Consider the following 57,671-nt stretch of genomic DNA (forward strand, 5'->3'; position numbering starts at 1 on the left):
CTCGTGGGCTGGTTCATGCAGGGCACTCCTTTGGTTAATATAGTAGTGGTTATACTAGCATAAACGACAACTTGTAATAGGATAGCATATATGTCAACATAGCACCACAAGGCAGCCTATCAAGGAGGAAGAGAGCAATGGAGAAAGTATATATCACGGGCATGGGCATCGTGTCGCCGCTCGGCAACGATGTGAACGCCTATTGGGAAGCGCTCAAGCGGGGCGCGTCCGGCATCGGGCCGATCGACCGCTTCGACGTCTCGGGGCATAAGACGCGCATCGCGGGACTCGTCCGCGACTTCGACGCCGAAGCGCTGTTCGGCCGGAAGGAAGCGCGGCGGATGGACCGCTTCTGCCAATTCGCGCTGGCGGCCGCGGATCAGGCGTGGCGCGACGCCGGGCTGGAAGGGGCGGACATCGACGCCGAACGAATCGGCGTATACGTCGGCTCCGGCATCGGCGGCCTCGAGACGCTGCTGGCGCAGGACGGCGTGCTCCGGGAGCGCGGACCGGATCGCGTCAGCCCGACGCTCGTCCCGATGATGATCGCCAACATGGCCGCGGCGATGATCAGCATCCGCTACGGGCTTCACGGCCCGACAATGGCGCCGGTAACGGCGTGCTCCATCGGCAATACCTCGATCGGCGAAGCGTACCGCCTGATCCGCGGCGGCTATGCCGATATCGTCATCGCCGGCGGCTCGGAAGCAGCGGTGACCGAAATCTCGCTCGCGAGCTTCGGCAACGCGACGGCGTTGTCCGGCCGCAACGCCGAGCCGGCTAAGGCCAGCCGCCCGTTCGACAAGGGCCGGGACGGGTTCGTCATGGCCGAGGGAGCTGGCATCGTCGTGCTGGAGTCGGAATCGCACGCCAAGAAGCGCGGCGCGCGCCCGTACGCGGAAGTCGTCGGTTACGGCGCCAGCTCCGACGCGTACCATATGGTCGCGACGCATCCGGAGGGCTACGGGCCTTACTTGGCGATGAAGGCCGCCCTCAAGGAGGCGGATATCGCGCCGGAGCAGGCGGACGTCGTCTTCGCCCACGCCACCAGCACGGAAATCGGCGACCTGTCGGAGACGCGGGCGATCAAGCGGCTGTTCGGCGACAAGGCATACGGCGTTCCGGTGACGGCGGTGAAGTCGATGACCGGCCACATGCTGGGCGCGGCCGGAGGCGCGCAGGCGATCGCGCTCGCGAAGAGCCTGCAGGACGGAATCATTCCGCCGACGATCAATCTGGACGAGGCCGATCCCGAATGCGATCTCGACTACGTGCCGAACACGGCGAGAGTGGCGAAGCTGAACGTCGGGGTCAGCAATTCTTTCGGCTTCGGCGGCCATAATGCCGTCATTGTCCTGAAGGCGGTTGACGCGGCTCGGGCGTGAAGGGTACCATAGTAGACATTACGAAGCCGTGGCGATGATGCCCACGGCTTTTTACGCGGGGGAGCACGCGCTATGGGAATTCGAGTCATCAAGACCGCGGTCGCCGCGCTCGGCGCCTTGTATACCGCCAGCTATCTGGGCTTGAATCCGGCGTTGTCCGCCGGACTGCTCGCCATTCTCGGCGTCGAAGTGACCCGCCAGCGGGGGCTGAAGAGCGCTTTCGTCCGGCTGGCGGCGTCCGCGGTGGGTCTTTTTTTCGCATCGTTCCTGTTTTTGACGCTCGGCTTTCATCTATGGACGATCTCGTTCTTTATCCTGCTGGCCTTTCCGATCCTATCCCGGGCCGGGCTGAAGGACGGCATCGCCACGAGCGCCGTCATCGTCTTCCACGTCTACGCGCGCGAGGAGGTGACCGTCCCGCTCATGGTCAATGAATTGCTGCTGCTGCTCGCGGGACTCGGCTGGGCGACGGTCATCAACCTCGTCTACATGCCGAAGGACGACGACAAGCTGCGGGAGCTGCGGCATGACGCGGAGGAGAGCTTCGCCGTCATCTTCCGCTCGATGGCCCGCACGCTGCGGACGCCGTCGTACGTCTGGGACGGCAAGGAGCTGCTGGAAGCGGGACGTGCGATCGAAGAAGGCATCCGCCGGGCGGAGCGCAACCGCGAGAACCGGATATGGGCGCAAGGCCGCTCGGGCGAGGAGGGGCGGTATTGGACCCGCTATTTCGCGATGCGCCAGCAGCAGCTGGAGACGATCGGGCAGATGCTGTCGCACCTGTCGTTCGTGTACGCGTCGCTGCCGCAGGGCGAGCTTGCCGCGGAGCTGTTCGAGCTGCTGTCCGGCGACGTGAAGTCGGCCGTCTACGAAGGCGGCGTGGAGGAGCGGATCCGGCTGCTGGAGGGCCGGTTCAAAACGATGGCGCTGCCGGCTACCCGCGAGGAATTCGAGATGAGGGCCGCGCTCTTCTTGCTGCTGCAGGAGTTGAAACGGTACTTGAACATCGCCAAGCGGCTGAAGCGCCGCAAGAGCAGCCCTGAAGAATTGCCCGGGGAAGCCCGAGCCACGGCCGCGGTGTCGGCCGCTTCGGAAGAAGGGACGGATTCCCGAAAGTAACCTGCGAACGCCTAAGCGCGGCGGTCCAACGGGACCGCCGCGCATTTCTATTTATGTAGGCGGCCGCGAGCGGCCAGGCGACCGGGACGCTGCCGGCGGGACGTTCCTCCCGTGCGGCCGCAGTGACGCCGATCCCGTTATTTTAACGTCAACGAATGCTTCGATAGTCATGGAAACGGGCGTCCGCCCATATAATGATACCAGGCGAACAACGAAAACGGCGGTTCGCGAACGACCGCCGTTTCGTCTTCATAGTCCGGAATGAAGCCGCCGATCACGTCAGCCAGGTTACGACCGCTTGCCGACCGAAGCTGCTGTACCTCCATACCAGACGCGCCAGGCTGGTGCCCTCCCGCGAGAGCTCCGGCAGTTGTACAACAATATCTGTTTGTTCTTCTTCGTATTAATCAACAAACGCCTATGTCCTGCATACACTTTAATTGAATGATTGTATGGAGGAGGTTAAATCGATGGCTTATGCAGATAAACAGCTTAAGGCTAGAGAGATTATTACCAAAGCTGTCTGCGGGAAAGGTCGTAAGTTTTCCACAGTAACCCACAACGTTACGCCGCCTAACCACCCCACGAGCATCCTGGGCGCTTGGATCATTAATCACCAATACGAGGCGGTTCGTTCCGGAGACGGGATCGAGGTTATCGGTACTTACGATATCAACATTTGGTATTCTTACAACAAAAACTCGCAAACCGACGTTGCCAAAGAAACGCTCTCTTACGTCGAGCACGTGCCGCTCTCTTACCTCGATCCGAAGCACCGGGCTTCGACCGAGGAAGTGTCGGCGGAATCGACGCAGGAGCCAAATTGCATCGAAGCCAACATCTCCTCGAGCGGCGCCGGCGTCGTGATTCGCGTGGAGCGCGAATTCGCGGTCGAGCTGGTGGCCGAGACGAAGATTTGGGTCGCGACGCTGCCGGGCGGTTCCGAGGACGGCAAGGAGTTCGAGTTCGGGGACGACGGGGATTTCGAAGATCTGGATCCGGAACTGCTCGACGACGAACTGTAATTTTCGCGGGTTACAGGTCTGCTGTATCGTATGCGCGGGCAGGGAAAGATTCGAGGGCGAGAGCCCTCTTTTTTTTCCAAAAAATCGCGGCTGGCGCCGGGAAAACGGAAGCGGAGCGTGGACGAGTGGCGGGGATGGTGTGGCTGTGGAACGGAACCGGATACCGCGCATGCGCGGGCCTGCGCGGGCCGGGCGGGGACGCGGGAATTCCGGACGAGTACGACGCCGTCATCGTCGAAGCGGGCGCGTCCGGCCGGACGGAACCGGCCGAAGGCCATGGACGGGGGACGCTCGTTCTGAACGCGGGCGCGCCGGCGTTCGCGGACTGGAGCACCGAAGAGATTCGCCGCCGGCTGCGGCGCTCGGGGACGGCCGCGCGGGAAACGGACGGCGAATTAGGCGCGGCGCGGACGTACGCGGTGTCGCTGTTTCAATTGCGGCCGATCGCGGTAGCATCGCATCGGCCGGCGGCGGTCGTGCCGCAGCGGGAGGCGGGACGAGCTCTTCCCGGCGCTGTGCCGGGGATCCGGGATACGTCCGAGCGGCCGCTCTCCGAGCAGGACGCCCGTTACCGGCCGCTCGCGCGGCTCGCGACGCGCGCGCTTTACGCGTGCGGGCTCGACAACGGCATCGTCGAGCTGGCCGATGACGGCGAAGGCGCTTGCTTCGTGACCGGCATCCGGCTGCCGGCCGGCGGCGAGTACGCCCGCGGCGTCTGGCAGGACGCGGCGGCCGGGCTCGCGCGGGAGCTCGCCGCCGCGGCGGATGCGGGCGCCGCCGGAGGATCGGTGCCGATCTTGCTCGGCGCCGATCCCGAGTTCCTGCTGCTGTCGGCTGCCGGCAAGGTCGTGTCGGCCGCCCGGTACTTGTCGGACGGCCACGGGGCAGGCTGCGACGCGGTCGTCGTCGGCGGCGAGGTCCGCTACCCCGTCGCCGAGCTGCGGCCCGCGCCGTCGCCGACGCCGGAAGGCCTGGCGCGCAACGTGCGGCGGCTGCTGCGCCAGGCCGCGCGGCGCATCCCGGACCGGCCGCCGCTGCGCTGGGCGGCCGGGGGCATGCCGGCCGCCGGGTTCTCGCTCGGCGGCCATCTGCATTTGAGCGGCGTGCCGCTGACTGGCCGGCTGCTGCGCCAGCTCGACAGCTGCGTCGCGTTCCCGCTCGCGATGGTCGAATCGCCCGCGGAGCAGGCGCGGCGGCCACGTTACGGCGCCCTCGGCGATTTCCGGCTGCAGCCGCACGGCGGGTTCGAATACCGGACGCCGCCGAGCTGGCTCGTCTCCCCGCTCGCGGCGAAGGCCGCGTTCGCGCTGGCGTTGCTGTGCGCCCGGGAAACCGCTGCGCTGTCCTACGTGCCGGCAGAGGAGGAGCGCTACGTCGCGGCCTACTACGCCGGCGATCGCCGCGCGCTCGCCGGCTGTCTGGAGCGGCTCGCCGCGTCGATGCGGGCGACGCCGTCGTACGCGGAGCTCGGCAGATGGATCGAGCCGCTGCTAGGCGCGATCCATTCCGGCCGCACGTGGGACGCTGCGGCCGATATCCGCGACAAATGGCGCGTCGCTTCGGCGCCGCTCGCAAGCGCTCCATGAGGGGGCGCTTTTCTGCTATAATGGAGACCTGGTGTTGAATGCACGACATATTCGATTGTAGGAGGGGCCCCATGACCGGCTACACCCCCATGATACAGCAATATTTGGCGATCAAGGAGAACGCCCGGGACGCGATTCTTTTTTTCCGCCTCGGCGATTTCTATGAAATGTTTTTCGACGACGCGATCACCGCGTCGCGCGAGCTCGAAATTACGTTGACCGGCCGCGAGGGCGGCGCCGACAAGAAGATTCCGATGTGCGGCGTGCCCTACCATTCCGCGGAAGGATACATAGCGAGACTGATCGAGAAAGGCTTCAAGGTGGCGATCTGCGAGCAGGTCGAGGACCCGTCCGCGGCCAAAGGCGTCGTCCGCCGCGAAATCATCCGCGTCGTCACGCCCGGCACCGTCATGGAGACGAAGTCGCTGGCCGAGAAGGCGAACAATTTCATCGTGTCCGTCTCGGAAGCGGGCGGAGTCTGCGGCGTCGCGGCCTGCGACCTGACGACGGGCGAGCTGTACGTGACGTCCTTCTCCGCGGCGGCGGAATCGCTGATCGACGAGATCAACGTCTACCACCCTTCCGAGATCGTCGGCGACGCGGCCGTGCTCGAACGGCTGCGCGCGGCGGCGGCGGGCTGGAACCGGCCCGTCCTGTTCACGGACCGGGAACCGATGGCGGACGAGCCGCTCCGCGAACAGTTCGGCCAGCTGGAGCTCGAGGCGCTGAAGCCCGCGCGGCGCCGTGCGGTCAGCCTGCTCACAGGCTACCTCGACGAGACGCAGAAGCGCTCGCTCGCCCACGTTCGCCGTATCTCGGAGTACGAGCCGAACCAATTCATGATTTTGGACCCGTTCACGCGGCGCAACCTGGAGCTGACGGAGACGGTGCGCGACCGCAGCAAGAAGGGCTCGCTCCTCTGGCTGCTCGATCGCACGCGTACGTCCATGGGCGCGCGGCTGCTGCGTCGCTGGATCGATAAGCCGCTGCTGTCGAAGGCGCTGATCGACGAGCGGCTGGAAGCAGTGGAGAAGCTGTACCTGAACTTTATTTTGCGCGACGAGCTGCGGCGGGAGCTGAACGAGATCTACGACTTGGAGCGGCTCGTCGGCCGCGTCGCTTATGGCAGCGCGAACGGGCGCGACCTGAACGCGCTCAAGACATCCCTGCAGCACGTGCCGCCGCTGGTTGCGCTGTGCGCGGAATCGGATTCGGCGACGCTGCGCAAGCTGACGGCCGGCGCGGACGATTGCGCGGACCTCGCCGCGATGATCGGGACGGTCATCGTGGACGAGCCTCCCGTATCCGTGCGCGAGGGCGGCTTGATCCGGGCGGGCTACGACGCCTACCTCGACGAGCTGCGGGAAGCGAGCGTGAACGGCAAGAAGTGGCTGGCCGAGCTGGAGCGCAAGGAGCGCGAGGCGACCGGCATCAAGTCGCTGAAGATCGGCTACAACAAAGTGTTCGGGTATTACCTGGAGGTATCCAAGGCGAACATCGGCAGCCTGCCGGAAGGCCGGTACGAGCGCAAGCAGACGCTGACGAACGCGGAGCGGTACGTGACGCCGGAACTGAAGGCGAAGGAGACGCTCATCCTCGAAGCGGAAGAGAAGATGGTTGATCTCGAGTACGCCAAGTTCGTCGAGCTGCGCGATCATTTGACCGCGCATCTGCATCGCCTGCAGAAGCTGGCCGAGACGATCGCCGCGCTCGACGTCTTCCAGTCGTTCGCCACGGTCGGCGCCGAGCAGCGCTACGTGAAGCCGAACGTGACGGAGCGCTATGACTTCGTCGTCGCCGAGGGCCGCCATCCCGTCGTGGAAGCGGTCATGGAGGGGGCGGCGTTCATCGCGAACGAGACGAAGCTCGCGCGAGGCGGCGCGTCCATGCTGCTCATCACCGGGCCGAACATGGCCGGCAAAAGCACGTACATGCGCCAGGTGGCGCTCATCGGCATCATGGCGCAGATCGGCAGCTTCGTGCCCGCGAAGCAGGCGGAGGTGCCGATCATTGACCGGATCTTCACGCGTATCGGCGCGGCCGACGACCTGATCGGCGGGCAGAGTACGTTCATGGTCGAGATGAAGGACATCCAGACGATGACGGAAAAAGCGACGGCCCGAAGCCTCGTCATCATCGACGAGCTCGGACGGGGGACGTCCACGGGCGAAGGCATGGCGATCGCGCAGGCGGTCATCGAGTTCGTGCACCACGAGGTCGGCTGCAAGGCGCTCGTCTCGACGCATTTCCACGAGTTGGCGCATCTCGAGGACACGCTGCCGCATCTGGCGAACGCCTGCATGGCCGTGCAGGAAACGGGCGACAACGTCACGTTCCTCCGGAAGCTGGTGCCGGGAGCGGCGGGCAGCAGCTACGGCATCTATTGCGCGCAGCTCGCGGGGCTGCCGGGCAGCATTATCGAGCGGGCGTACACGCTGCTCGACCTGCACGAGGCGCGCGAATCCGCGTCCGCCGCGGCCGAAGGGCTGTATAACGGCGCAGCGGCGGGCCGCGGTCCTGGCCCCGCGCGATCCGCGCCGGCCAAGGCGCCGGACGAAGGCGCGGAGCGGCGGCAGGCGGCTGCGCTTGCCGGCGGGTTCGCCGATTGGGCCGCTGCCGCCGAGTCGGCCGCGTCCTACGCGGCTCCCGCGCAGGAGACGGCGGACGAACCCGCGGCTGAGGCGGATGAATCCGCCGCGCCGGCGGGCGCCGTCGTGCAGCTCTCGATCTTCGAGGAGCCCGCGCCCGTCGCGGCCGCTTCGGCCGATTCCGGCAAGGCGCGCCGAGGCAGTCCGCGCGCCGAGCATCTGGCCGACCAGCTGCGCAAGCTCGACCTGTTCAACATGACGCCGATGCAGGCGATGCAGTGGCTGAACGACATGAAGCTGAAACTGAACGACTAGCGCTCGGCTTCGAAGAAGCTAGGCGCGGTGACGATAACCAAGCAAGGAGGTACGGCGGCATGAGCAAAATCCGCATATTGGACGAGCAGCTGGCGAACCAGATCGCCGCGGGCGAGGTCGTGGAACGGCCTTCCTCCGTCGTGAAGGAGCTGGTCGAGAACGCCATTGACGCCGGCAGCTCGACGATCGACATCGCCGTCGAGGAAGGCGGCCTGTCGCTGATTCGGGTGACGGACAACGGCTCCGGCATCGACGGCGACGACATCGAGACGGCGTTCTACCGCCATGCGACGAGCAAGATTTCGTCCGGCAAGGACCTGTTCCGCATCGCCAGCCTCGGTTTTCGCGGCGAGGCGCTCCCGAGTATCGCGGCCGTCGCGAAGGTGGAGTGCGTCTCCGCCCCGGACGCCGGCGGCCTCGGCCGCCGGCTCGTCATCGAAGGCGGCGCCATCGCGGCGAACGAAGCGGCGAACGCGCCGCAGGGCACCGATATCAGCGTGCGCGAGCTGTTTTACAATACGCCGGCCCGGCTGAAATACATGAAATCGATCCAGACCGAGATCGGCCACATCGCCGATTACGTGAACCGTCTGGCGCTGGCGCATCCCGGCATCGCCTTCACGCTGAAGCATAACGGCAGCACGCTGCTGCGCACGCTCGGCAGCGGCGACCGGCTGCAGACGTTCGCGGCCATCTACGGCACGGCGACCGCCAAGGCGATGCTGCCCGTGGAGGGCGACCATCCCGACTATGAGCTGCGCGGCGTCATCTCCAAGCCCGAGCAGACGCGCTCGAATCGCAACGGCATCACGATCGTCGTGAACGGGCGCTATATCAAGAGCTTCGTGCTGAACCAAGCGATGATGCAGGCGTACCATACGCTGCTGCCGATCAACCGGTTCCCGCTCGCGGTGCTGGAGCTTGGCATGCATCCGTCGCTGCTGGACGTGAACGTGCATCCGTCCAAGATGGAGGTCCGGTTCAGCAAGGAAGCGGAGCTCCGGGAATTCCTCGAGGACGCGATCCGGCGCGCGCTCGGCAAGCAGCGCCATATTCCCGGTCCCGCGGAACCGGCCGAACGGTCGAAGCCGGTCTTCGTGCAGGACCGGATCTCATTCCATCAGCCGGAGCCGCCGGCCGGGACCGAGGCGGAGCTGAACGCTGCGAAGCAGCTGCTTCGCGAGGAAACGGGCATTCGGCGCGACCTCGGTTTGTCCGGCCCCGCGCCGTCGCCGTTTGGCCGGCCCCCCGCAGCGGCGGAGATCGCGGCCGCGCTCGACAAGGCGGAGCGCTCATTCGGCGCCGTCCCGGCGGAGGCGCCGTGGAGCGCCGCGCCCGTGCGGAGCCAAGCGGCCGCGCCCCGCTTCGCCGGCGACAAGCCGGCCGTTCCGCGCGACGCGACGGAACGGCTGTACGCGCCGCCCGGCGGGCGGGAGCCTTGGCGCGCGGCGGAGCAGCAGACCGGCGGCTATGCCGCGCCGGCTCCGGCGGAGACGCCGCGCGAGGCCGGGCGCCTGCGGCCGGAAGCGCCGCAAGCGCCGGACAGCCGCGAGTACGCCGCGCCGGCTCCGGGCGGCCCTGAGCGGCTGGACGCCGCGGAAGCGGACGGCGCGGACGTTCCGTCCGCATCTCCGTCCGCGGCTGCTGCATCGTCCGCCGACCCCAATCCGGAGCGGCCTGCGGTTCCAGCAGCCCCGGCGTTTCCGGAGCTGTACTGGATCGGCCAGCTGCATGGCACGTATATCGTCGCGCAGAACGAGGAAGGGCTGTTCCTGATCGATCAGCACGCGGCGCACGAACGCATCAACTACGAATATTATTTGGATAAATTCGGCCGCCCTGAGCAGCCGAGCCAGCAGCTGCTCGTGCCGCTCACGCTGGAATTCACGGCGGCGGAGGCGGCGTCCCTGCAGGCGAAGCTGCCGATGCTGCGGGAAGCGGGCGTGGAGCTGGAGCCGTTCGGCGCCAATACGTTCCTCGTCCGTGCCTATCCGGAATGGCTGCCGGCCGGCGAGGAAGGGGACGTCATCGAGGAGATGGCGGACTGGCTGCTGCAGGAGCGCGGTGCCGTCGACATCGGCAAGCTGCGCGAGAAGTCGGCGATCATGTGCTCGTGCAAGGCGTCGATCAAGGCGAACGACCGGCTGACCCGCGAGGAAGGCGAGGGGCTGCTGCGCCGGCTCGCGGCGTGCGCGCAGCCGTACACTTGCCCCCACGGCCGGCCGATCGTCGTCCATATGACGACGTACCAGCTAGAGAAGATGTTCAAGCGGGTGATGTCATGATCGTCACGACGCCGCAGAAGCCCGCGCCCGAGCAGACCGAATACGCGCGCAGCCTCGCGGAAGAGCTCGGAGCCAGGTTCGTTCCCCGGAAGCAGGATTCGCTCCTGCTGCTGAAGGCCAAGTACGAGGACGACCGCCTGCTTGTTGCAGACGACCGCGGACTGCGCTATTATGAGAACTCGGAAGACCCCCTTTATTTTCATCCCAGCATGGCGTACGTCCGCGTCAAGCGGATGCGCAAGGGCGAGGGGGACCCGCTGATCGCGGTCACGGGCTGCGAGCCCGGCGATACGGTCGTCGACTGCACCGCCGGACTCGGCTCCGATTCGATCGTGTTCGCCTACGCCGTCGGCCCGGAAGGGGCAGTGACCGCGCTCGAGAGCGAGCGGGTGCTGTACACGGTCGTCCGCGAGGGGCTGCGTACGTACCGGACGCAGCACGAGGATGTGAACGAGGCGCTGCGCCGGATCGCGATGCGGTTGACCGACCATCTGGCCTATTTGAAGACCTTGCCCGACAAGAGTGTCGACATCGTTTATTTCGACCCGATGTTCCGCCAGCCAGTGCACGATTCTTCGGCGCTTTCGCCGCTGCGGGCGCTGGCGAACGGCGGGGCGCTCGGCGAAGAATCGGTCCGGGAGGCGCTGCGCGTCGCCCGCAAATGCGTCGCGCTCAAGGAGCATGCGGAGAGCGGCGAGTTCGAACGGCTCGGCTTCGAATGCCGGCACCGCAACAAAATCGCTTACGGAGTGATCATCCCGATATGAATTCAGCAACCGAACCATCCGCGAAACCGAAGCTGCTCGCGCTGATCGGACCGACCGCTGTCGGCAAGACGCGCCTCAGCCTCGACATCGCCAAAGCGTGGAACGCGGAAATCATCTCGGGCGATTCCATACAAGTGTACCGGGGCATGGATATCGGCACGGCCAAAATCAAGCCGGAAGAGCGGGAGGGCACCCCGCACCATATGATCGACATTTGCGACCCGGCGCACCCGTTCTCCGTGGCGGAGTTTCAGGAGCGCTGCGCGGTCTTGATCCCGGAGATCCAAAGCCGCGGCAAGCTGCCGTTCATCGTCGGCGGGACAGGCCTGTACGTGGAATCCGTCGCGTACGGCTACGGCTTCGCCGACGTCGGCTCCGACGACGCGTTCCGCGAGGAGATGGCGCAATTCGCGCTGAAGTATGGCGCCGAGGCGCTGCATGCCAAGCTGCGCGCCGTCGATCCGCAGGCCGCCGAACGGCTGCATCCGAACGACCGGCGGCGCGTCATCCGCGCCCTGGAAGTCCATCATCTGACGGGCACGACCTTCTCCGAGCAGCAGGCGGGACAGAAAAAGACGTCGACCTTCGAACTCTGTATCATCGGTTTGACGATGGACCGGGCGGAGCTGTATGCCCGGATCAACGAACGGGTGGAGCTGATGCTCGCGGAAGGACTGGTCGACGAGGTTCGCGGGCTGCTCGAGCGAGGCGTGCCGGCCGACGCCGTCTCCATGCACGGCCTAGGGTATAAAGAAATCGTGCCCTACCTGCAGGGGCACATCACGCTGGAGGCGGCGGTCGAGCTGCTGAAGCGCGACACGCGGCATTTCGCCAAGCGGCAGCTGTCCTGGTTCAGGCATATGCCTGACATTAATTGGATTGATGCCGGTGAAAATTTTAACAAGAATTTGCAAACGATTCATGCTATAATAGCAGGAAAGTTTAGGATGGAACCCGAATATACTGTTAATCAACCTTTTGACGATGGGGGTAACGCGCAATGAACAAATCTATCAACATTCAGGACACGTTCCTGAATCAACTTCGCAAAGACAGCGTGCCGGTAACCGTGTATCTGACGAACGGTTTCCAGATCCGCGGTGTCATCAAAGCATTCGACAACTTCACGATCGTCATTGACAGCGAAGGCCGCCAACAAATGGTGTACAAGCACGCGATTTCGACGTTTACCCCGCAGCGCAACGTCTCGCTCATGCAGGTTCAGGACAACGAAGCCTAAGCCACTCTTCGGGCATGTTTGAAACCTTTTCGCGACATGCATCGTTTAATTGGATATCGGCACGATAGAGCAGCCTTGCATCCGTGCGGGGCTGCTTTTCCGTTTGCGCGGAAATGCCCGTTTCGGGGCGGTCGTTGCCGTTTGTTTATGCATATAGGGCATAACTAGAGAGACAAGGCTTTCGAATTGGAGGGGATCTCAGCTTATGGCAGAAGGACCGCGAAGCAGGAAAGGCAAGACCGAGAAAAAGGCGAAACCGAGAAAGAAGCGCAACCGGCGCAAGCTTGCCGTCTGGCTGTTTTTCACGGCGGCCATCGCCGTCGTATGCGGCATCATCGGGTATATGCTCATCATATTGAATGGGGAACGCATCCTCGCCGACAATCAAGATAAATTCGAACTGCCGGAAGCGTCGACGATCTACGACAACGCCGGCAAGGAAATCATCAAGCTCGGCGCCAACCGCGAGAACGTGGATTTCAACGAGATTCCGGAGCTGATGCTCGACGCCGTCATCGCCACGGAGGACCAGCGCTTCGAGAAGCATTCCGGCATCGATCTGTGGTCGATCGGACGCGCGCTCGTGAAGGACGTCGTCGCGCGCAGCGCCGTCGAAGGCGGAAGCACGATCACACAGCAGCTGGCGAAGAACCTGTTTCTGACCCAGGACAAAACGTTCTTCCGGAAAGCGACGGAGGCGTCCATCGCCGTCGCGATCGAGCACAAGATGACGAAGGACGAAATCATCACGATGTACCTGAACCGGATCTATTTCGGCAAAGGCGCGTACGGGGTGCAGGCCGCGGCGCGAACCTATTTCAACGCCGACGTGAAGGACCTGAAGCTGTGGCAGATCGCGACGCTCGCGGCCATTCCGAAGGCGCCGTCGACGTATAACCCGATCAACAACCCGGACAATTCGAAGGAGCGCCGCGCCGTCGTGCTGTCGCTCATGGCGGACCAGGGCTACATCACCCAGGCCGAGATGGAAGAAGCCAAGGCCGTCGACTACAAGCCGGTACAACGTGACAAATCGGATGATTCCGCGACCTATCAAGCGTTTATCGACTATGTCATCGCCGAGGCTGAGAACGTCGGCGGCATTACGGAGGAAGAACTGCGCATCAAGGGCTACAAGATTTACACGACCTTGAACACGCAGGCACAGTCGGCCATGGAGAAGGAATTCGAGGACGACAACAACTTCGAGAAGAGCGTCGACGAGCAGAAGGAACAGGCCGCGATGATCATCGTGGACCACCGGAACGGTGAGATCCAAGGCCTCGTCGGCGGGCGCGATTACGTCAACAAGGGCTTGAACCGGGTGCTGGTGCCCCGTCAGCCCGGCTCGTCGTTCAAGCCGATCACGGTCTACGGCCCCGCCATCGAGACGGGCGACTGGTTCCCATGGTCGACGCTGCAGGACGTGAAGACCTGCTATGGCTCATACTGCCCGTCCGATTCCAACAAAGTGAAGTACCTCGGACCGATCCCGATGCGTCAATCCATCAAGGAATCGCGCAACGCGTCGGCCGTCTGGCTGCTGAACAAGATCGGCGTCAGCAAAGGGCTGGCTTTCGCCAAGAAGCTCGGTTTCGAGCTCGACCCCGAGAAGGACCGCAACCTGGCCATCGGGCTCGGCGGCCTGACGTACGGAGTGACGCCGTTCCAAATGGCGAAGGCGTACAGCGCGTTCGCCAACGACGGCAAGAGCGTCGACCCGCACGCGCTGATCAAGATTACTGATCAGGAAGACGAACCGATCTATACGTACAACGCGCCGAACGCCGAGCAGGTCATGAAGCCGGCCACGGCTGAGTACATGACGGATGTCCTGCAGGCCGTGCTCGAGAAAGGCGGCACCGGCGTGAACGCCCGCCTCGACCGTCCGGTCGCCGGCAAGACGGGCACGACGCAGAACGGGATTCCCGGTCTCAGCAACGGCTATAACCGCGACGCCTGGTTCTCGGGCTACACGCCCGAATGGACAGCCGTCGTCTGGATGGGGTATGATCGAACCGATAGGAATCACATGATCAAGAAGAGCAGCGAGCAGTCCGCCGCCATGTTCGGCAAGGTCATGCGCGAGGCGATGAAGGGCGTGCCGAAAGGCAGCTTCAAGAAACCCGCCGAGGAGCACGAAGAGAAGCCGCCGGTCGGCATCGCGAACTTCAGCGCCGTCTACAACGATCAGAAGGCCGCCGTCCAGCTGGCATGGTCGCCCGTGGAAGGCCAAGGCATGACGTACCGGATATACCGCAAAGCGACGGGCGAAGCGGAGTTTTCGCGGCTGATGGATTCGCTCACCGCGACAGGCGTGGACGACATGGCCATCGCGCCCGGCCTGAGCTACGAATATTACGTGGCGGCGTTCGATCCGTCCACGAACATGGAAGGCACGCCTTCGGCCGCCGTGACGGTGGACGTACCGGCCGCGGAGCTTCCGCCGGGCGAGCCGGATAACGGCGATGGCGGCCAAACGCCGGATAACGGCGGCCAAACCCCAGGCAACGGTGGTGAGACGCCGGATAACGGCGGGCAAACGCCGGACAACGGTGGACAGTCACCGGGCAACGGCGGACAGACGCCGGGTAACGGCGGGCAAACGCCGGGCAACGGCGGACAGTCACCAGGCAACGGCGGTCAGCCGACGAACGGCGGTCAGACGCCGGGCAACGGCAGTCTGCCGACGAACGGCGGTCAGACACCGGGTAACGGCAGTCAGAACCCGGATAACGGCGGCCAAACGCCGGTCAATGGCAATCAAACCCCGGGCGACGGTACGACGGCTCCGCCGGCCGGTGGCGGAACGGACGGCGGCAACGGCGCGGACGTCCCGCTCCTGACGACGCACTGATTCGGGCGACGAACCGGTTAGCGCGAACAGAACACAATGAATGCGATTGCGGAGGTTAAGACGAAGATGACAATGAAGAATCGGACGGCGCTTACGGTCGTCCTGTCCGCGATGCTGCTCGTAGCAGCCGCATGCGGCAACAAACCCGACGATACGGCAGCCAATAACCAAACCAATCAAGGCACGCAGACTGAAACGACGGCCGGCGGCAGTTCGAACGGCGGCGATAACGGCGCTTCGAACGCCGAGACCGGCCAACCCAAGCAGTGGTCCGAGAAGCCGAAGATGGCAATCGACCCGTCCAAATCGTACAGCGCCACCTTCAGCACGAACAAAGGCGATTTCACGATCGAGCTGTACGCCAAGGACGCGCCCGAGACGGTCAACAACTTCGTGTTCCTGTCCAAAGAGAAGTTTTACGACGGCGTAAAGTTTCATCGTATCATCCAGAGCTTCATGATCCAAAGCGGCGATCCGACCGGCACCGGCGCCGGCGGCCCGGGCTACACGATCCCGGACGAGCTGAACAAGGGCTACAAGTACGAGGAAGGCGTCATCGCCATGGCGAACACCGGCCAGCCGAATTCCGGCGGAAGCCAGTTCTTCATCTGCACCGGCGCGGACGCGGTTAACCTGAACAGCATGCCGAACTACACCATCTTCGGGAAAGTCACCTCGGGGATGGACGTCGTGAAGGCGATTGCCGCGACGCCGGTGACCTCGAATCCGGCAACGGGCGAGGAGAGCGCGCCGACGGAGGACGTCACGATCCAATCGATTTCGATTTCGGAGAAATAAGCTTGGCCATGGGGGAGAACGGCAGCGCGCCGTTCTCTTTTTCGTTTTGCGGACAAGCGGGACTTGGTTTATTTTCCGGGGTTAGTGGAGATGGACGTTAAGTTGTGGTAATCTTTTTTTAAAGATACCGAGGTTACGATGGAAAGGGCTCTGTTTATCTTTCTGGGGATGTGACTTGCATCTAGCTGCAGCCGTTTCATTTCGACGAGGGACATCGTCCTGCCGCTTGGTTGACGTACCGCGCAGCAAATGAAGCGAGATCCTAACGGAAAGGTCGTTCCGTATGAAGCGAAAATTTTCTGACCGGGCCAATTGGCGCCGCATTTTGCGCAGAAGCTATACGTGCCTGAACATGGACGGGGATGAGTTCAAGGGCTTGGTCACCTTTTACCGGATCCATGAATTGCGCGAGCCGTTGTGGAAAGAATACAACGGACGTAAATTATGCCTTGCCGACCGCGGATATTTGTGGATGCAGCATTTCCCCCGCGGCGAGCACTTTGTCGTCACGACGATGTTCGACGATAAGAACCGCGTCGTTCAATGGTATATCGATATTTGCAAGACGCAGGGGCTGACCGATCAGCAGGTGCCATGGTTCGACGATCTATATCTGGACGTCGTCGTGCTGCCGAGCGGAGAGGTCTTCCTGCTGGACGAAGACGAGCTCGAGGAAGCCGTGACGCAGGGAGCGGTCACGAACAAGGACGCCGCGCTCGCCCGCAAGACGGCCGGGCGGCTGCTGTCGACGATACGGAACGGACGGTTCCGGTATTTCACGTTAAGCCTGAAGCATCGCAAGACGCTGGCGCAGAGCGGGGAGCTCAGCGAGTCGTGAACGCGGCCGCCGTCTCCAAGCGCTCGTCCAAGCACTCGTCCAAGCGTTCGCCCAAACGCAGCTCCCGCAGAAAATTCCGCCCGTTCGTCTTCATTCTGCGGATCTGCGCCTGGGTGGCGGCGTTCGGCGCCTTCTGGTGCGCCTACCTGCTCTGGCTGATCGCCGGGTACGAGCTGCCGAAGCCGGTCCCCAAAGCGGACGCCGCGATCGTCCTCGGCGCGGCGCTTTGGTCCGATCAGCCAAGCCCCGGCTTGCAGGAGCGGCTCGATTACGCCTTCGAGCTGTACAAGCAGGGGCTGTTCGGCCATTTCATCCTGTCGGGCGGCCTCGACCATAACGGCTCCACGCTGACCGAAGCGGAGGGCATGCGGAATTATTTAGCGGCCAAGGGCGTCCCGGCCGCTGCTATGGTGCTCGAGAACGACGCCCGGAGTACTTACGAGAATTTATTGTTCAGCAAGCCGCTCGCCGCGAAGCGGGGATGGAAGCGGCTGCTCGTCGTCACCCACGATTTCCATGCGCCGCGGTCCGAGGATATTGCGGACTACTTGGACTATCCCAAGGCGAATACGACGGTGCTCGGCCGAAAGTCGAAGGTGCTGAACGTGACGTATAACTACTCCCGCGAGGTGTTGGCGTTCACCAAGTGGAAGGTCGACGAGCAGCTGATGCGGCTCGGCTTCCGGCTCCCGGATTCCTTCTGAAGCGCGCTCCCGGGCTCGGCTGGAATCTGTTAATATGCCTGCCATCGCTAGAATATAATGGATTAGATGCCAACGATCCAGTGAAGGATAGGTGATGGAGCAGACATGGACGATCGAGTCGTAACTTCCGGCGGCGGCGGCAATGGGCGGCCCGCCCGCCAAATCAATGTAGTCCTTCGCAACAGCGAGACGTTCGCAACTACCGGCAGCTCGCCTCCGCAGCTGGAGAGCGAACAAGCGCCGGCGGCCAGGCCGCTGACGCCGGGCGATCCGTTCCTCGACATTCAACGCGAACTCGATCCCATGGTCGGGCTGGAGAACGTCAAGACGCTGATATACGAGATCTATGCGCTGCTGCAGATCAGCCGGATGCGTTCCGACGCCGGCTTGTCGGGCGGCTCGCATGTGTACCATATGATTTTCACGGGCAATCCCGGCACGGGCAAGACGACCATCGCGCGCATCGTCGCGAAGCTGTTCCAGAAGATGGGCGTGCTGACCAAAGGCCATATGATCGAGGTGGAGCGGGCCGATCTCGTCGGCGAATACATCGGCCATACCGCGCAGAAAACGCGCGATCTCGTGCGCAAGGCGCTCGGAGGCGTCCTGTTTGTGGACGAAGCGTACAGCCTGGCGCGCGGCGGCGAGAAGGACTTCGGCAAGGAAGCGATCGACACGCTCGTGAAGGCGATGGAGGATTACCGCAACCAGTTCGTGCTCATTCTGGCTGGTTACCCGCTTGAAATCGAGCATTTCCTGATGACGAATCCCGGGCTGCCGTCTCGCTTCCCGATCCAGATCGATTTCCCCGATTACTCGATCGACCAGCTGATCCAGATCGCCGAGCTGATGGCCAAGAACCGGGATTACGCGCTGATGCCGCAATCGCTCTTCAAGCTGCGCCAGCATCTGATGCAAGAGAAGGCGATGTCCATGTTCGCCTTTAGCAACGCGCGCTACGTGCGCAATATTATCGAGAAGGCGTTTCGGCATCAAGCGGTCCGTTTAATGACCCAATATCCGACCGGTTCCCCGGGCAAGCAGGAGCTGATGTCCGTGCGGCCCGAGGATCTGAAGTGGGAGAAATGACCGACTGCCGAATGAATAAGGAGCGATAGACGACATCAATGCGGCCAACGACATACGATACGGATACGGACGCGAGGGAGCGGGCGATTCTCGTCAGCCTCGTCACGCCGGACATTAAGCGGGGCTCCGGCGATCCGGAGCTTTCGCTGCGCGAGCTGGTCAGCCTCGCCGAGACGGCGGGCGTCGAGGTGCTGGCGTCTTTGACGCAGAACAAGGAGAAGGTCGACACGAAGTGGTTCATCGGCAAAGGCAAGGTCGAGGAGCTACGCGCAGCCGCGGATGAGCTCGGTGCCACGACGGCGATCTTCGATCAGGAGCTCTCCGGCGCCCAAGTGCGCAATTTGGAGGAAGCGCTGGATCTGAAGATTATCGACCGCACGCAGCTGATCCTCGACATCTTCGCCCAGCGCGCCAAGACGCGGGAGGGCATCATTCAGGTCGAGCTGGCGCAGCTCAGCTACCTGCTGCCGCGGCTGTCGGGCCACGGCAAGAACCTCTCCCGGCTCGGCGGGGGGATCGGGACGCGCGGTCCTGGCGAATCGAAGCTTGAGACCGACCGCCGTCACATCCGCGCCCGGATCACGGATTTGAAGCATACGCTCGAGGAAGTCGTCCGGCACCGCAATTTGCACCGCGAACGCCGGAGGAAATCGGGCGTCCAGCAGGTCGCGCTCGTCGGTTACACGAACGCCGGGAAGTCGACGCTGCTGCGGGAGCTGACGCAGGCGGATGTTTACGTGGAGAACCAGCTGTTCGCCACGCTGGATCCGACGTCGCGCAGCTGGAAGCTGCCGAGCGGCAAGGAAGTCGTACTGACGGATACCGTCGGATTCATCCAGAATCTCCCGCACGACCTGATCGCGGCGTTCCGCGCCACGCTGGAAGAGGTGCTCGAAGCGGACCTCGTCCTGCATGTCGTCGACAGCGCCTCGGACATGCGCGAGGAGCAGATGGAGGTCGTGCAGCGCATCCTGGGCGAGCTCGGCGCCGCCGGCAAGCCGCAGGTGACGGTGTACAACAAGATCGACCTCGTCGGCGCAAACGGTCCGCAGCTCGTGCCGGCGAACGGGCCGGATACGCTCGCGATCAGCGCCTTCAATCCGGGCGATCTGGAGCGGCTGCGCCAAGCGGTGCAGGACAAGCTGACTGGGGATACCCGCACGTTCGCGCTGCCCGCGGAACGGGGCGATCTCATCGCTTTGGCCTACCGGTCGGGCGAGGTGCTCGAGCAGTCGGTCGACGGCGAGACGATGCTGATGACGGTACAATTGAACAAGCAGGATTACGCGCTGCACGGGCATAAGCTCGACGACTACGTGCGGCAGCCATAAGCAAACGCGAATGAGGAGAGACCGGAATCGTGAGACAGCAAGGAAATCATTGGCAAACGTTGACGATGTGGGCGGAGGCTGCGGAGCAGCAGGCCGCCCCTGTTTTTCGTTCGCTCGACGGCATCGCCGAACGCAATCAGTGGAAAGTCATCGATGCGTTCCAGAAGCATCGGGTAAGCGACTTTCATTTTAACGGCTCGACCGGTTACGGGTACAACGACCGCGGCCGGGAGGTGCTCGATCTGGTCTACGCGGACGTGATGGGCGCCGAGGCGGCGCTCGTTCGGCCGCATTTCGTGTCCGGGACGCATACGATCAGCTGCGCGCTGTTCGGGCTGCTTCGTCCGGGGGACGAGCTGCTCTACATCACCGGACGTCCGTACGATACGCTTCATAAAGTGATCGGCAAGCCCGGCGACGGCAAGGGCTCGCTGCAGGACTTCGGCATCGGATACGGAGAGGTCGCGCCGCTTGCCGATGGTTCAATCGACTGGGACGCCGTCGCGGCCCGCATCACGGAGCGGACGCGCGTCATCGGCATTCAGCGTTCGCGCGGCTACGATTGGCGTACGTCGTATACGGTCGCGCAGATCGGCGAGATGGTCGCGCGCGCGAAAGCGTTGAAACCCGACGTCTACGTGTTCGTAGACAACTGTTACGGCGAGTTCACGGAGGAGCTCGAGCCGACGCAGGTCGGCGTCGACCTCATGGCCGGCTCGCTGATCAAGAATCCGGGCGGCGGTCTCGCCCCGACCGGCGGGTACGTGGCCGGCACCAGGGAGGCGGTCGAGCTGACGGCTTACCGTCTGACGGCGCCGGGCATCGGGGGTGAAGTCGGAGCGACGCTCGGCACGCTGCGCGCGATGTTCCAAGGCTTGTTCCTCGCGCCGCATCTGGTCGGACAAGCCCTTAAGGGAAGCGTGTTCGGGGCGGCAATGTTCGAGCTGCTCGGCTTCGAGACCAACCCGCGCTTCGACGCGCCGCGCACCGATCTCATCCAGGCGATCCGCTTCAAGGAGGCTGACCAGCTGATCGCGTTCGTCCAGGGCGTCCAGCGCGCGTCGGCGGTCGACGCCCATGTCGTGCCCGAGCCGTGGGACATGCCGGGCTACGAGCATCCCGTCATCATGGCGGCAGGCACGTTCATGCAGGGCGGCAGTCTGGAGCTGTCGGCGGACGCGCCGATCCGTGAGCCGTACATCGCCTATATGCAGGGCGGGCTGACATACGCCCATGTCAAATACGGGGTTCTGAATGCTCTATCCGTCCTTGCCGAGCGAGAGTTGATTGTAATTAAACCTCACACAAAACCTCACACAACTTGACATGTTTTTGGCATGGCGGTACAATGAGAGCATACAATCAGTTACTGGAAGGTTGATGCGACATGGGTGACGAAATTCGCAGGAATATGGCGCTCTTTCCGATCGGCATCGTGATGAAGCTGACCGACTTGACCGCCAGGCAGATCCGGTACTACGAGCAGCACGAGCTGATCGTACCCGCCCGTACTTCCGGCAATCAGCGGTTGTTCTCATTTAACGACGTCGAACGGCTGCTGGAAATCAAATCGTTGATCGAAAAAGGCGTCAATATCGCCGGCATCAAGCAGGTCATGAATCCGGTCTCCAAGGAATCGGAGGACGCCACGGTCGTCAGCGAACTGTCGGAAGTGAAACGGCGCGAGCTTTCCGACGCGCAGCTGCACCGCCTGCTCAAACAGCAGCTGTTGGAGAAGAGACCGGGCAAGGCGTCTTTGATCCAAGGCCAGCTGTCCCGTTTCTATAACAAAAAGTAACGTCGCGCGACGCCGCAAGATTCGCACAATACTACGAAGACTGAGGAGATGATCCCGTGAGCTATACGAAAGATGACATTCGCCGCATCGCCCAGGAACAGAACGTCCGTTTTATCCGTCTGCAGTTCACCGACTTGCTCGGCACGATCAAGAACGTCGAAATTCCGGTCAGCCAGCTGGATAAAGCGTTGGACAACAAAATGATGTTCGACGGCTCGTCCATCGAGGGCTACGTACGTATCGAGGAATCCGACATGTACCTGTATCCGGATCTGGACACGTGGGTCGTCTTCCCATGGGTGGCCGAGGACCGCATCGCGCGCCTGATTTGCGATGTGTACATGCCGGACGGCACGCCGTTCGCCGGCGATCCGCGCGGCATTTTGAAGCGCGTGCTGAAAGAGGCGGAAGAGCTCGGCTTCACGTCGATGAACGTCGGTCCGGAACCGGAGTTCTTCCTGTTCAAGACGGACGCGAACGGCAATCCGACGACCGAGCTTAACGACCAAGGCGGCTACTTCGACCTCGCGCCGATGGATCTCGGCGAGAACTGCCGCCGCGAGATCGTGCTGACGCTCGAAGAGATGGGTTTCGAGATCGAAGCGTCCCACCACGAAGTGGCGCCGGGCCAGCACGAGATCGACTTCAAATACGCGGACGCGGTCAAGGCGGCCGACCAAATCCAAACGTTCAAGCTCGTCGTCAAGACGATCGCCCGCCAGCACGGCCTGCACGCCTCGTTCATGCCGAAACCGCTGTTCGGCGTCAACGGCTCCGGGATGCACTGCCACCAGTCGCTGTTCCGCGGCAGCGAGAACGCGTTCTACGATGAAAGCGACAAGCTGGGGCTCAGCCAGACGGCGCGTTATTATATGGCCGGCGTCCTGCGGCACGCCCGCGCGTTCGCAGCGATCACGAACCCGACTGTCAACTCGTACAAGCGTCTGGTGCCTGGCTACGAAGCGCCATGCTACGTGGCATGGTCGGCGAGCAACCGCAGCCCGATGATCCGTATTCCGGCTTCCCGCGGCGTCAGCACGCGCATCGAGGTGCGCAACCCGGATCCGGCGGCGAACCCGTATCTCGCGCTTGCTGTCATGCTGAAGGCCGGCCTCGACGGCATTCGCAATAAGCTGCCGCTGCCTGCGCCAACGGATCGCAACATCTACGTGATGACCGACGAAGAGCGGATCGACGAAGGCATTCCGAGCTTGCCGGACGACCTGAAGGAAGCGCTGACGGAGCTGCTGCGCAGCGAAGTCATGGTCGACGCGCTGGGCGACCACGCGCTGGCGCACTTCTACGAGCTGAAGGAAATCGAGTGGGACATGTACCGCACGCAAGTCCACGAGTGGGAAAGAGACCAGTACCTGTCGTTGTACTAAGTTTCACGCGAAGCAGAACCGAACCCTTTGGCGCCATTGGCGCCGAAGGTTTTTTTGTCGTCGAAGGCACGTTGGGACCGGGATGAAGCTTAGCGCTTATACAGGACAAAGCTCTTCGAACGGGAGAACCGCTCCCGATCGATCCTCCGCACTGGGACGTTCGCGGCCGCATAGTATGCCCTATCCGAGTACGACGAAAGGGTGTGGCACCGATGGCCGGGAAAACGAAGGCGAACGGCGGGGCGTTCAAGGTGAGCGGCTCGACGCTGTCACGCGTGGCTGCCGTCATGGTTCCCTTCTATACGAAAATCGCGACGAACCGCTGCTTCGCACTGCGATGGTCGAAGGCGGTAAGGCGGGGCGATCTCAACACGCTGCTTCGGTTGTTCAAGTCGGTGACGACGTTTACGAAACGGGACGGGTTCTCGACGAACGCGATCGGGTATTTCGTCGATATCGGATTCCCGGATCCGATCAGCACGTATACCAACGGCACGACGATTCCGCCTGGTTCGACGCAGTTCACGTTCTCGACGCCGATCCATCAAGCGATCGCGCGAGCCGTGCTGCCATTCTACCGGGCGCTCGCCCGATCGACAGCTTACGCGGCCGCGGTAGCGGCGGCGATTAACGGCAATCGGCTGGCGACGGTTCGCTGCCTCGTTCGACGAAAAGTGAAGACCGCGGCGCTCAAGTCGGTGCGGATCCGATTCTCCGGCGTCGAATTGAACTTTAAATACCGCAGCAGCCCGTTCACTTACCGTAACCTATTGTTCCGGGAATTAGGAGGTTAGGTGACATCTGCGATTCATGCGGGCACCAAGCACAAAAAAGGGGCAGCCGCCGCGCTCGTGAAAGCGGGAGGCTGCCCCTTGCTTGTTAACCCATTAATGGATGTCGCGGAAGAGTCCGATGACCTTGCCAAGAATGCTGACATTGCGGAGCCGAATCGGTTCCATCGTGGCGTTCTCTGGCTGCAGGCGGATATGATCCTTTTCTTTGTAGAAGGTTTTGACCGTGGCTTCGTCTTCTTCCGTCATGGCGACGACGATATCGCCGTTGTTCGCGTTCTGCTGCTGGCGGACGATGACGTAGTCGCCGTCGTGAATGCCCGCCTCGATCATGCTCTCGCCGATGACATTCAGAATGAAGACCGTATCGTCGCCGACTTTGTCTGCCGGCAGCGGGAAGTAATCCTCGATGTTCTCCGTCGCGGTGATCGGCACGCCGGCGGTAACCTTACCGACGACCGGCACTTTGGCGATCGCGAGCGGGAACGGAATCTCGTTGCCCTCGCCGTCCAGAATTTCGATCGCGCGCGGTTTGGTCGGGTCGCGCCGGATCAGGCCTTTCTTCTCCAGCCGGTCCAAGTGGCCATGAACGGTCGAGCTGGAAGCAAGTCCGACCGCTTCGCCGATCTCGCGCACGGAAGGGGGGTAACCTTTATCCCGGACTTCCGTCTTGATGAATTCTAGGATCGCCTGCTGGCGGGTTGAAAGTTTCGACACCGGAATCACTCCATAAGGTTCATTTGTGTAAAATTATAGCACAGAACCGGAGTTCGTACAAACATAAGTTCGAGAAACACAGGTTCGCATCGAATGGCGAACAAATGTTCTAAAAAGTGATTGACGCCAAACGGATGTTCGTGTTAAGCTGAGTGCATAAACAGAACAAATGTTTGGGGTGCTGATGATCATGCAAACAATCTCGACATACTCGACTGCTTATACCAATAAGAAACCCGCCGTTCGCAAAGCGAACGTATCGCGCAAGGAGCGCGCCATTGAACGGCTGTTGCTCCGTCTCGCCGCCGCCTCGCTGTTTTTCGTCCTGCTGTTCGTTGGGCTCACTTTAATGAAGGGACACGCGGACAGCGACCTTCCCGCCGTGCCGGCGGAAGGCGAGCAGACCATCGTTGTCGGAGCCGGCGATACGCTGTGGGACATCGCCAGCAGCGTGCGCAAGGAAGGCGAAGATATTCGCCGAACGGTCTACGATTTGCAGAAGCGGAACAATTTAAGCTCCTCTTCCTTACGGGCTGGCCAGACGCTCATTATACCTGCGGAAGACCGGGAGTAGCGCCGGGCATAAGCAGACGACGAAGACCGAACGCATTCGTTCGGTCTTTTCTTCCGTTCGGTGATGTCCAGCTCTGCGAGGAGGCTGCCTTGCCTTGACAATGACCGTTATAAAATGTCAAAGTAAAGGATGGGATATTGCCCGAAGGACGAGAGGAGAAGACCTGCATGGAGAAAATCATCGCTCGCATCAACGAGCTTTCCCGAAAGAATAAATCGGTCGGGCTGACGGCGGAGGAGCTTGCGGAACGCGACGAGCTGCGCCGCATCTACCTGGACAATTTCAAACGCAACTTCCGCAACCAGCTGGATACGATCAAGTGGGCGGAAGACGAAGAAAACGACGATTCCATCAAGCATTAAGCGAATATTCGAGGAGGGGTAACCGAATGCGATATCGGCTATTGGGCCGCAGCGGTCTTGCGGTGTCGGAACTCTGCCTGGGCACGATGACGTTCGGCAACACGACGAGCGAAGCGGATTCCATCGCGATGGTCCATGATTTCCTGGACCGGGGCGGCAATTTCCTGGATACCGCGAACGTATACGTGCAGGGCAAGTCGGAGGAGATCGTCGGCAAAGCGATCAAGGGCCGGCGCGCGGAAACGGTGCTGGCGACGAAGGTCCGGTTCATGACAGGCGCGCACCCGAACAGCGGCGGCGTCTCGCGCAAGCATATCATGGACGCGGCGGAAGCAAGCCTGAAGCGGCTGGACACCGACTACATCGACCTCTATCAGGTGCATGTCTGGGACCACGCGACGCCGATCGAAGAGACGCTCCGCGCGCTGGACGACTTGATCACGGCGGGGAAAGTTCGCTACATCGGCTGCTCGAATTTCTTCGCGTGGCAGCTGATGAAGTCGCTGGCCGTCAGCGACCGCGAGCGTTACGCCCGGTTCGTGTCGATTCAGCCGCAGTACAGTCTCGTAAGCCGCGAGATGGACCGCGAGATGATGTCCTTATGCCTGGAGGAGAACGTCGGCGTCATTCCGTGGGCGCCGCTCGGCGGTGGGTTCCTGACGGGCCGCTACACCCGCGAGGAACCGTCCAGCGGACGCTTGACCGCCAAGCAGGGCGAGAGCTCGTGGGCGCTGCGCGCGTCCGACAAAAACTTCGCCGTACTCGAGGCGGTGCAGTCCGCGGCAAAGGAATTGGGCAAGACGCCGGCGCAGGTCGCACTGGCCTGGCTGCTGCGGCGCGAAGGCATCACATCGCCGATCTTCGGGGCGAGCACGCTTGCGCAATACGAAGAGAACATGGGCGCGGCCGGCTGGACGATGCCGGACGAGATATGGAACGCCCTCGACGAAGCGAGTGCGCTTCCGAGCGAATATCCGAACCGGTTCATCGCCAAATTCGCCCGTCCGTTCTGACCGTGCGTTTACATAGGAAGAAGCAAGTGAACGAGAGATGGGTTTGCATCATGTTGAGGGGGTTCATTCGTGTCCAGATCGTGGCAGCGTAAAGTGCAAAAAAACCAGGAATTAATCAACAAACAGCGAAAGAAGCGCGGAGAAGCCCCGTTAATGGCCGCCGCCAAGTCCGGAGGCGCGGCTGGGGTGGACACCTTTAAGGGACGCAGTTTTTTAATGCCGGCGTTCCTGCTGCTCTTCATTCTGTTCTACGTGATCGTGACGGTCACGTCCGACGCGTTCAAGCAGGGCGATACGATGTTCTGGGTGACGATCGGGTGCTACGTGCTGCTCGCGGGTTTGTTCGTCCTGCGCCGCCCGTATCTGGCGGTCGGCCGCGATTTCGTCCGTTCCCGCCGGTTCACGGGGGATCGCAACATCTACGTCAGCAACATCAAGGGTATCAACGCGCAGAAGGGCTACATCGTCATCGAGCAGCACAAGGGCGGCAACTGGGTGTTCTCCCGCGTCATGAACCGCTATCCGACGGAGCAAATGGCTTCGCGCTTGAAAGTCTTCGCGGAACAGAACGCAATTCCGTTTACCGAAAAATAACCAGAGTGGAGTGCAACAGGAACCATGGCCAAACAAGCAGTTTTGTTCGATCTGGACGATACGCTCCTATGGGACGACCGCAGCGTGCAGGAAGCGTTCGACGCGACCTGCGCGGCGGCGGCGGCCCTTACCGGCGTCGACGCCAGAGCACTGGAGGAAGCCGTCCGCCGCGAAGCGCGTGCGCTCTATGAATCGTACGAGACGTTTCCGTTTACGAAAATGATCGGCATTAACCCTTTCGAAGGGTTGTGGGCGAACTTCCTGGAAGGTGAGCAGGAGGAGTTCCGCAAGCTTGGAGCGCTCGCGCCCGGTTACCGCAAGGACGCATGGACCCGCGGCCTGCAGGCGCTCGGCGTGAATGACGAAGCGCTAGGCGCCGAGCTGGCGGAGCAGTTCCCGGCGGAGCGGCGCAAACGGCCGTACGTGTACGAAGAGACGTTCGAGGTGCTTAACGAGTTGAAAGGGAAGTACAAGCTGCTGCTGCTGACGAACGGTTCGCCGGACCTGCAGCGCGAGAAGCTCGCCGGCGTGCCCGACATCGTCCCGTACTTCGACCATATCGTGATTTCGGGCGAGTTCGGCAAGGGCAAGCCGTCTGCGGACATTTTCCGTCATGCGCTGGAGCGGCTCGGCATCGAGCCAGAGCACGGCATCATGGTCGGCGACAAGCTGACGACCGACATTCTCGGCGCGAACACGATCGGCATGACCTCGGTGTGGGTCAATCGCCACGGCGCGACGCGCACGGACGACATCATCCCTACGCATGAAATCAAGCATTTGTCGGAACTGCTGCCCCTGCTGGCGTAGCCGTTCGCGGCCATCGGCCGGACTTCGGCAGGGATGCCGGAGCCGATAGCGAGACCTGCGGCAAGCAACCAACAGAATGCATTGAACAACATGCATTCAAAAGTATGCGGCCAGTAAAAAAAGAGACGCGTCGATGGCGATGGACGGGTCTCTTTTTTTGCATGGTTGCGGTGGCTCGAGCCTAGGGCTCATAAGGAGCGGTGCGCTTACGCGAACGCCGGGTCTTCGACGTTGTGCGCAATCCAGCCGTCTTTCTCAATGAACAGGCGGACGGCGATGATCTGGCGGCTGTCCATCAGCGTGAAGAAGTGGTTCTTGTTCTCCGGCACGGAAATGACATCGCCGGCTTCGAGCTCGACGTCGAAGTAGCCCGTCTCCTCGTCGCCTTTAATGATGAAGATGCCGCGGCCGGATACGATGCCCCGAATTTCGTCTTCGGTATGCGTATGGATCTGCTCGAATTTCTTCAGCAGCTCTTCGATGTTCGGGGTGGCGTCGGAGAGGGAGATCACGTCCCAAATCTGATACCCGCGGCGGGCGGCGAGGTCGCGGATCTCGGCGTCGAACGTCGTCAGAATCGTCGCCTTCTCTTCGTCGCTCAGGACGAATTTGTCCTGCAGTTCGGCCGGGAGCTTGGAAGCGTCCCAGTGCTCGTACAGCACTTCCTGTTTGTCCAAAAACGCCCGGACGTTCGCTTCGCCGGTAATGCGTTCGTTCGTGTTGCGAATACGGATTTCTGCCATGCGAATCCCTGCTTCCTTCAATAAGATCGTAATTCCGATATGAATAAGTATAGAACATATTCCGGGACCTGTCGACCGGCGCTGCGGAGGCTTTTCGATACGGATGAACATGCCTTTTCACCGGGGACGAATTCTGGTAGAGTATAGGGAAATGATTTTTTGAGCTGAACCTTGACCAGCCCTTGAACGAAGGTTCGGCGGCGAGCGGCAGCTTCGGAAGGGAAGTGCATCAATGACGAAACCGACAATCAAAGAAGAGCTAGGGAAGCGCATTCTCATCTTGGACGGTGCCATGGGAACGATGATTCAGCAGCGCGACCTCGGTCCGGATGACTTTGGCGGCGACGAGCTGGAGGGCTGCAACGAGATGCTCGTGCTGACCCGTCCGGACGTCATCCGCGACATACATGAGGAATATTTGGCCGCGGGCGCGGATATTCTCGAAACGAATACGTTCGGCGCGACGAGCGTCGTGCTGGCGGAATACGACATCCCGGAGAAAGCCAGGGAGATCAACCTGGCGGCCGCGAAGCTGGCTCGCGACGCGGCGGATAAGTACTCCACGCCGGACAAGCCGCGGTTCGTGGCCGGCGCGCTCGGGCCGACGACGAAGACGCTCTCCGTCACCGGCGGCGTGACGTTCGACGAGCTCGTCGACAGCTATTACGAACAGGCAATCGCGCTTATCGAAGGCGGCGTAGACGCGATGCTGCTGGAGACGTCTCAGGATACGCTGAACGTCAAAGCCGGCACGATCGGCATTCAGCGCGCCTTCGAGGCGGCAGGCAAGACGCTGCCGCTCATGATCTCGGGCACGATCGAACCGATGGGCACGACGCTCGCGGGGCAGAACATCGAATCGTTCTACATTTCGCTCGAGCATATGAATCCGGTCTCGATCGGCCTCAACTGCGCCACGGGACCAGAGTTCATGCGCGACCATATCCGTTCGCTCGCGGGCATCGCCCGCACCGCGGTCAGCTGTTATCCGAACGCGGGCCTGCCGGACGAGAACGGCAACTACCACGAGTCGCCGGCATCGCTCGCGAAGAAGATCGCCGATTTCGCCGAGAACGGCTGGCTGAACATCGCGGGCGGCTGCTGCGGCACGACCCCGGCGCATATCAAGGAGCTGGCCGAGACGCTCGCGAACTACGCGCCGCGCAGCCAATACGGCGACCACCCGCCGGCCGTATCCGGCATCGAGACGGTGTATATCGAGGATGAGAACCGCCCGATCATGATCGGGGAACGGACGAACATTTCCGGCTCGCGGAAATTCAAACGCCTTATTAAAGAAGAGAAATTCGACGAGGCGTCGGAAATCGCCCGCGCCCAGGTCAAGGGCGGCGCGCAAGTCATCGACATCAACCTGCAGGACACGGACATCGACGAGGCTTACGCCGTAAAGCGGTTCCTGCCGGAGGTCGTCAAAAAAATCAAAGTGCCGCTCATGCTCGATTCCACGTACGACCATATCATCGAGCTTGGGCTCAAATATTCGCAGGGCAAGGCGATCATCAATTCCATCAACCTGGAGGACGGCGAGTCGAAGTTCGAGAAGATCCTGCCGCTCATCCACCGTTACGGGGCGGCGGTCGTCTGCATCCTGATCGACGAACGCGGCCAGGCGGTGTCGCGCGAAGCGAAGATGGAAGTGGCAACGCGCGCGTACGAGCTGCTGACGGAGAAGTACGGCATGCAGCCGGAAGACATCATTTTCGACCCGAACATGTTCCCGGTCGGCTCCGGCGATCCGCAGTACATCGGCTCCGCCGTCGAGACGATCGAAGGGATCAAGATGATCAAAGCCAAGTACCCGCGCGCGAAGACGATTCTCGGCCTCAGCAACATTTCGTTCGGCTTGCCCGACGCCGGCCGCGAAGTGCTGAACTCGGTCTATCTCTACCACACGACGAAGGCCGGCCTCGATTATGCGATCGTGAACACGGAGAAGCTGGAACGGTACGCGTCCATTCCGGAAGAGGAACGGCGCTTGGCGGAAGACCTGATCTACAACACGAACGACGAGACGCTCGCCGCGTTCGTCGCCGCGTTCCGCGAGAAGAAAGTCGAGAAGAAGGAGAAGGTCTCCACCCTGACCCTCGAGGAGCGGCTCGCCTCGTATATCGTGGAGGGCACGAAGGAAGGACTTTTCCCGGACCTGGACGAAGCGCTCGGCAAGTACCCGCCGCTTGACATCATCAACGGCCCGCTCATGAAGGGCATGGAGGAAGTCGGACGGCTGTTCAACAACAACGAGCTGATCGTCGCAGAGGTGCTCCAGAGCGCCGAGGTGATGAAGGCGTCCGTTACGTACCTCGAGCCGCATATGGAGAAGTCGGAATCCGCGGTCAAAGGCAAGATCATGCTCGCGACCGTCAAGGGCGACGTGCACGACATCGGCAAGAACCTGGTCGAGATCATCCTCTCGAACAACGGCTACAAGATCATTAACCTCGGCATCAAAGTACCGCCCGAGCAGCTCATTGAAGCATATCGCAGCCAGCCGGTCGACGCGATCGGCCTCTCCGGCTTGCTCGTCAAATCGGCGCAGCAGATGGTCGTGACGGCGCAGGATTTGCGGAATGCCGGCATCGACGCGCCGATTCTGGTCGGCGGCGCCGCGCTGACGCGGAAGTTCACGAAGACGAGGATCGGACCGGAATACGACGGTCTCGTCCTATACGCGAAGGACGCGATGGACGGCCTCGATATCGCCAATAAACTGATGGATCCGGCGCATCGCCGCGCGTACGAGGAAGAAATGGCGGCGTTCAAGGCGTCCGGCGCGCTGGACGAAGCCGAGAAGAAGCCGCTGCCGGAACTGACCCGCGCGGTCCGCTCGAACATCTCGCCGGACGCGCCTGTATACATCCCGCCGGATACGGACCGTCACGTCCTTCGGAACGTGCCGATTCCGCACATCGTTCCGTACGTCAACATGCAGATGCTGCTCGGCCATCACCTGGGGCTGAAGGGCAACATCGACGCGCTGCTGAAGGAAGGCAACGAGAAAGCGGTCAGTTTGAAGGCAACGGTCGACGGTCTGCTTGAGGAAGCGGCGAAAGGCCAATTGCAGGCGCACGGCATGTACCGGTTCTTCCCCGCGCAGTCGGCGGGCAACGACATCATCATTTACGATCCGCAGCGGCCTGGCGTCGAGATCAAGCGGTTCACGTTCCCGCGTCAGCACGTGGAGCCGTACTTGTGCCTCGCAGACTTCTTGAAATCCGTGGACAGCGGCGTCATGGATTACGTCGGTTTCCTCGTGGTAACGGCGGGCGAAGGCGTGCGGGAGAAAGCGGGGGAGCTGAAGGACAACGGCGACTACCTGCGCTCCCACGCGCTGCAGGCGGTGGCGCTCGAGGTCGCGGAGGCGCTCGCCGAACGCGTGCATCATATGATGCGCGATACGTGGGGCTTCCCGGATCCGCCGGAGATGACTATGAAGCAGCGCCACGGGGCGCGGTACCAAGGCATCCGGGTCTCGTTCGGGTACCCGGCCTGTCCGAACCTGGAGGACCAGGAACCGCTGTTCGAGCTCATGCATCCGGAGGACATCGGAGTCCGCTTGACGGAAGGCTTCATGATGGAGCCGGAAGCGTCGGTCTCCGCCATGGTGTTCGCGCATCCGGAAGCGCAGTATTTCAACGTCGAGAAAGCATAGCCGAGATCGGCCACCCTCCGAAGCCTGGTATGAACCTTGCCCTTCGGAGGGTATTGTTATAAGGATCGGGATTGCAAACGAAGTGGAGGGAACCGCTTGCAGCTAACGTTTCTAGGCACCAGCGCCGGCAGGCCGACAAGAACGCGCAACGTGACGTCGATCGCCCTGTCGCTGCCCGAGCCGCAGTGCGGCTTTTGGCTGTTCGACGCGGGCGAGGGCACGCAGCACCGGATGCTCGGCAGCCGGTTCAAGCTGAATAAATTGGAACGCATTTTCATGACGCATCTTCACGGCGACCATCTGTACGGGCTGCCCGGCCTGCTGAGCAGCCGAGGCTATTTCGAAGGGGCCGCGAAGCTGGATATCTTTGGTCCACCGGGGCTGAAGCGCTACCTGGACACCGTCTTCGAGCTGACTGGCGTGCACCTCGGCTACGAGCTGAACGTCGTCGAGATCGCCGAAGGCGTCGTGCTGGAGGACGATCGTTATCTCGTCGAAGCGGCGGCGCTGGAGCACCGGCTGCCGTGCTTCGGCTACCGGATCACGGAGCGGCCGCAGCACGGGCCGCTCAACCTGAAGCGGCTGGCCGAGCTCGGTGTGCCGGCCGGACCGCTGTACGGCAAGCTGAAGCGCGGCGAGGACGTTACGCTCGAATGCGGGATGACCGTAGCCGCTGCCGACGTTGTCGGCAAGCCGCATCCCGGCCGCGTCGTGACGATTCTCGGCGACACGCGCCCGTGCGACAATGCGGTGCGGCTCGCGCGCGGCGCTGACCTGCTCGTGCACGAGGCGACGTTCGCCGTCGGTTTGGAGGAGAAGGCGGCGGCGTACGGGCATTCGACGTTCGGGCAGGCGGCCGAAACGGCCCGCGCCGCCGGCGCCAAGCGGCTCGTCGTGACGCATTTCAGCTCGCGCTACGACGACGAAGCCGTCGCGGAGCTGGCGAACGGCGTCAAGGCGATTTTCCCGGAGATCGAGCCGGCCGTCGAGATGGCGGACATCGTCATTGCGCGGCCCCCGCTTACAAATTCTTAATGAACCGCGAACGTTCCCTTGACAGTCCGCTGGTAGGATGATGGCGAAGACCAGCGACCACCAGCAGACGAAGGGATGATGATGCATGGATACCGGTAGTCATCTGTTGTTCGGCGTCACGCTTGCCGGCCTTGCCATGGCGGATCCAGCCGTGGCGGCCCATCCGGAGCTGCAGCACGCCGTGCTCGCGGCCGCGCTTCTGGGCAGCCATGCCCCTGACTTCGATGCCGTGATGCGGCTGCGCGGTCCGTCCGCGTACATCCGGCATCACCGCGGCCTGACGCATTCGCTGCCAGCCCCGCTCGCGTGGGCGCCGCTGCTCGGCTTTCCGGCCGCTTGGCTGTTCGGCGCAGGGGAATGGAGCTGGACCGTCGTGCTCTGGACGCTGCTCGCGGTATGCTTCCACATCGTCCTGGATTTGTTCAACGCCTACGGCGTGCAATGCTTAAGGCCGATCAGGCGCAAATGGCTGCATCTCGACGCGCTTCCGCTGTTCGATCCGTATCTGTTCGGGGGGCACGCGGCTGCGGCGCTGCTGTTGCTGTCCGGCTATTCGTACGCCGTGCTCGCATGCATGCTCGTCTATGTGCTGACCGCCCTATATATGGCTTGGCGTCTCACCGTCAACCGCGTCGTGCTGAGCAAACTGACCGCGCATTACAGCATGGACGCGGCATGTATCACGTTGCTGCCGTCACTGCTTGGTACGTCTTGGCAGTACGTGGCCGACACGGGCGACGAATACGCGACCGGCTAGTTCCGGGGCGGCCGGGTGGATGATGCGGCACGGCTCGCGAAGGCGAAGCCGGAGAGCCTCGCAGAACCGGCGAAGGCGACGATGGCCGCGGCCGGCGTGCGGGCGTTCCATCACTTCGCCGAGCGCGTGCACGTGAAGGTGCAGGAGGTCGTCGACGGGTACCTCGTGACATGGAGCGACGTCCGCTTCTGGCATCAGCGCGGCATGCCGTTCAGTGCGGCCGTGACGCTCGACCGGAATATGAACGTGCTGAGCGAACGGATCGGCTGGAACAAGAAATCGTGGCAGCCGCCGTTCGTGTGACGCGCATCCTTATGCATCGCGCGATACGCTTGCGACAGTCCGCGGCAAGGCACCGGCATCATGCGGCGCCCGCTCCCGCGGGCTTTTTTGCGTTTGGCCCCGGAAACGGGAACGCGCCTGCCGAAGGGCATGCGAAATTACCGGTCGTTGGCCCGGGAATTCGCGTCCCGCCGCACTTCCTGCTGGTCAAGCGAACAGATATTCGCTAAAATGGAGCGTATAAAGAGGTGAACCGCACATGTTCAAACGAAAATCGCTGCCCGACCTGATCGAGCAGCTTCGCCATAATGAAAACGTCATCCACTGGCATGAAATCGAACCCCGGGAAGCCCGGCTGCGGCCGGTTCCAGACCGCGTCGACGCGCGCATCCGCGACGCGCTGGCCAGGCGCGGCATCGAGTCGCTGTACACGCATCAGCATTCCGCCTTCGAGGCGGTGAACAAGGGGGAGAACATCGTCGCGGTCACGCCGACCGCCTCGGGGAAGACGATGTGCTACAACCTGCCGGTGCTGCAGGCGATCGCCGGAGATTCGTCAAGCCGCGCGCTGTATATCTTCCCGACCAAGGCGCTCGCTCAGGACCAGAAGAGCGAATTGAACGAGATCATCGCCGAGATGGGCATCGATATCAAGAGCTATACCTACGACGGCGACACGGCCCCGGCGATCCGTCAGGCCGTGCGCAAAGCCGGCCATATCGTCATCACGAATCCCGACATGCTGCATTCGGCGATCCTGCCGCATCATACGAAGTGGGTCAGCTTGTTCGAAAATTTGAAATTCGTCGTCATCGACGAGCTGCACACGTACCGGGGCGTCTTCGGCAGTCACGTCGCCAACGTCATCCGCAGGCTGAAGCGCCTTTGCAAATTTTACGGCAGCGACCCCGTCTTCATCTGCACGTCGGCGACCATCGCGAACCCGAAGGAGCTCGCGGAACAGCTTACGGGCAATCCGATGAGGCTCATCGACGACAATGGCGCGCCCGGCGGGCGGAAGCACTTCGTCTTCTACAACCCGCCGATCGTGAACCAGCCGCTCAATATCCGCAAGAGCGCGACCGTCGAGGTCAACCAGCTGGCCCGCGAGTTTCTGCGGAACAAAATCCAGACGATCGTGTTCGCCCGCAGCCGGGTGCGCGTCGAGCTCATCCTGAGCCATCTGCAGGAGCTGGTCAAGAACGAGCTGACCGCGAAATCGATTCGCGGATATCGCGGCGGCTACCTGCCGCAGCAGCGCCGAGAGATCGAACGCGGCTTGCGCGACGGCGAGATTCTGGGCGTCGTCAGCACGAACGCCCTGGAGCTCGGCGTCGATATCGGACAGCTGCAGGTGTGCGTGATGACCGGCTACCCCGGCAGCGTGGCGAGCACGTGGCAGCAGGCGGGCCGGGCCGGACGCCGCCACGGCGAGGCGCTCATCGTCATGGTGGCCGGCTCGACGCCGATCGACCAGTACATCGTGCACAACCCGGATTATTTCTTCGAGCGGACCCCGGAGCATGCCCGGATCAATCCGGAGAACCTGATGATTCTGGTGGACCATCTGAAATGCGCCGCGTACGAGCTGCCGTTCAAGGGCACGGAAGAATTCGGGCCGCTGGACGTGACGGACATCATGGAATATTTGACGGAGGAGCGGGTGCTTCACCATAGGGGCGATACCTATTATTGGGCGAATCTGGCGTTCCCCGCGAGCGGCGTCAGCCTGCGTTCCGCCTCCCAGGAGAACGTCGTGATCGTCGACCAATCCGTGACCGCGGACGTCAAAATCATCGGGGAAATGGACAAATTCAGCGCCATGACGCTGCTGCACGACGAAGCGATCTATTTGCACGAAGGGGTGCAGTACCAGGTCGAGAAGCTGGATTGGGACCATAACAAGGCGTACGTGCGGGAAGTGGACGTCGAGTATTATACGGACGCCAACCTGGCGGTGCAGACGAAGGTGCTGGAGATCGACCGTACGGCGCAGCGCCCGCTCGGCGCCATTCACTACGGCGACGTCAGCGTCACGGCGCTCCCAACGCTGTTCAAGAAAATCCGCTTGTCCACCAACGAGAACATCGGCTGGGGGCCTATTCATCTCCCGGAGCAGGAGCTGCACACGAGCGCGACCTGGATCGAACTCAAGGACGTCGATCCGCAGCTCGGTACGAAGACGCTGGAGCAGCTGCTCCTCGGCATCGCGAACGTAATGAACCACATCGTGCCCGTACTGGCGATGTGCGACCGCAGCGACGTGCACGTCATCTCGCAGATCAAGGCGGACCATACCGGCCTGCCGACGATCTTCATCTATGATCATTACCCCGGCGGCATCGGGCTTGCCGACGGCATCTACAAGCGGTTCGACGAGGTGAAGGCGGCCGCGATCGACCTGATCCGCCGCTGCCCGTGCGATGACGGCTGTCCGTCGTGCATCGGTTCGGAGATCGAAGGCATGGACGCGAAGCCTAAGAGCCTGCTGGTACTGGAGGGGCTGTAAATGACCGAAATCAGATGCGATAAGCCGGGACGGCAAGGGCCTGGCGCCTGCGGGCGAATGCCCGTCGAATCGCAAACCAAGGCGGCCGTGCCGTCATGAGCGGGCTGCGCGACAAGCTGCTGCGGATGAAGAGCGCCCAGACCGCGCAGGCGGAGCGGCTGGCGGGCATGCCGGAGCAGCCGCCGGCGGCCGCGCTTCGGCCGGAGGCGGCTGGCGTTGCGGCCGGCCTGCATGGCGGGGAAGCGGCCGAAAGCTGGGAAGCCGGCGAAGCCAATCCGCTTGCCGAAGGCTTGGCGGTCGCCGAAGGCATGGAGGCCGCAGGAAGCCCTGGCGGCGCTTCGCGCGACGCAGGCGCCGATCAGGCGGACGAGGAACTGCATCCGGCCTGGAGCGGGATGGGCGTCCGGTTCGTCAGCTCGACGGACGGCGAATTTCTCGTCCGGGAGTCCCGCTATCCGCTGTCGCACCGGCACGGCACGCACCGGCTGGACGAATGGCTCGGCGTCCAGGAAGCGATGTCGGCATTCGATGCGGGAGCCGGCGGCACGTACGCTTACAGGAACGCGCTGTTCCTCGACCTCGAGACGACGGGCCTTGGCGTCGGCGCGGGCAATGTGCCGTTCATGGTCGGCCTGGCGTACGTGCAGGACGACGCGTTCGTCGTCGAGCAGATGCTGATCCGCCATCCCGCGGAGGAACGCGCGATGATCGGTTATTTGAGCGCCATGCTGCCGACGTTCACGCATCTCGTGACGTACAACGGCCGGACGTTCGACTGGCCCGTGCTGCACAACCGGTTTATTTTGCACGGCTACCGCGCGTTCAAATGGGAGCCGGTCCATATCGACTTGCTTCACCCGTCCCGCTCCGTCTGGCGCAACACGCTCGTTTCGTGCAAGCTGAGCCGCGTCGAGGAAGAGCGGCTTGGCATCAGCCGGGGGGACGATGTGCCCGGCTCGCTGGCGCCGGCGATCTATGTTCAATATTTGGCGGACGGGGACCCGGAGCCGCTGCAGGGCGTCTTCGCGCATAACGAGACCGACATGCTGTCGCTCGCGGCGCTGGCGATCCGCTTCGGCCATTTTCTCGCGGGCGGGGTCGGCACGCGCGTCGAGGTTCCGGCGGAAGCCGAGGAGCTGCTCCGCACGGGCTTGTGGCTGGAACGGATGGGCAAGGCGGAGTTAGCCGAGCCGCTGTACGCCCGGTTCGCGGAGCATCCGCGTCCGTCCTACCGGAGCCTGTGCCTGCTGGCGGAACGCGACAAGAAATGTGGAAATTGGACACGCGCTGTGGTATTGTGGCAGAAGGCTGTCCGCATGTCCGGGGAAGCGGTGCTGCCGGACTATGAGGCGCATATCGAGCTTGCGATGTATTACGAGCATAGAACGAAAGAATTCGGGCGCGCGCTGCTGCTGGCGGAGCAGGCGCTCGAGCTGGCGGCCGGCCGCCGTGCGGGACCGCGGGCGCGCGGCCGGCGGCAAGGCGAGCTGGACCTGATCCGCAAGCGGATCGACCGTCTGCGCTTGAAACGATCGAAGGGGTGAACGACATGGGACAGGGCACGGGCCGCCTTCGCGGGTTGCTGATTGACCTGGACGGCACGATGTACCACGGGGGCCGGATGATCCCCGGCGCGGACGAATTCGTCCGGATGCTGAAGACGGAAGCCGTCCGTTATTTGTTCGTTACGAACAATTCGTCCGCGACGCCCGCCGTCGTCGCGGAACGGCTGAACGGGATGGGCATTCCGGCGGAGCCGGGGGACGTCTGCACGTCCGCGCAAGCCGCGGCCGCGTATATCGCGGAACGGCAGCCGGGCGCGCGGGTGCATGCGATCGGAGAGGCCGGCTTGCTCGCCGCGCTGGAGGAGAGGGGCATGCGGCTGGTCGAAGAGGATCCGGAGCTGGTCGTCCAAGGGATCGACCGGTCGTTTACATATGAGAAAGCTGCCGCCGCCGTCCGGCATATCCGCGGCGGCGCGCCGTATATTTTGACGAATCCCGACCTGCTGGTGCCCGCGGAGCACGGGCTTGTTCCGGGCGCCGGGTCGATCGCCGCCATGCTGCGGGCGGCTTCGGGCGCCGAGCCGGTCGTCATCGGCAAGCCGTCGCCAATCGGGATGCGCTTCGCGCTGGACCGGCTGGGCCTGGCGCCGGACGAAACCTGGGTGATCGGCGATAATCCGGCGACCGACATCGCCGCGGGAAAATCCGTCGGTTGTCCGACCGTCCTGGTATTAACCGGGCTGGCAACGGCCGACAATTATAAAGAGCTGCTCGCGTCGGCCGACTGCGAGGCGAACGAGGTCATCGACGACTTGCACCGGTTGCGGGAGTGGCTGCATCGCCGGCTGACAAGGCAGATTGAGAGCCGATAGGAAGGAAGTTGTAGGGATGCCGGAATATCCGGAAATGGAACATTATCGCAGGCTGTTGGCGGAACGCATCGCCGGCCAGCCCATTACGAAGGTCGACGTGACGCGGCCGAAATCCATCAACGTGCCGGTCGAGACGTTCGAGCGGGAGCTTGTCGGCCGGACCGTCTGGTTCGTGGAGCGGCGGGGCAAGATGCTGCTTTTTCACCTCGACAACGGCAAGAGGCTGCTGCTGCATTTGATGCTGGGCGGCTTGATCCGGTACGAATCGCATACGCTGCTGACGCCGGAAGGACTGCCGCCCGAACGGCCGGACCGCTCCGTGCAAGTCACGATCGGCTTTCCCGCGGGTGATCTGTGCTTCATCGGCTTGCGGCTCGGCTATCTTCACCTCTTGACCGTGAAGGAGACGCTCGCACGCTTGGCGGACCTGGGACCGGAGCCGTTCGATCCGCGGTTGACGCTGGACGCTTTCAAGGCGCGGTTCAAAGGAAAACGCGGCTCGTTCAAAACGTCCTTCGTCGACCAGCATGTCATCGCCGGCATCGGCAACTGTTATGCGGACGAGATCGCGTTCGAGGCGCGGGTGCGCCCGGACGCCAAGCTGGCCGCCATCGAGCCGGCGAGCTGGGAGAGGATCTACGCGGCCATGCGCGAAGTGCTGAACGACGCGATTGCCAAGGGCGGATACATGGAGCTTCCGCTGACGGAAGGCGATACGGTGACGGGGGGCTACAACGAGCACTGCCGTGTCTACGACCGCGGCGGCGAAGCCTGCCCGCGCTGCGGAAGCGGGATCGTGCAGACGGAGCTCAACTCGCGCAAGCTGTTCTACTGCCCGTCTTGTCAGAAGGACCGGTAACGCCGGATGCGCGCCGGGTTTCACGTGTCGACGAAGGGAGGCTACCGCGAGGCCGCGAGAAGGGCGGCGGCGTTCGGCGCGGAAGCCTATCAATATTTTCCGAAGAATCCGCGGAGCCTGGCGGTCAAGCGCTTCGACCTCGCGGAGGCGCGGCGCTGCGCGGAATTCTGCGCGGAGCAGGGCATCGTCTCGATCGCGCATTCGCCGTACCCGACCAACGTCGCCTCGGAGGACGCCGAGCATCGCGCGCAGACCGTGCTGTCGCTGCTGAACGATCTCGACATCGCCGAGGCGTGCGGCTCGCTTGGCGTCGTCGTGCATTTCGGCGTCTATAAAGGGCAGGATCCGCTGGAAGGGTATCGCAACGCGGTCGTGACGCTGAGCGCCGTCTCGCAGCAGTGGCGGGGCAAGGCCAAGCTGCTGATCGAGAATCAGGCGGGCGACCACACCTTCATGGGCACGACGATGGAGGAGCTCGCCCAGATCCGCGGTTTATGCAAGGACAATCATAACATCGGCTTTTGCCTCGACACGTGCCACCTGTTCGCGAGCGGGACATGGGACGGAAGCCCGGACGCCGACTGGCTGTGGAAGGCGCAGGCGCTCGGCGTGATCGAGCATCTCGCGGCCGTTCATCTGAACGATTCCGTCTATCCGAGCGGCGAGAAGCGGGACCGGCACGCGGTCATCGGCGAAGGCTGCATCGGCGCGCCGGGCTTGACGTGGCTGCTGCGGCATCCGCTGCTCGCGGACACGCCGTTCGTCTTGGAAACGCCTTCGGGAACGGACGGCACGCATCGGGAGCAATTGGCCCTTATCCGGAGCATGGGAGGCGCGTGAGCGACATGATCAACGTCTATTTGGACGATTACCGGCCGTGCCCGCAGGGGTTCGTGCTCGCGAAATCGGCGGAAGAATGCATCCTGCTGCTGGAGCACGAAGAAGTGGACGTGCTGTCGCTCGATTACGAGCTGGGCTGGGGTCAGCCGAACGGCCTCGCCGTGGTGCAGTACATCGTGGACAGCGGGCGCTATCCGCGAAGCTGTTATTTTCATACGTCCAGCGCCGCGGGCCGGATCGCCATGATTCATTTGCTGTCGCGGCACGCGCCGCCGGACGTGGCCATCCATCACGGGCCGATGAAGCAGGCGTAATTTTGGGGGAGGGGACCGGCATGATCACGCTGCATAACGTCACGTTCCGCCGCGGGGAACGGCAAATTCTAAACGGCGTCAATCTGCGGATGAACCCGGGCGAGCATTGGGTCATTCTCGGGCGCAACGGCTGCGGCAAGACGACGCTGCTCGAAATGATGAATGGTTACGAGTTTCCGACGTCCGGCACGATCGACGTGCTTGGCAACCGCTACGGCGAGTGCGACGTTCGCGAGGTGCGTAAGGAGATCGGCTACATCAGCCAGTCCATCATGGAGAAGCTGACGCTGCGCGACCCGGTCTGGGAAGTCGTCGCGACCGGCGAGTACGCGTTCCTGCGCTTCTATCAGGAGATAGACGAAGCCGTCCGGCAGAAGGCGCTGTCCCTGCTGGAGCAGGTCGGCCTGCCGCATGCAGCCGGGCAGTCGCTCGGTTCGCTCTCGCAGGGGGAGCGGAAGAAGGTGCTGCTCGCCCGCGCGCTCATGCAGGATCCGAAGCTGTTGATCATGGATGAGCCTTGCGCGGGGCTCGATCTGTACGAACGCGAAAATCTGCTGATCGACCTCGGACGGCTGGGCAAGCGCGACCTGATGGTCGTCTACGTGACGCACCATATGGAGGAAATCATCCCGCTGTTCACGCATGTCGCGCTTGTGCAGAACGGGGAAATCGTCGCGGCCGGGCCGAAGAAGGACGTGCTGAGCGCCGAATGGCTCTCCGCCGCCTACGGCTGGCCGGTAGACGTGCATTGGGCAAATGACCGCCCGTGGATTCGGGCATTACCGGGAGGAAAGACGCAGTGACGGAATGGATAGGAACCGCGAATCACGGCTTCGCCTCGTTGGCGATGGAAGAGCTTCGCAGAACGATACAAGGCCTTAAATTCACGCAGCTCATCGCCGGCGAGACATTTCGGATGGAGGTGCCGCTGAACCGTGAAGCGATGGCCGACCAGCTGCGGACGCACGAGCCGATCTTCTTGCGGCATATTCAGGCGATCGACCGCATCCTGCCGATCCAAGGCAACGCGGACGACCTGCAGGCGCTGTCGGAGCTTGTCCGGCACGCCCGCGTCCGCTGCGCGTCCGGTACGACCGCGATCCATCTGCGCAAAGTCGAAGGGTCGCGCTATCCGTATTCCGCCGCCGATACGAAGACGGTGCTGGAAGCGGTGATCATGGAGCTGGGCGGGGAGACGACGATGCAGGCGCCGGATCGGATCCTGTCCATCTTCGCCGGGACGGACGAGCTGTACGTCGGCTGGGGCACGCCGGCCGAGCAGCTCTCCGATTGGCCGGGCGGCGCCGTCCGGTTCCAACGCGAGGAAGGGCAAATTTCGCGCGCGAAATTCAAGCTGCTGGAAGCCGAGCGCGCATTTGACCTTCATTTCGAGACGTTCCGCGACGCGCTCGACATCGGGGCCGCGCCGGGCGGATGGACGCAGCTGCTCTTGGAGCGCGGACTGCGCGTCACATCGATCGATCCGGCGGAGCTTCACCCGAAGCTGGCCGAATACCCGCTGTTGACGGCGCTCAAGAAGAACGCTTCGGACGTGACGTTCGCGCCCGGCTCCTTCGATCTGCTCGTCTGCGACATGAGCTGGAGCCCGATGCAGATGGCCAAGCTGGTGCTCGAGAAGGTCGAGGCGCTCCGGGAAGGCGCGGCGGCGGTCATCACGATCAAGCTGATGCACAAAAAGCCGCTCCAGACGATCCGGGACGTGATCGCGAAGCTGGAGACGGCTTTTGAGCTGCGTAAGGCGAAGCAGCTATTTCATAATCGCGACGAAATGACGATCTATATGGTGAAACGATAACGCATGAGAGCATAGGGCATCGCAGGAAAGCATCCTGATCGCACGGACCGCCGGTCCGTTCGTTCGGGGTGCTTTTTTTGACGTTGAAATGGAGGGAATCGAGAGCAATGAACATGGAACGGGAAGAAACATTCGTGAGCGGCACGCTGATCGGCGGGCGTTACCGTATTCACGGCCTGATCGGCAAAGGCGGAATGGGCGAGGTGTACACAGCGGAGGACGTGCGGCTGCACGGCAAGATTCGCGCCTTGAAGGCGAACCGCTCGAGCGCCGCGTCGGGCTTCCGCGGCGCGGAGGAGGCGGCGCTGCTCATGCGGCTGAACCATCCGCATCTGCCGCTGATCGTGGATTATTTTCCGCCGGAGGAACAAGACGGCTGCGAGCTGCTGGTCATGGATTACATCGACGGGATGACGCTGCAGGCATACTTGGAACGGCAGGGCGGCGTCGTGCCGGCGGCCGTCGTCGTCGAGATCGGCCTTCAGCTGGCCGAGGCGCTTCATTATCTGCACGGCCAGCGGCCCGCGATCATCCACCGGGACTTGAAGCCCACGAACGTAATGATCGACCGCTCCGGGTTCGTGCGGCTCATCGACTTCGGCATCGCCCGGGAATTCAAGCCGGGGCAGGCGAAGGATACGGTGACGCTCGGCACGCCGGGCTTCGCGGCGCCGGAGCAGGAAGGCGACCGCCAGAGCGACGCGCGGACGGACGTGTACGGTCTCGGCGCGCTGCTCTATTATTTGCTTGCCGGCGGGATCAAGCCCGGCAGCGGGCCGGGGGGCGGAAGCGCGCCGGCCATGGGCGGCCTGCTCGGCGGGCCGCCGGCATTGATCGCGGTCATCGCCCGGATGATCGATCCCGTACCCGCGCTGCGTTATCCGACCATGGAAGAGGCCCGGCAGGCGCTCGCGGTCTGCCTGCATGAGCGCTCAGGCGGAGAAGCGGATCGGCAGGCGTTTGCCGCGAGCGGCAGGCAGGCGCGTTCGCGCCGGGTGTCGGTGGTCGTCGCGTCCTTGTCGCCCGGAGCCGGCGCGACATTCACGGCGATTACGCTCGGACATTTGCTCGATCGCCCGGCTTATCCGCCTGCGGCGGCCGTGGAGCATCCCGCGCTCGAGCCGGAATGGCATGCGCTGCTGCCGGATGCGGGGAAAGGGCGGTTCGGAAGCGGGGCGGCCGCCAGCCCCGACCGGAGGTACGCACCGGCGGCTTCGCCGTCCGGGCGGATGACCTGGTACCGCTTGGAGCCCGCGGCGCACGCGGCCGCCGGGCAGGAGGCGGAGCTGCACCTGAAGCACAGGCTGATGCTGCAGGCGATCGAAGCGCCGATCGTGCTGACCGACGTGTCCAGCCGATGGCTGTCGCCGGAGATGGCGGAACAGCTGGCCGCGTGCGAACTGCTGCTGTTCGTGGCCGACCCGTTCCCGGCCAAATGGACGGTCGAACGGCTGGCCGCGGCGAAGCGAATCTGCGCTGAGCGGGAGCTCGCGGGCCGAGGCACGTATTGGATTGCCAACAAGGACGGCAAGTTCGGCGCCCGCGGCGATTGGCTCGCCGCCATGCCGGCGAAGCCCGGCTGCTCCATTCCGCTCTTGCCCGCGGAGGCGTGGACGGATCAGATATGGTCCGGCAAATGGGCCACGGCGCACCGGACATGGCAGCCGCTGCTGGAACGGTCGCTGCAGCCCGTGCTGCAGGCGATTGCCGCGTCGGTGTGAGCCACAGGGGGCGATGAATGTGTTACAATTGAGGGACGCGGCAGCAGGGGGAGACGGAGACCGGACGCGGCGTCCCGGGCGGTCCCGGCCCGGGTCGCGCAAGCCGAAGACCCTTGCATTGGCGGACATGCTTCATTATGATTATGGGAAGGGTTCGCCGGGAACCCGGTTACAGAATAGAGCAAAGTAGGTGCAAAGGCGTATGAACGAACGCATTCTCGTCATCGAAGACGAGGACGGCATCGCGCGGATTCTTCAGCTCGAACTGGAGCACGAAGGTTACGTCGTCGGCCGCGCGGCGGACGGCAGGAGCGGCTTGGAGCAGACGATGAACGGCGAGTGGGACATGCTGCTGCTGGACGTGATGCTGCCGGAGCTGAACGGCATTGAGGTGCTGCGGCGCATCCGGCAGGCGGGCAATCCGATTCCGATCATTCTCTTGACGGCCCGCGACACGATTCCGGATAAAGTGAGCGGATTCGAACACGGTGCCAATGACTATATAACGAAACCTTTCGCCATGGAGGAACTGCTCGCGCGGGTGCGCAACCTGCTGCGCATCTTCCAGCAGCAGCCGAAGGAGCCGGAGAGCCCCGACGTGCTGAAAGCCGCGGATTTGTCGATCGAGCTGCGAACGCGCAAGGTGTTTCGCAAGGATCTGCCGATCGAACTTACGCCTCGTGAATTCGAGCTGCTCGTCTATTTGGCTGAGCATCGGAACGAAGAGAAATCCCGCGAGGACATTTTATCCGAAGTGTGGGGTTACGATTTTATCGGGGAAACGAACTTGGTGGACGTCTACATCCGGTATTTGCGGCAGAAGGTCGATAAAGGCTACCGCCATAAACTCATTCATACGGTCCGCGGCGTCGGCTACATGCTGAAGGAGCCGGATGCATGACGCTTCGCCGCCGATTTACGTTTTTTACGATTTTTTGGCTTATTTTTATATTGATCTTGTTTAATATCTTCGTCTACTTGTTCGTGATCAAAATCACGATCCGCAGCGAGGATCAGCTGCTCACGAACAAAGTGAACATCCTGCTCGAGGATCCTCGGATCAACGACCCGACCCAGCTGTCGAACGCCGATTTGCTGCGGGATTACTACAACGTCAGCGAACTGATGCGCATCGTGGACAGCAACGGCAAAGTGGTCAACACGCAAGGCTCCGACCCGGAGCTGCTCGCTCTCAAGCACGATTTCACCACGCGTCACGACACGGGCATGTTCTTCATCGACGGACGCCGCGTGCTCTATATGAAGGTGCCGCTCTTCCACGATAACGAAATCATCGGCACGCTGGAGCTGTACCGCAAGCTAACGCTGCTCGACAGCTACTTGAAAGTGCTCGTCATCGCGCTGTCGATCACGAGCATCGGGGCGATTCTGTTCGCGATCTTCGGAACCTACTGGTTCACGTCCCGCCTCACGTCGCCGATCCAGCACATGGTGCAGACGATGCGGGAAATCGACCGGAGCGGCAAGCTGCGCAAAATCGAGCTAGCCGAGCGCGACCAATCCGCGGAGCTGCTGCAGCTCGCCCGGGCGTTCAACCAAATGGTCGACCGGCTCGAACGGACATTCGATCGCCAGAAGCAGTTCGTCGCCGACGCGTCGCACGAGCTGAAGACGCCGATCACGGTCATCACCAGCTACGCCGGCATGCTGAAGCGCTGGGGCCGGGACGACGCGAGCATTCGGGACGAAGCGATCGAAGCGATAAGCAAGGAATCGACGCGGCTGCAGAACCTGACGAAGTCTATGCTGCAGCTGGCGCAGGCGGAGCAGGAGGACTGGCTTCAGCGGGAAACGTTCAATCTGGTGCAGCTCGCCGACGAGACGGCGGATATGCTGCACATGACGTTCCAGCGGATGATCCGCGTCCATACGCCGGGCAAGCAGGACATCCGGATGAACGCCGATAAGGAGAAAATCCGCCAGCTGCTGGTCATCTTGCTCGATAACGCCATCAAATACAGCAAGGAACCGATCGACATCAACATCGCGCTGCATAAGAACGTCGTCCGGTTCTCGGTCTCGGATAAAGGCATCGGCATTCCGGAGGAAGAAATGCCGAACCTATTCGAGCGTTTCTACCGGGTAGACGGGGCGAGAAGCCGTTCGACCGGCGGCGTCGGGCTCGGCCTGTCCATCGCGAAGCGGATCGTCGACCTCCATGAAGGGCAGATCGACGTATTCAGCAAGCCGGACCAAGGAACGACGATCTCGATCGCGATTCCGCAAAAAAAATAGCGTCACGTAAAGGAGAGAGCGTACCATGAGCGGCATCCGCGTTTGCGCCGTGCAGTATAAGCTGGCCGACATCGACAGCTTCGATCAATTCGCGTTCCAAGTCCGGCACTACGTCCGGAACGCCTCGGAGTACGGGGTACAGGTCATCCTGTTCCCCGAATTTTTCACGACGCAGCTTCTGTCCATCGGGGACGGGACGGGCGCCGCGCTGCCGATCGGCGGGCTCCCGGAATTCACGGACGCCTACATCGCGCTGTTCCGGTCGCTGGCGGCGGAATACGGCGTCCATATTATCGGCGGCACGCACGTCATCGCAGCGGAAGGCGGCAAGCTGAACAACGCCGCGCATCTGTTCTATCCCGACGGCCGCGTGGAGAAGCAGGCTAAGCTGCACATGACGCCGACGGAGCGCGAGGAATGGAACATGTCGCCCGGCGAAGGGCTTGAGGTGTTCGACACGCCGTTCGGCACGATCGCCATGCTGACGTGCTACGATATCGAGTTTCCGGAGATTGTCCGGATGGCGCGGGCCAAGGGAGCGGACATCATTTTCTGCCCTTCCTGTACCGACGACCGTCACGGCTTCTACCGCGTGCGTTACTGCTGCCACGCGCGAGCGGTCGAGAATCAAGTCTATATCGTCACGACGGGCACGGTCGGCTCTCTCCGGAAGGTCGACTTTATGCGGGCGAACTTCGGGCAGGCCGCGGTCATCTCGCCGAACGACATTCCGTTCCCGCCGGCAGGCATCCTGACGGAAGGCGTCGTGAACGACGACATGCTCGTCGTCGCGGACATCGACGTCCGCCTGCTGCACGACGTCCGGGCAGCCGGTTTCGTCACGACGTGGCGCGACCGCCGCACCGATCTGTACGGCGACTGGTCTTAAGCCGGCGGTCCGTCCGCGCGAAGGAGGAGTTATCGCAATGCGCAAGCAGTTGATCGTCTTCTTAAACGGCAAGCCGATCGAGATCGTCATTCGCAATTATACGTTTACCGATTTTCCGGGCATGATCGAGATTCAGAAACTGTGCTTTCCGCCGCCATACCCGTCCGAGCTGTGGTGGAGCGAGCAGCAGCTCCGCGAGCACGTGACGCGGTTTCCCGAAGGCGCGTTATGCGCGGAACACGACGGCAAGCTGATCGGCTCGATGACGGGGCTCGTCGTGCGCGGCGATGCGCTGCATGGCGACCATCGCTGGGAGACCGTCACCGATCGCGGCTATATCCGCACGCACGATCCGAACGGAGACACGCTCTACATCGCGGACATCTGCGTCGTACCGGAGATGCGCAAGGCCGGGATCGGCAAATGGCTCATGCAGAGCATGTATGAGACGGTCGTCCATCTCGGGCTGAAGCGGCTGCTCGGCGGCGGCCGGATGCCGAGCTATCACCGGTACGCGGACGAGGTCGCGCCGGACGACTACTTATCCGGCATCGTCGCGGGGCGGTACAGCGATCCTGTGATCACGTTCCTGCTGCGCTGCGGCCGGATGCCGATTGGGACCGTCGCCGGCTACCTGGACGACGAGGAATCGCGCAATTACGCCGCGCTCATGGAGTGGCGGAACCCCTTTCATCCCGGAGAAGGCGGCCATTAACAGACCGAAGGAGCGAAACCATGGACTACATACGCATTCAATCCATTGACCACCCGCTGTTCGCCAAGATGCACGACCTGATGAAGACGGTTTTCCCGCCGGAGGAAGTGCTGGCGTTTGAGAAATGGCGCGCGCCGCTCGAGGACGAGAGCATCCACGTGTACGTCGCCGTGCATGAAGGCGAGGTCGTCGGCACGACGGAGTACCGGTATTATCCGGGCCTGCGTGTGGCGATGACGGACTTCACGATCGTCGGCCGCCCGGGTCTCGGCATCGGCCGCTTCCTGCTTCGCAGCCGAGAGCGGGATTTACAGCGGCTTGCGGCGGAGAGCGGGACCGTTTCGCTTGGCATGTTCGCCGAAATTTACGATCCGGCGCAAGCGAGCTACGAATTCGGCGGCATCTACCCGATGAATCCGTACGTGCGCCGGGAAGTGCTCTCGCATATCGGCTACATGCGGCTTGATTTCCCGTACGTGCATCCGTCCTGGGAAGAGGACGGCTCGGCGGTCGGGGGCCTCAATCTCAGTTTCCTCCCCGCCGACGAGAACCGGACGGAACTCGACGCGTCGCTCGTGACGGCGTTTCTGACCCAATATTATTCGGCGCTGCCGAACAAGCCTGCGGAATGGTATGCGATGATGGAGCAGTTGAAGACGCAGGACAAGCTGCGCCTGCTGCCGCTCTAGATCCGTGTCCCGGCCGCGACCGGGCGGCATCTTGCGCCGGCGCGATTCAATAACGAATGCACGGCTAGGTTTTTCTAAAGGAGTATCGCAGCATGAAAATCACGTTTTGGGGAACGGGCGACGCCATGGGCGTTCCGCGGGTCTACTGCGCCTGTCCGGTTTGCGAGGAGGCGAGAAGCGGCGGGACGAACCGCCGGTACCGCTCGCTCGTCCGGCTGGAGGACGAGGGGATCGGCTCGCTGTTGATCGATTGCGGCCCGGACTGGCGCCGCGGCATGGAAGCTGCGGGACTTCGGCAGCTCGACGCCGTGCTGATTACCCACGCCCACTTCGACCACATCGCCGGGCTGCCGGAATATGCCGACTTGTGCCGGTGGCTCGGGCGCCAAGGAACGGCGTACGCGATGCCGGACGTCATCGACGAGATTCTCGTCCGATTCCCTTGGCTGTCCAGACAGATCGCGTTCGTGCCGATCGAAGGCGACCTGACGTTCGGCAGCTGGAAGGCGTTCTGCTGGAAGGTCAACCACGGCAAGAACGGTTACGCGTACGCCTACCGGTTCGAGAACGCCGCGACCGGACGCAGCTTCGCGTATTGCTCCGACGCCATCGCGCTGTCGGACGAAGAGCTGGAGCCGCTTCACGGACTCGACGTGCTGATTCTCGGCACAAGCTTCTACGAGGAGCCGTACGCGTTCGAGAGCCGTTCCGTCTACGACGTCCGCGAAGCGCTGGCGCTGCTCGAACGGTTGAAGCCGGGACGCGCGGTGTTCACGCACCTGTCGCACGACATCGACCTCGGCCGCGATTACGGGCTGCCGGCCGGAGCGGCGTTCGCGCGGACGGGACAGACGGTTACGGTGTAGGCCGAGGCCGCCGAACTCGGTTTGGGTTGGAGCCAGCTTGACATTGACGGCGGCCAGCCGTTATGATGTTACTAACTTTAACCAGCAAGGGGAAATTTTGATGCGTGTCGGTGTTCTTAACTTCTAATTGGATATGACCTGGGGCCGAAGGCCGCCAGGGACGAAAGCGCAAATCGCAAAGCTTGAACGACCTGCGCCTTGACCGTTTTACGGCAGGTTTAGTTCGTTATTCCCGATTCCGCGTTCTCGTCGCCAATGAGTTAAGAACATGACCCATTTCCCGCCTGCTGCAGGACGGTAATGGAGCGTGCTCTTCGAGCACGCTTTTTTCATGCCGGTGTTCCATTTCTCGCGAGAAGTGGGCGATCGGCTGAAGCACCGTCATTCCCACAGGGACGGAATGCGTTTATGCGCTTTCCGTCCCTTTTTTTATTTTCATATTAACGAAAAGGATGGGTGCACGATGAATCACAAGACGATGACGACTCTGGAATTTCATAAAATTAAAGCGATGCTGGCCGCGTATACGGTCTCGGAAGCGGGAAGGACGCTCGTCGACCGGCTGGAGCCGAGCCGGCACGCCAAGCAGGTCGCAGCCTGGCTGAAAGAAACGGAAGAGGCGGCAGCGCTGCTCGCGACCGGTGCCAGCGTGCCGTTGTCCGCCATGGAGGGCATCGGGCCGTTCCTGGCGCTGCTCGGCAAAGGCAAAATCTACACGGAGCACGAGCTGGGCCAGCTCGCCGTCTGGCTGACGTCCGTGGCGCAAATGAAACGCTACATGGACGGCAAGCGGATGACGGCGCCGACGATCAGCGGCTACGCCGATTCCATGCAGGACTGCCCGGAGCTCGTGCGCGAGCTGGACCGCTGCATTCGGCATGGACGATTGACCGACCAGGCGAGTCCCGAGCTGGGCGACATCCGGCGCCATATCGCGGCCGCCGAGGACCGGATCGAGCGCAGGCTCAACCAGCTGCTCGGCAAGTACAAGAGCGCGCTGCAGGAGCAGCTCGTCAGCAGGCGGAACGGCCGTTTCGTCATTCCGGTCAAGCGCGAGCTGCGACGTCAAGTACCGGGCACGGTATGGGACGAATCGGCGAGCGGCCAGACGCTGTTCGTGGAACCGGCCGACGTGGCGGACCTGCAGGGCGAGCTGCAGCTGTGGCAGGGCGAGGAGGAACGCGAGCGGACGCGGATATTATCGGAGCTGTCCGACTTGGCGGAAACGCATGCCGCGGCGTTCCGGTGGAACATGGAGGCGATGGCGTCGTTCGACTTCATCTTTGCGCGCGGCAAGCTGGCCCGGACATACGACGGCATCGCGCCGGCGCTCGTCGACCGGCCGTTCGTCCGCCTAGTCGGCGCGCGGCATCCGCTGCTCGGCGAGAAAGCGGTGCCGTTGACGGTCGAGCTCGGCGAAGCTTGGCGGCAGTTGATCATAACGGGGCCGAATACGGGCGGGAAGACGGTCGCGCTCAAGACGGTCGGCTTGTTTGCCTTGATGAACCAGGCGGGGCTGCTGCTGCCGGCGGAGCGGGGCACGGAGATGGGGCTGTTCGAGCATGTCCTGGCCGATGTTGGCGACGGGCAAAGCATTGAGCAGTCGCTCAGCACGTTCTCGGCGCATATGGACGCGTTAAGCGACATGCTGCGGGCGGCGAATGGCCGATCGCTCCTGCTGCTCGACGAGCTGGCGGCGGGGACGGATCCGGGGGAGGGCATCGCGCTCTCGATCGCGGTGCTGGAGGAGCTGCTGCAGCGGGGATCGCTGGTGGCGGCGACGACGCATTTCAATGAAATCAAGCGGTTCGCGTCGCACGTACCGGGCTGCACGAACGCACGGATGACGTTCGACCCCGAGACGCTAAGGCCGCTCTACCGGCTGGAGATCGGCGAAGCCGGCGACAGCTTCGCCTTCGCGATCGCCCGGCGGTTCGGTCTGCCGGAAGCCGTGGTGAAACGGGCGGAGAAGCGAGCGAAGTCGGCGGTCCGTCCTCGAGAAGAAGCGGACGCGGGGGAAGCCGTTCCATACGGAGCGCCTTCCGATTCGCAGCCGTTCGACCAAGCGTCGGCTAAGAGGCCGAAACGTTCGAAGAAGGCCGGCCGAGACTCCGTCGGCCCCACGGACCCGGAGACGACGGCGGGGGAGCCCAAGGTGAAGCGGCCGCTCGAGGTCGGTGACTCCGTCTGGATCCATCCGCTCCGCCGAACGGGCATCGTCTACCGGACGGCGGACGAACGGGGCGACGTCGTCGTGCAGGTGCAGAAGGCGAAGATGACGTTCAACCGGAAGCGGCTGTCGTTGTACATCGCGCACACGGAGCTGTATCCGGGAGGCGGCTACGACCTCGACATCGTGTTCGAATCCAAGGAGAACAGGAAGAAGCGGAATCTCATGCGCCGCAAATACGTGCCCGGCTTGTCGATCGAGTCGCCGGCCGACGACAAGGAGTAGGAAGGGGCGAACGGGGTTCAATCCCGGCTTTCGATCGCGAGCAGCAGCCCTTCCTTGATCGCGATCATGCCTTCGCCGCCGGTCAGCTTGTTGCTGATGCCGATCGATTGGCCGATCTCGATGGCCGCGTCCGCGAGGGGATACCGGAAACCGGTCAGCGTGATGCCGGTCACCGATTCCGTAAGCGGCAGCAGCGAGATGTATGGGAAGCCCTCGTCCGCGATCCGCAGCGACCGCGAGACCAGCCGGATGCGGTTGTGCTCGTCCGCCAGGCAGGCCGGGACGCCTTCGCGCGCGGCGAAGCGAAGCAGGTGCACGTTCGCGAGCGTATGGTCGAAGCGGGTGCCGAGACCGCCGACGAGGACGATCTCCTTGGGGCGCTTGGCGACGGCCAGCCGCCAGGCGAGTTCCGTGTCGGTATAATCCTTGTCCACGGGGTCGTATTCCCGCGTTTCGGCGCTGACCCGACGGACGAGCGCGAGCTCCTCCGCGGTGACGGAATCGAAATCGCCAAGCGCGATGTCCGGGCGGAGGCCGCGGCGCGCGAGGAAGAGCGCGCCGGCATCCGCACCGATGAGGAAATCATCCGGTTCGATCAGCGGCAGCGCCCAGTCTCCAAGCCGGCCTCCCGTCACGATCACAATGCGTTTGTCGTTCATATATCCATGAAACCGCCTTTCGATAAGAGTTCAAATCAATTGTTCCTTAGTCGTTGCCCAGTCAGCGCGCAGCCCGGAAACTGCCGCAGCGGTTCTTAAGCCAAGTATACGTTCGTCCGCCGTCGTTTGCCAACCGGCTGCTTTGCGAACTGGCGTGCAATTACCGCTTGAAGATTCCAGTCGCCGCGGCTAAAATGAGAAAGGATTTGAGAAAGGATTATTGAAGAATAGGACGAAACCGGCGGAGGCATCATGAGATGAATGCAGCGATGAATATGGACATCTTCACGGTCTTCAGCATTATCGGCACGATTGCGTTCGCGGTGAGCGGCGCGATCGTGGCGATGGAGGAAGAATACGATATACTGGGCGTTTACGTGCTCGGCCTCGTGACCGCGTTCGGCGGCGGCGTGATCCGCAACCTCTTGATCGGCGTTCCGATCACGACGATTTGGACGCAGGGCATGCTGCTCAAAACCGCGGTGATTGCGATGACCGTAGCTTTCGTCCTTCCCTTGAAATGGATTCGGACCTGGAAGAAGAGCGAGGCGTTCTTCGACGCGATCGGGCTGTCCGCCTTCGCGATCCAAGGCGCGCTGTACGCGACGGGCAAATATCCGCTTAGCGCGGTCATCGTGGCGGCGATGCTGACGGGCATCGGCGGCGGCATGATCCGCGACGTGCTGGCGGGACGGAAACCGCTCGTGCTGCGGGACGAAATTTACGCCGTCTGGGCGATGAGCGCGGGGGCCGCGATCGGGCTCGGGTGGTTCCGTTCGCCGGTGGAGCTGCTGATCCTGTTCGCGGCCGTCATCCTGTTCCGGATGCTCTCGGTGCATTACGGCTGGCGGCTGCCGCGGCGGTCGCTGAAATACGCATTGTCGCAATCGGTGTTCGCGGAAGACGAACGAACGGCGGCGAAGAAAGAGCATAAGGAAGGGGTAGGGCTTTGATTCGGGTTTTGTTTGTATGTCTCGGCAATATCTGCCGTTCGCCGATGGCGGAAGCGGTGTTCCGGAACCTGGTGAAGACCAGGGAATTGGAGGCCCGGATCGAGGTCGATTCCGCGGGCACGGGAGACTGGCATCTGTGCAAGCCGCCCCATGAAGGGACCCGCGCCCTGCTGGACCGGCACGGCATTCCGTACGAGGGCATTCGGGCCCGGCAGGTGCTGCTGGATGATTTCAACCGGTTCGACTACATCGTCTGCATGGACGCCAACAACGAGACCGACGTGCGGGACGTGTTCGGCAGCAAGGCGGACGGCAACGCGAAGGTGTTCCGGTTCATGGACCTGATGCCGGAGAAGGAAAGCAAGGACGTGCCGGACCCGTACTACACCGGCAACTTCGACGAGGTGTACGAGCTGGTCGCGAAAGGCTGCGAGCGGCTGCTCGACCGCATCCGCCGCGCGCACCCCGACAAGGTATAAGACGACGCGACGCTCGTATCCAGAGCCGCGTACAGCGGCCGGCATGAACAAAAAACCGTAAGCACCCCGGCGGGGCTGCTTACGGTTTTTGTTTTTTACCGGTTATTCGCGTGGAGCGCGGGAACGCGAACGGAGCGCCTCAGCTCTCCGCGCGCAGGAACGTGCGCAGCGCGTCCGGGAGGAATCGCTGCCAGAAGCCCCAGACGTGATCGCCGTCATGCTCGCCGTAGACCGCCGATGCGCCCTTGCTTTCGAGAAGGCGCCGCATCTCTCGGTTGAGCGCGACGAAATCGAAGACACCGAGATCGGATTTGAACGCCGTTTCCTGCAGGCCGACGATCATGAACAGCGAGAGCGCGCTTAGATCGCCCGCGGCTTCGACGATTTTCCGCATCTCGGGATAAAAGGCGCCGGACAAGGCAATAATTTGATGGAACAAATTGGGATATGCGAGCGCGAGCAGCACGCTGACGGAGCCGCCGAGCGAGTCCCCGGCGAGAATCCGCGACTCCGATTCGCGGCGGATCGGATATTTTTCTTCGATGAACGGAATCAGTTCTTCGCCGAAGAACGAGACGTAAGCCCGGTGGCGATCGCCTTCCGGCGCGTATTCCGCCGTCCGGTGGGCGAGATTCACGTCGACGCCGACGATGAGGAACGGCTCCACGCCTTCGTCGAGAATCAGCTGGTTCGCGATCGTGGCGATCCGCCCGAAGTTGAAAAACTGTTCGCCGTCCTGGCAGTAGACGACGGGATAACTGAGCAGCTCGTTGTAGCCCGGGGGCAAATAAACGCGAAGATTGCGGGAGCCTTCCGGCAAAAAGCGGCTGGCGACGACTTCCTTCACGATCGTTCGTTTTAAATAGCGTTGGTCCGTCATGCGGCGATATCTCCTTTCGATTGCAAACGCTTTGCGCCTGCTGCATGGTTTCGCGGCCGTTAGGGTAAACAAAAGGGAGGCGTACCGCGATTTCCATGCTGTTGTATTATGCTGTACTATCAAAATTTAACAGCTGTTACATATACAATTTGGCAGGATTATAGACATTTTGTTGCCGATTACAGCGGAATTTAGTGCTTTATGCTTTGACCATATCGGTTAAACAGGTTTATAATCATTCTATAACAGAGCTACGCGATTTTTCAAATATTTAACTGAGGTGAACAATATGAGCAAGTTGCCTTACGAAGTTCATTCGGAGCCGGTTACGCCGCTTTCCGTCTTGTCTCCCGAAGGAGAAGTCGTAAACGAGGCCTATATGCCGAATCTTACCGACGAGCAGTTGAAAGAAATCATGTACCGCATGGTATTCACCCGCACGTGGGATGAGCGCGCCGTCAACCTCGGCCGCCAAGGCCGTCTCGGCTTCTACGCGCCGGTGTCCGGCCAAGAAGCGTCCATGGTCGGCAGCGAATACGCCCTGAACAAAGACGACTTCATCTGCCCCGGCTACCGCGACATGCCGCAAATCGTATGGCATGGCCTCCCGCTGTACCAGGCGTTCCTGTACTCCCGCGGCCATCAGCAAGGCGGCCAAGTGCCGGAAGGCGTCCACGTTCTCATGCCGCAAATCATCATCGGCGCGCAAATTTTGCACGCGACAGGCGTTGCGATGGCGTTCAAGAAGAAAGGCGAGAAGCGCGTCGCCATTACGTACACGGGCGACGGCGGTTCCTCCGAGGGCGATTTCTACGAAGGCTTGAACTTCGCGGGCGCATTTAAGCTTCCGGTCATTTATGTCGTTCAAAACAACGGCTACGCGATCACGACGCCGTTCGCCAAACAAACGGCGGCGCAGTCCATCGCGCATAAAGCGGTGGCTGCCGGCATTCGCGGCGTACAAGTCGACGGCATGGACGTCCTCGCCGTCATCAAAGCGGTATCCGAAGCGGCGGAACGCGGCCGCAACGGTGAAGGCGCGACGCTGATCGAGATGATCACGTACCGGTTCCGCCCGCACTCCATGGCGGACGACACGACCAAATACCGCACGAAGGACGAAGAGGGCGAGTGGAGCCTGAAGGATCCGATCACGCGCTTCGCCAAATTCCTCGAGAAGAAAGGGCTGTGGACGGAAGAAGATACAGCCCGCGTGAAAGAGGAAGCGAAAGCGGCCGTCAACGAAAACATCAAAAAAGCCGAAGCGACCGAAAAAATGACGGTTCCGGGCCTGATCGACTCCATGTTCGAAACGACGCCGGCCTACCTGGAAGCACAAAAAGCCGATTTTCAATAATGGGATGAATAGAGAAGCAAGCTAAGGAGGAACTCGCGACAATGGCTCAAATGAACATGAAAGAAGCGATCCGCGATGCGATGCGCGTGGAGCTTAAGAACGATCCGAACGTAATCGTCTTCGGTGAAGACGTCGGCAAAGTCGGCGGCGTATTCCGGGCGACAGAAGGGCTGCAAGGGGAATTCGGGGAAGAGCGCGTATTCGATACGCCGCTGGCGGAATCCGCGATCGCCGGCATGGCGGTCGGCATGGGGATCCAAGGCTTCCGTCCGGTCGCCGAAATCCAGTTCGTCGGCTTCATCTACGAAGCCCTCGATCAAATGTTCGTCCAAGCGGCGCGCATGCGTTACCGCTCCGGCGGCCGTTACAATTCGCCGATCGTCTTCCGCACGCCGTTCGGCGGCGGGGTCAAGGCGGCCGAGCTGCACACGGATTCGCTGGAAGGCCTTGCGATCCAAACGCCGGGCATCAAGGTCATCGTGCCTTCGAACCCGTACGACGCGAAAGGCCTGCTCATCTCGGCGATTCGCGATAACGACCCGGTATTCTTCATGGAACACTTGAACCTGTACCACGCTT

General features: G+C 62.4%; 53 protein-coding genes (2 of these 53 cut by a window edge). 48 read left to right on the forward strand and 5 right to left on the reverse strand.

Annotated features, from left to right (window positions below; all coding sequences use genetic code 11):
* On the reverse strand, positions 1-17 hold the 5' end (the start) of the coding sequence (locus ACFPB1_RS09320) for a helix-turn-helix transcriptional regulator (RefSeq protein WP_379224356.1). It extends 847 nt beyond the left edge of the window; only the first 17 of its 864 coding nucleotides appear in the window; it begins with the start codon at positions 15-17; its stop codon lies beyond the left edge, outside the window.
* 120 nt (positions 18-137) lie between these two features.
* Between ACFPB1_RS09320 and fabF the strand changes: the two genes are divergently transcribed.
* The 19 genes from fabF (at position 138) to ACFPB1_RS09415 (ending at position 23,904) form a co-directional block, all read left to right on the forward strand.
* The gene (gene fabF / locus ACFPB1_RS09325) at positions 138-1,385 is read left to right on the forward strand and encodes a beta-ketoacyl-ACP synthase II (RefSeq protein WP_379224358.1); all 1,248 of its coding nucleotides are present in this window, start codon (positions 138-140) and stop codon (positions 1,383-1,385) included.
* Positions 1,386-1,457: 72 nt separating this feature from the next.
* Positions 1,458-2,504, forward strand: a complete 1,047-nt coding sequence (locus tag ACFPB1_RS09330) for an aromatic acid exporter family protein (protein WP_379224360.1) — start codon at positions 1,458-1,460, stop codon at positions 2,502-2,504.
* Between the two features lie 470 nt (positions 2,505-2,974).
* Positions 2,975-3,529: an outer spore coat protein CotE gene (locus ACFPB1_RS09335; protein WP_379224362.1), complete on the forward strand. Its 555-nt coding sequence runs from the start codon at positions 2,975-2,977 to the stop codon at positions 3,527-3,529.
* A 134-nt stretch (positions 3,530-3,663) separates the two neighbouring features.
* Positions 3,664-5,115: a putative amidoligase domain-containing protein gene (locus ACFPB1_RS09340; protein WP_379224543.1), complete on the forward strand. Its 1,452-nt coding sequence runs from the start codon at positions 3,664-3,666 to the stop codon at positions 5,113-5,115.
* A 71-nt stretch (positions 5,116-5,186) separates the two neighbouring features.
* On the forward strand, positions 5,187-8,018 hold the full coding sequence (gene mutS / locus ACFPB1_RS09345; protein WP_379224365.1) for a DNA mismatch repair protein MutS: 2,832 nt from the start codon (positions 5,187-5,189) through the stop codon (positions 8,016-8,018).
* Positions 8,019-8,077: 59 nt separating this feature from the next.
* Complete coding sequence (gene mutL, locus ACFPB1_RS09350) at positions 8,078-10,303, forward strand: DNA mismatch repair endonuclease MutL (protein ID WP_379224367.1); 2,226 nt, start codon at positions 8,078-8,080, stop codon at positions 10,301-10,303.
* Positions 10,300-11,070 carry a class I SAM-dependent methyltransferase gene (locus tag ACFPB1_RS09355; protein WP_379224369.1) on the forward strand — a complete coding sequence of 257 codons (771 nt, stop codon included), beginning with the start codon at positions 10,300-10,302 and terminating at the stop codon, positions 11,068-11,070. Before mutL ends, ACFPB1_RS09355 begins: the two co-directional genes overlap by 4 nt.
* The gene (gene miaA, locus ACFPB1_RS09360) at positions 11,067-12,074 is read left to right on the forward strand and encodes a tRNA (adenosine(37)-N6)-dimethylallyltransferase MiaA (protein ID WP_379224371.1); all 1,008 of its coding nucleotides are present in this window, start codon (positions 11,067-11,069) and stop codon (positions 12,072-12,074) included. Before ACFPB1_RS09355 ends, miaA begins: the two co-directional genes overlap by 4 nt.
* On the forward strand, positions 12,071-12,310 hold the full coding sequence (hfq, locus tag ACFPB1_RS09365; protein WP_090635997.1) for an RNA chaperone Hfq: 240 nt from the start codon (positions 12,071-12,073) through the stop codon (positions 12,308-12,310). Before miaA ends, hfq begins: the two co-directional genes overlap by 4 nt.
* 205 nt (positions 12,311-12,515) lie before the next feature.
* Positions 12,516-15,167: a PBP1A family penicillin-binding protein gene (locus ACFPB1_RS09370; protein WP_379224374.1), complete on the forward strand. Its 2,652-nt coding sequence runs from the start codon at positions 12,516-12,518 to the stop codon at positions 15,165-15,167.
* 66 nt (positions 15,168-15,233) lie between these two features.
* On the forward strand, positions 15,234-15,965 hold the full coding sequence (locus ACFPB1_RS09375; RefSeq protein WP_379224376.1) for a peptidylprolyl isomerase: 732 nt from the start codon (positions 15,234-15,236) through the stop codon (positions 15,963-15,965).
* Between the two features lie 283 nt (positions 15,966-16,248).
* Complete coding sequence (locus ACFPB1_RS09380) at positions 16,249-16,803, forward strand: DUF402 domain-containing protein (RefSeq protein ID WP_379224378.1); 555 nt, start codon at positions 16,249-16,251, stop codon at positions 16,801-16,803.
* Positions 16,800-17,507 carry a YdcF family protein gene (locus tag ACFPB1_RS09385; RefSeq protein WP_379224380.1) on the forward strand — a complete coding sequence of 236 codons (708 nt, stop codon included), beginning with the start codon at positions 16,800-16,802 and terminating at the stop codon, positions 17,505-17,507. The genes ACFPB1_RS09380 and ACFPB1_RS09385 overlap by 4 nt, the downstream gene beginning before the upstream one ends.
* A 105-nt stretch (positions 17,508-17,612) precedes the next feature.
* Positions 17,613-18,596, forward strand: coding sequence for an AAA family ATPase (locus ACFPB1_RS09390; RefSeq protein ID WP_379224382.1), 984 nt, complete (start codon positions 17,613-17,615; stop codon positions 18,594-18,596).
* Positions 18,597-18,634: 38 nt separating this feature from the next.
* Complete coding sequence (gene hflX / locus ACFPB1_RS09395) at positions 18,635-19,927, forward strand: GTPase HflX (protein WP_379224385.1); 1,293 nt, start codon at positions 18,635-18,637, stop codon at positions 19,925-19,927.
* Positions 19,928-19,992: 65 nt separating this feature from the next.
* Positions 19,993-21,252 carry an aminotransferase class I/II-fold pyridoxal phosphate-dependent enzyme gene (locus tag ACFPB1_RS09400; RefSeq protein WP_379224545.1) on the forward strand — a complete coding sequence of 420 codons (1,260 nt, stop codon included), beginning with the start codon at positions 19,993-19,995 and terminating at the stop codon, positions 21,250-21,252.
* Positions 21,253-21,314: 62 nt separating this feature from the next.
* Positions 21,315-21,725 carry a MerR family transcriptional regulator gene (locus ACFPB1_RS09405; RefSeq protein WP_161741990.1) on the forward strand — a complete coding sequence of 137 codons (411 nt, stop codon included), beginning with the start codon at positions 21,315-21,317 and terminating at the stop codon, positions 21,723-21,725.
* A 56-nt stretch (positions 21,726-21,781) separates the two neighbouring features.
* On the forward strand, positions 21,782-23,110 hold the full coding sequence (glnA, locus tag ACFPB1_RS09410; protein WP_379224388.1) for a type I glutamate--ammonia ligase: 1,329 nt from the start codon (positions 21,782-21,784) through the stop codon (positions 23,108-23,110).
* A 212-nt stretch (positions 23,111-23,322) separates the two neighbouring features.
* Positions 23,323-23,904, forward strand: coding sequence for a hypothetical protein (locus ACFPB1_RS09415; RefSeq protein WP_379224390.1), 582 nt, complete (start codon positions 23,323-23,325; stop codon positions 23,902-23,904).
* A 93-nt stretch (positions 23,905-23,997) separates the two neighbouring features.
* Here the strand turns inward: ACFPB1_RS09415 and lexA are convergent, their stop codons facing one another.
* Entirely contained in the window at positions 23,998-24,618 is a 621-nt protein-coding gene (lexA, locus tag ACFPB1_RS09420; protein WP_379224392.1) for a transcriptional repressor LexA, read from the reverse strand.
* Positions 24,619-24,808: 190 nt separating this feature from the next.
* Here lexA and ACFPB1_RS09425 point away from each other — a divergent pair, with 190 nt between their 5' ends.
* From ACFPB1_RS09425 to ACFPB1_RS09445, 5 genes are all read left to right on the forward strand, one after another.
* Positions 24,809-25,192, forward strand: coding sequence for a LysM peptidoglycan-binding domain-containing protein (locus tag ACFPB1_RS09425; protein WP_379224394.1), 384 nt, complete (start codon positions 24,809-24,811; stop codon positions 25,190-25,192).
* Positions 25,193-25,359: 167 nt separating this feature from the next.
* Positions 25,360-25,554, forward strand: coding sequence for a DUF896 domain-containing protein (locus ACFPB1_RS09430; protein WP_379224396.1), 195 nt, complete (start codon positions 25,360-25,362; stop codon positions 25,552-25,554).
* Between the two features lie 26 nt (positions 25,555-25,580).
* The gene (locus tag ACFPB1_RS09435; protein ID WP_379224398.1) at positions 25,581-26,567 is read left to right on the forward strand and encodes an aldo/keto reductase; all 987 of its coding nucleotides are present in this window, start codon (positions 25,581-25,583) and stop codon (positions 26,565-26,567) included.
* 186 nt (positions 26,568-26,753) lie between these two features.
* Complete coding sequence (locus ACFPB1_RS09440; protein WP_379224400.1) at positions 26,754-27,161, forward strand: hypothetical protein; 408 nt, start codon at positions 26,754-26,756, stop codon at positions 27,159-27,161.
* Positions 27,162-27,185: 24 nt separating this feature from the next.
* Positions 27,186-27,971 (forward strand): HAD family hydrolase, encoded by a 786-nt coding sequence (locus tag ACFPB1_RS09445; protein WP_379224402.1) that lies wholly within the window; start codon positions 27,186-27,188, stop codon positions 27,969-27,971.
* 206 nt (positions 27,972-28,177) lie between these two features.
* Here ACFPB1_RS09445 and ACFPB1_RS09450 read toward each other — a convergent pair whose 3' ends face one another.
* Entirely contained in the window at positions 28,178-28,714 is a 537-nt protein-coding gene (locus tag ACFPB1_RS09450; RefSeq protein WP_379224404.1) for a 1,2-dihydroxy-3-keto-5-methylthiopentene dioxygenase, read from the reverse strand.
* A gap of 232 nt (positions 28,715-28,946) precedes the next feature.
* Between ACFPB1_RS09450 and metH the strand changes: the two genes are divergently transcribed.
* The 20 genes from metH to ACFPB1_RS09550 all read left to right on the forward strand — a co-directional run bounded on the left by metH (position 28,947) and on the right by ACFPB1_RS09550 (position 52,764).
* The gene (gene metH, locus ACFPB1_RS09455) at positions 28,947-32,384 is read left to right on the forward strand and encodes a methionine synthase (RefSeq protein WP_379224406.1); all 3,438 of its coding nucleotides are present in this window, start codon (positions 28,947-28,949) and stop codon (positions 32,382-32,384) included.
* A gap of 96 nt (positions 32,385-32,480) precedes the next feature.
* The gene (gene rnz / locus ACFPB1_RS09460) at positions 32,481-33,419 is read left to right on the forward strand and encodes a ribonuclease Z (RefSeq protein WP_379224408.1); all 939 of its coding nucleotides are present in this window, start codon (positions 32,481-32,483) and stop codon (positions 33,417-33,419) included.
* Between the two features lie 85 nt (positions 33,420-33,504).
* Positions 33,505-34,176, forward strand: coding sequence for a metal-dependent hydrolase (locus ACFPB1_RS09465; RefSeq protein ID WP_379224410.1), 672 nt, complete (start codon positions 33,505-33,507; stop codon positions 34,174-34,176).
* A 15-nt stretch (positions 34,177-34,191) separates the two neighbouring features.
* Positions 34,192-34,479 (forward strand): hypothetical protein, encoded by a 288-nt coding sequence (locus ACFPB1_RS09470; RefSeq protein WP_379224412.1) that lies wholly within the window; start codon positions 34,192-34,194, stop codon positions 34,477-34,479.
* Positions 34,480-34,717: 238 nt separating this feature from the next.
* On the forward strand, positions 34,718-36,967 hold the full coding sequence (locus tag ACFPB1_RS09475) for a DEAD/DEAH box helicase (protein ID WP_379224414.1): 2,250 nt from the start codon (positions 34,718-34,720) through the stop codon (positions 36,965-36,967).
* A 95-nt stretch (positions 36,968-37,062) separates the two neighbouring features.
* Positions 37,063-38,511, forward strand: coding sequence for a ribonuclease H-like domain-containing protein (locus ACFPB1_RS09480; protein ID WP_379224416.1), 1,449 nt, complete (start codon positions 37,063-37,065; stop codon positions 38,509-38,511).
* A gap of 5 nt (positions 38,512-38,516) precedes the next feature.
* The gene (locus ACFPB1_RS09485; protein WP_379224418.1) at positions 38,517-39,344 is read left to right on the forward strand and encodes a TIGR01457 family HAD-type hydrolase; all 828 of its coding nucleotides are present in this window, start codon (positions 38,517-38,519) and stop codon (positions 39,342-39,344) included.
* A 16-nt stretch (positions 39,345-39,360) separates the two neighbouring features.
* Positions 39,361-40,203, forward strand: coding sequence for an Fpg/Nei family DNA glycosylase (locus ACFPB1_RS09490; protein ID WP_379224420.1), 843 nt, complete (start codon positions 39,361-39,363; stop codon positions 40,201-40,203).
* 6 nt (positions 40,204-40,209) lie between these two features.
* Positions 40,210-41,043, forward strand: a complete 834-nt coding sequence (locus ACFPB1_RS09495) for a deoxyribonuclease IV (RefSeq protein WP_379224422.1) — start codon at positions 40,210-40,212, stop codon at positions 41,041-41,043.
* 5 nt (positions 41,044-41,048) lie between these two features.
* Positions 41,049-41,357, forward strand: a complete 309-nt coding sequence (locus tag ACFPB1_RS09500; RefSeq protein WP_379224424.1) for a cyclic-phosphate processing receiver domain-containing protein — start codon at positions 41,049-41,051, stop codon at positions 41,355-41,357.
* 20 nt (positions 41,358-41,377) lie between these two features.
* Complete coding sequence (locus tag ACFPB1_RS09505; protein WP_379224426.1) at positions 41,378-42,160, forward strand: ABC transporter ATP-binding protein; 783 nt, start codon at positions 41,378-41,380, stop codon at positions 42,158-42,160.
* Positions 42,157-43,173: an SAM-dependent methyltransferase gene (locus ACFPB1_RS09510; protein ID WP_379224428.1), complete on the forward strand. Its 1,017-nt coding sequence runs from the start codon at positions 42,157-42,159 to the stop codon at positions 43,171-43,173. The genes ACFPB1_RS09505 and ACFPB1_RS09510 overlap by 4 nt, the downstream gene beginning before the upstream one ends.
* Positions 43,174-43,280: 107 nt before the next feature.
* Positions 43,281-44,894 (forward strand): serine/threonine protein kinase, encoded by a 1,614-nt coding sequence (locus tag ACFPB1_RS09515; RefSeq protein ID WP_379224430.1) that lies wholly within the window; start codon positions 43,281-43,283, stop codon positions 44,892-44,894.
* Between the two features lie 202 nt (positions 44,895-45,096).
* Positions 45,097-45,795 carry a response regulator transcription factor gene (locus ACFPB1_RS09520; protein WP_379224432.1) on the forward strand — a complete coding sequence of 233 codons (699 nt, stop codon included), beginning with the start codon at positions 45,097-45,099 and terminating at the stop codon, positions 45,793-45,795.
* The gene (locus tag ACFPB1_RS09525) at positions 45,792-47,150 is read left to right on the forward strand and encodes a HAMP domain-containing sensor histidine kinase (protein ID WP_379224434.1); all 1,359 of its coding nucleotides are present in this window, start codon (positions 45,792-45,794) and stop codon (positions 47,148-47,150) included. Before ACFPB1_RS09520 ends, ACFPB1_RS09525 begins: the two co-directional genes overlap by 4 nt.
* A 25-nt stretch (positions 47,151-47,175) precedes the next feature.
* Positions 47,176-48,039, forward strand: a complete 864-nt coding sequence (locus ACFPB1_RS09530) for a carbon-nitrogen hydrolase family protein (RefSeq protein WP_379224436.1) — start codon at positions 47,176-47,178, stop codon at positions 48,037-48,039.
* A gap of 37 nt (positions 48,040-48,076) precedes the next feature.
* Positions 48,077-48,754 carry a GNAT family N-acetyltransferase gene (locus ACFPB1_RS09535; RefSeq protein WP_379224438.1) on the forward strand — a complete coding sequence of 226 codons (678 nt, stop codon included), beginning with the start codon at positions 48,077-48,079 and terminating at the stop codon, positions 48,752-48,754.
* A 20-nt stretch (positions 48,755-48,774) separates the two neighbouring features.
* Positions 48,775-49,443, forward strand: a complete 669-nt coding sequence (locus ACFPB1_RS09540) for a GNAT family N-acetyltransferase (RefSeq protein ID WP_379224441.1) — start codon at positions 48,775-48,777, stop codon at positions 49,441-49,443.
* Between the two features lie 92 nt (positions 49,444-49,535).
* A complete protein-coding gene (locus tag ACFPB1_RS09545; RefSeq protein ID WP_379224443.1) occupies positions 49,536-50,309 on the forward strand; it encodes an MBL fold metallo-hydrolase in 774 nt (257 codons plus the stop codon).
* A gap of 463 nt (positions 50,310-50,772) precedes the next feature.
* Positions 50,773-52,764, forward strand: coding sequence for an endonuclease MutS2 (locus ACFPB1_RS09550; protein WP_379224445.1), 1,992 nt, complete (start codon positions 50,773-50,775; stop codon positions 52,762-52,764).
* A gap of 17 nt (positions 52,765-52,781) precedes the next feature.
* Here ACFPB1_RS09550 and ACFPB1_RS09555 read toward each other — a convergent pair whose 3' ends face one another.
* Positions 52,782-53,423: a thiamine diphosphokinase gene (locus ACFPB1_RS09555; protein ID WP_379224447.1), complete on the reverse strand. Its 642-nt coding sequence runs from the start codon at positions 53,421-53,423 to the stop codon at positions 52,782-52,784.
* A 269-nt stretch (positions 53,424-53,692) separates the two neighbouring features.
* Between ACFPB1_RS09555 and ACFPB1_RS09560 the strand changes: the two genes are divergently transcribed.
* Together ACFPB1_RS09560 and ACFPB1_RS09565 are read left to right on the forward strand one after the other, a co-directional pair.
* Complete coding sequence (locus tag ACFPB1_RS09560) at positions 53,693-54,376, forward strand: trimeric intracellular cation channel family protein (RefSeq protein ID WP_379224547.1); 684 nt, start codon at positions 53,693-53,695, stop codon at positions 54,374-54,376.
* A complete protein-coding gene (locus tag ACFPB1_RS09565; protein WP_379224449.1) occupies positions 54,373-54,855 on the forward strand; it encodes a low molecular weight protein-tyrosine-phosphatase in 483 nt (160 codons plus the stop codon). The genes ACFPB1_RS09560 and ACFPB1_RS09565 overlap by 4 nt, the downstream gene beginning before the upstream one ends.
* A gap of 139 nt (positions 54,856-54,994) precedes the next feature.
* On the opposite strand, the gene ACFPB1_RS09570 is transcribed toward ACFPB1_RS09565, so the two are convergent.
* Positions 54,995-55,735, reverse strand: coding sequence for an alpha/beta hydrolase (locus ACFPB1_RS09570; RefSeq protein ID WP_379224452.1), 741 nt, complete (start codon positions 55,733-55,735; stop codon positions 54,995-54,997).
* Between the two features lie 289 nt (positions 55,736-56,024).
* On the opposite strand from ACFPB1_RS09570, the gene pdhA reads away from it, so the two are divergent.
* Positions 56,025-57,092: a pyruvate dehydrogenase (acetyl-transferring) E1 component subunit alpha gene (pdhA, locus tag ACFPB1_RS09575; RefSeq protein WP_379224454.1), complete on the forward strand. Its 1,068-nt coding sequence runs from the start codon at positions 56,025-56,027 to the stop codon at positions 57,090-57,092.
* 41 nt (positions 57,093-57,133) lie between these two features.
* A protein-coding gene (locus ACFPB1_RS09580) for an alpha-ketoacid dehydrogenase subunit beta (protein ID WP_379224456.1) crosses the window boundary here: on the forward strand, positions 57,134-57,671 show its 5' portion. Its footprint extends 440 nt past the window's final position; 538 of the gene's 978 nt are visible here — the first part of the coding sequence; it begins with the start codon at positions 57,134-57,136; its stop codon lies off the right edge, out of view.

The organism is Paenibacillus sp. GCM10023250, from assembly GCF_042653205.1.
Classification (GTDB): Bacteria; Bacillota; Bacilli; order Paenibacillales; family Paenibacillaceae; genus Paenibacillus_Z.

What these genes read in the sequence shown, in the direction of transcription:
- fabF (WP_379224358.1), top strand. Translation starts at nt 138, where the DNA reads ATGGAGAAAGTATATATCACGGGCATGGGCATCGTGTCGCCGCTCGGC.
- ACFPB1_RS09330 (WP_379224360.1), top strand. Translation starts at nt 1,458, where the DNA reads ATGGGAATTCGAGTCATCAAGACCGCGGTCGCCGCGCTCGGCGCCTTG.
- ACFPB1_RS09335 (WP_379224362.1), top strand. Translation starts at nt 2,975, where the DNA reads ATGGCTTATGCAGATAAACAGCTTAAGGCTAGAGAGATTATTACCAAA.
- ACFPB1_RS09340 (WP_379224543.1), top strand. Translation starts at nt 3,664, where the DNA reads ATGGTGTGGCTGTGGAACGGAACCGGATACCGCGCATGCGCGGGCCTG.
- mutS (WP_379224365.1), top strand. Translation starts at nt 5,187, where the DNA reads ATGACCGGCTACACCCCCATGATACAGCAATATTTGGCGATCAAGGAG.
- mutL (WP_379224367.1), top strand. Translation starts at nt 8,078, where the DNA reads ATGAGCAAAATCCGCATATTGGACGAGCAGCTGGCGAACCAGATCGCC.
- ACFPB1_RS09355 (WP_379224369.1), top strand. Translation starts at nt 10,300, where the DNA reads ATGATCGTCACGACGCCGCAGAAGCCCGCGCCCGAGCAGACCGAATAC.
- miaA (WP_379224371.1), top strand. Translation starts at nt 11,067, where the DNA reads ATGAATTCAGCAACCGAACCATCCGCGAAACCGAAGCTGCTCGCGCTG.
- hfq (WP_090635997.1), top strand. Translation starts at nt 12,071, where the DNA reads ATGAACAAATCTATCAACATTCAGGACACGTTCCTGAATCAACTTCGC.
- ACFPB1_RS09370 (WP_379224374.1), top strand. Translation starts at nt 12,516, where the DNA reads ATGGCAGAAGGACCGCGAAGCAGGAAAGGCAAGACCGAGAAAAAGGCG.
- ACFPB1_RS09375 (WP_379224376.1), top strand. Translation starts at nt 15,234, where the DNA reads ATGACAATGAAGAATCGGACGGCGCTTACGGTCGTCCTGTCCGCGATG.
- ACFPB1_RS09380 (WP_379224378.1), top strand. Translation starts at nt 16,249, where the DNA reads ATGAAGCGAAAATTTTCTGACCGGGCCAATTGGCGCCGCATTTTGCGC.
- ACFPB1_RS09390 (WP_379224382.1), top strand. Translation starts at nt 17,613, where the DNA reads ATGGACGATCGAGTCGTAACTTCCGGCGGCGGCGGCAATGGGCGGCCC.
- hflX (WP_379224385.1), top strand. Translation starts at nt 18,635, where the DNA reads ATGCGGCCAACGACATACGATACGGATACGGACGCGAGGGAGCGGGCG.
- ACFPB1_RS09400 (WP_379224545.1), top strand. Translation starts at nt 19,993, where the DNA reads ATGTGGGCGGAGGCTGCGGAGCAGCAGGCCGCCCCTGTTTTTCGTTCG.
- ACFPB1_RS09405 (WP_161741990.1), top strand. Translation starts at nt 21,315, where the DNA reads ATGGGTGACGAAATTCGCAGGAATATGGCGCTCTTTCCGATCGGCATC.
- ACFPB1_RS09415 (WP_379224390.1), top strand. Translation starts at nt 23,323, where the DNA reads ATGGCCGGGAAAACGAAGGCGAACGGCGGGGCGTTCAAGGTGAGCGGC.
- ACFPB1_RS09425 (WP_379224394.1), top strand. Translation starts at nt 24,809, where the DNA reads ATGCAAACAATCTCGACATACTCGACTGCTTATACCAATAAGAAACCC.
- ACFPB1_RS09430 (WP_379224396.1), top strand. Translation starts at nt 25,360, where the DNA reads ATGGAGAAAATCATCGCTCGCATCAACGAGCTTTCCCGAAAGAATAAA.
- ACFPB1_RS09435 (WP_379224398.1), top strand. Translation starts at nt 25,581, where the DNA reads ATGCGATATCGGCTATTGGGCCGCAGCGGTCTTGCGGTGTCGGAACTC.
- ACFPB1_RS09445 (WP_379224402.1), top strand. Translation starts at nt 27,186, where the DNA reads ATGGCCAAACAAGCAGTTTTGTTCGATCTGGACGATACGCTCCTATGG.
- ACFPB1_RS09450 (WP_379224404.1), bottom strand. Translation starts at nt 28,714, where the DNA reads ATGGCAGAAATCCGTATTCGCAACACGAACGAACGCATTACCGGCGAA.
- metH (WP_379224406.1), top strand. Translation starts at nt 28,947, where the DNA reads ATGACGAAACCGACAATCAAAGAAGAGCTAGGGAAGCGCATTCTCATC.
- ACFPB1_RS09465 (WP_379224410.1), top strand. Translation starts at nt 33,505, where the DNA reads ATGGATACCGGTAGTCATCTGTTGTTCGGCGTCACGCTTGCCGGCCTT.
- ACFPB1_RS09475 (WP_379224414.1), top strand. Translation starts at nt 34,718, where the DNA reads ATGTTCAAACGAAAATCGCTGCCCGACCTGATCGAGCAGCTTCGCCAT.
- ACFPB1_RS09480 (WP_379224416.1), top strand. Translation starts at nt 37,063, where the DNA reads ATGAGCGGGCTGCGCGACAAGCTGCTGCGGATGAAGAGCGCCCAGACC.
- ACFPB1_RS09485 (WP_379224418.1), top strand. Translation starts at nt 38,517, where the DNA reads ATGGGACAGGGCACGGGCCGCCTTCGCGGGTTGCTGATTGACCTGGAC.
- ACFPB1_RS09490 (WP_379224420.1), top strand. Translation starts at nt 39,361, where the DNA reads ATGCCGGAATATCCGGAAATGGAACATTATCGCAGGCTGTTGGCGGAA.
- ACFPB1_RS09495 (WP_379224422.1), top strand. Translation starts at nt 40,210, where the DNA reads ATGCGCGCCGGGTTTCACGTGTCGACGAAGGGAGGCTACCGCGAGGCC.
- ACFPB1_RS09500 (WP_379224424.1), top strand. Translation starts at nt 41,049, where the DNA reads ATGATCAACGTCTATTTGGACGATTACCGGCCGTGCCCGCAGGGGTTC.
- ACFPB1_RS09505 (WP_379224426.1), top strand. Translation starts at nt 41,378, where the DNA reads ATGATCACGCTGCATAACGTCACGTTCCGCCGCGGGGAACGGCAAATT.
- ACFPB1_RS09515 (WP_379224430.1), top strand. Translation starts at nt 43,281, where the DNA reads ATGAACATGGAACGGGAAGAAACATTCGTGAGCGGCACGCTGATCGGC.
- ACFPB1_RS09520 (WP_379224432.1), top strand. Translation starts at nt 45,097, where the DNA reads ATGAACGAACGCATTCTCGTCATCGAAGACGAGGACGGCATCGCGCGG.
- ACFPB1_RS09525 (WP_379224434.1), top strand. Translation starts at nt 45,792, where the DNA reads ATGACGCTTCGCCGCCGATTTACGTTTTTTACGATTTTTTGGCTTATT.
- ACFPB1_RS09530 (WP_379224436.1), top strand. Translation starts at nt 47,176, where the DNA reads ATGAGCGGCATCCGCGTTTGCGCCGTGCAGTATAAGCTGGCCGACATC.
- ACFPB1_RS09535 (WP_379224438.1), top strand. Translation starts at nt 48,077, where the DNA reads ATGCGCAAGCAGTTGATCGTCTTCTTAAACGGCAAGCCGATCGAGATC.
- ACFPB1_RS09540 (WP_379224441.1), top strand. Translation starts at nt 48,775, where the DNA reads ATGGACTACATACGCATTCAATCCATTGACCACCCGCTGTTCGCCAAG.
- ACFPB1_RS09545 (WP_379224443.1), top strand. Translation starts at nt 49,536, where the DNA reads ATGAAAATCACGTTTTGGGGAACGGGCGACGCCATGGGCGTTCCGCGG.
- ACFPB1_RS09550 (WP_379224445.1), top strand. Translation starts at nt 50,773, where the DNA reads ATGAATCACAAGACGATGACGACTCTGGAATTTCATAAAATTAAAGCG.
- ACFPB1_RS09555 (WP_379224447.1), bottom strand. Translation starts at nt 53,423, where the DNA reads ATGAACGACAAACGCATTGTGATCGTGACGGGAGGCCGGCTTGGAGAC.
- ACFPB1_RS09560 (WP_379224547.1), top strand. Translation starts at nt 53,693, where the DNA reads ATGAATATGGACATCTTCACGGTCTTCAGCATTATCGGCACGATTGCG.
- ACFPB1_RS09570 (WP_379224452.1), bottom strand. Translation starts at nt 55,735, where the DNA reads ATGACGGACCAACGCTATTTAAAACGAACGATCGTGAAGGAAGTCGTC.
- pdhA (WP_379224454.1), top strand. Translation starts at nt 56,025, where the DNA reads ATGAGCAAGTTGCCTTACGAAGTTCATTCGGAGCCGGTTACGCCGCTT.